At 57.5% G+C, this 56,042-nt stretch carries 63 protein-coding genes, 1 tRNA gene and 1 pseudogene (1 of these 65 running past the window's edge); 26 read left to right on the forward strand and 39 right to left on the reverse strand.

Translation table 11 applies throughout. The annotated features are described in order from the left end of the window. Window positions 1-262, reverse strand: a 262-nt coding sequence (locus tag QP381_RS01625) for a hypothetical protein (protein ID WP_285067537.1), incomplete at its 3' end; no start/stop codon positions are given. A 193-nt stretch (window positions 263-455) separates the two neighbouring features. On the opposite strand from QP381_RS01625, the gene QP381_RS01630 reads away from it, so the two are divergent. From QP381_RS01630 to QP381_RS01660, 7 genes are all read left to right on the forward strand, one after another. Then, window positions 456-1,325, forward strand: a complete 870-nt coding sequence (locus QP381_RS01630; protein ID WP_285067538.1) for a DNA adenine methylase — start codon at window positions 456-458, stop codon at window positions 1,323-1,325. 174 nt (window positions 1,326-1,499) lie between these two features. Then, complete coding sequence (locus QP381_RS01635) at window positions 1,500-1,862, forward strand: glutaredoxin family protein (protein WP_006680464.1); 363 nt, start codon at window positions 1,500-1,502, stop codon at window positions 1,860-1,862. After that, window positions 1,859-2,791 (forward strand): C40 family peptidase, encoded by a 933-nt coding sequence (locus QP381_RS01640; protein ID WP_285067539.1) that lies wholly within the window; start codon window positions 1,859-1,861, stop codon window positions 2,789-2,791. The genes QP381_RS01635 and QP381_RS01640 overlap by 4 nt, the downstream gene beginning before the upstream one ends. A 30-nt stretch (window positions 2,792-2,821) precedes the next feature. Next, window positions 2,822-3,196 carry a single-stranded DNA-binding protein gene (locus tag QP381_RS01645; protein WP_285067541.1) on the forward strand — a complete coding sequence of 125 codons (375 nt, stop codon included), beginning with the start codon at window positions 2,822-2,824 and terminating at the stop codon, window positions 3,194-3,196. Window positions 3,197-3,506: 310 nt separating this feature from the next. Continuing rightward, window positions 3,507-3,641 (forward strand): hypothetical protein, encoded by a 135-nt coding sequence (locus tag QP381_RS01650; RefSeq protein ID WP_006680467.1) that lies wholly within the window; start codon window positions 3,507-3,509, stop codon window positions 3,639-3,641. Window positions 3,642-3,643: 2 nt separating this feature from the next. After that, window positions 3,644-4,795, forward strand: coding sequence for an ArdC family protein (locus tag QP381_RS01655; protein ID WP_285067544.1), 1,152 nt, complete (start codon window positions 3,644-3,646; stop codon window positions 4,793-4,795). Window positions 4,796-4,850: 55 nt separating this feature from the next. Next, window positions 4,851-5,819 carry a DNA cytosine methyltransferase gene (locus QP381_RS01660; protein ID WP_006680469.1) on the forward strand — a complete coding sequence of 323 codons (969 nt, stop codon included), beginning with the start codon at window positions 4,851-4,853 and terminating at the stop codon, window positions 5,817-5,819. A gap of 179 nt (window positions 5,820-5,998) precedes the next feature. On the opposite strand, the gene QP381_RS01665 is transcribed toward QP381_RS01660, so the two are convergent. Both QP381_RS01665 and relB (QP381_RS01670) read right to left on the reverse strand, forming a co-directional pair. After that, window positions 5,999-6,289 (reverse strand): type II toxin-antitoxin system RelE family toxin, encoded by a 291-nt coding sequence (locus QP381_RS01665; RefSeq protein ID WP_207326459.1) that lies wholly within the window; start codon window positions 6,287-6,289, stop codon window positions 5,999-6,001. Beyond that, entirely contained in the window at window positions 6,255-6,491 is a 237-nt protein-coding gene (gene relB / locus QP381_RS01670; protein WP_006680471.1) for a type II toxin-antitoxin system RelB family antitoxin, read from the reverse strand. The genes QP381_RS01665 and relB (QP381_RS01670) overlap by 35 nt, the downstream gene beginning before the upstream one ends. Before the next feature lie 214 nt (window positions 6,492-6,705). On the opposite strand from relB (QP381_RS01670), the gene QP381_RS01675 reads away from it, so the two are divergent. The 7 genes from QP381_RS01675 (at window position 6,706) to QP381_RS01700 (ending at window position 10,479) form a co-directional block, all read left to right on the forward strand. Next, window positions 6,706-6,819: a hypothetical protein gene (locus QP381_RS01675; RefSeq protein WP_279378215.1), complete on the forward strand. Its 114-nt coding sequence runs from the start codon at window positions 6,706-6,708 to the stop codon at window positions 6,817-6,819. A gap of 549 nt (window positions 6,820-7,368) precedes the next feature. After that, the gene (locus QP381_RS01680) at window positions 7,369-7,584 is read left to right on the forward strand and encodes a hypothetical protein (protein ID WP_285067550.1); all 216 of its coding nucleotides are present in this window, start codon (window positions 7,369-7,371) and stop codon (window positions 7,582-7,584) included. Window position 7,585: 1 nt separating this feature from the next. After that, window positions 7,586-8,353: a Fic/DOC family protein gene (locus QP381_RS09645; protein ID WP_442953389.1), complete on the forward strand. Its 768-nt coding sequence runs from the start codon at window positions 7,586-7,588 to the stop codon at window positions 8,351-8,353. After that, entirely contained in the window at window positions 8,353-8,907 is a 555-nt protein-coding gene (locus QP381_RS01685; protein ID WP_285067552.1) for a recombinase family protein, read from the forward strand. Before QP381_RS09645 ends, QP381_RS01685 begins: the two co-directional genes overlap by 1 nt. A gap of 349 nt (window positions 8,908-9,256) precedes the next feature. Further along, on the forward strand, window positions 9,257-9,487 hold the full coding sequence (gene relB / locus QP381_RS01690) for a type II toxin-antitoxin system RelB family antitoxin (protein ID WP_285067555.1): 231 nt from the start codon (window positions 9,257-9,259) through the stop codon (window positions 9,485-9,487). Then, on the forward strand, window positions 9,474-9,743 hold the full coding sequence (locus QP381_RS01695) for a type II toxin-antitoxin system RelE family toxin (RefSeq protein ID WP_195224626.1): 270 nt from the start codon (window positions 9,474-9,476) through the stop codon (window positions 9,741-9,743). Before relB (QP381_RS01690) ends, QP381_RS01695 begins: the two co-directional genes overlap by 14 nt. 355 nt (window positions 9,744-10,098) lie before the next feature. Next, the gene (locus QP381_RS01700) at window positions 10,099-10,479 is read left to right on the forward strand and encodes a hypothetical protein (protein WP_285067556.1); all 381 of its coding nucleotides are present in this window, start codon (window positions 10,099-10,101) and stop codon (window positions 10,477-10,479) included. Between the two features lie 50 nt (window positions 10,480-10,529). Here QP381_RS01700 and QP381_RS01705 read toward each other — a convergent pair whose 3' ends face one another. Further along, a complete protein-coding gene (locus QP381_RS01705) occupies window positions 10,530-10,787 on the reverse strand; it encodes a hypothetical protein (protein WP_285067558.1) in 258 nt (85 codons plus the stop codon). Window positions 10,788-11,504: 717 nt separating this feature from the next. Here QP381_RS01705 and QP381_RS01710 point away from each other — a divergent pair. Genes QP381_RS01710 through QP381_RS01720 form a run of 3 tightly spaced genes read left to right on the forward strand, consistent with a single transcriptional unit; the run spans window position 11,505 to window position 14,279 of the window. Next, window positions 11,505-11,921, forward strand: coding sequence for a plasmid mobilization protein (locus QP381_RS01710; protein WP_285067559.1), 417 nt, complete (start codon window positions 11,505-11,507; stop codon window positions 11,919-11,921). Continuing rightward, a complete protein-coding gene (locus tag QP381_RS01715; protein WP_285067562.1) occupies window positions 11,918-13,870 on the forward strand; it encodes a relaxase/mobilization nuclease domain-containing protein in 1,953 nt (650 codons plus the stop codon). The genes QP381_RS01710 and QP381_RS01715 overlap by 4 nt, the downstream gene beginning before the upstream one ends. 25 nt (window positions 13,871-13,895) lie before the next feature. Then, complete coding sequence (locus QP381_RS01720) at window positions 13,896-14,279, forward strand: DUF4913 domain-containing protein (RefSeq protein ID WP_285067564.1); 384 nt, start codon at window positions 13,896-13,898, stop codon at window positions 14,277-14,279. A gap of 47 nt (window positions 14,280-14,326) precedes the next feature. Here the strand turns inward: QP381_RS01720 and QP381_RS01725 are convergent, their stop codons facing one another. From QP381_RS01725 to QP381_RS01770, 10 genes are all read right to left on the reverse strand, one after another. Beyond that, window positions 14,327-15,388, reverse strand: a complete 1,062-nt coding sequence (locus tag QP381_RS01725; protein ID WP_285067567.1) for a hypothetical protein — start codon at window positions 15,386-15,388, stop codon at window positions 14,327-14,329. A gap of 15 nt (window positions 15,389-15,403) precedes the next feature. Continuing rightward, window positions 15,404-17,131, reverse strand: coding sequence for a type IV secretory system conjugative DNA transfer family protein (locus QP381_RS01730; protein ID WP_285067569.1), 1,728 nt, complete (start codon window positions 17,129-17,131; stop codon window positions 15,404-15,406). Continuing rightward, a complete protein-coding gene (locus QP381_RS01735) occupies window positions 17,113-18,444 on the reverse strand; it encodes an ATP/GTP-binding protein (RefSeq protein ID WP_285067572.1) in 1,332 nt (443 codons plus the stop codon). The genes QP381_RS01730 and QP381_RS01735 overlap by 19 nt, the downstream gene beginning before the upstream one ends. A gap of 143 nt (window positions 18,445-18,587) precedes the next feature. Further along, window positions 18,588-20,069: an SCO6880 family protein gene (locus tag QP381_RS01740; protein WP_131367596.1), complete on the reverse strand. Its 1,482-nt coding sequence runs from the start codon at window positions 20,067-20,069 to the stop codon at window positions 18,588-18,590. Continuing rightward, a complete protein-coding gene (locus QP381_RS01745; protein ID WP_006680487.1) occupies window positions 20,066-21,319 on the reverse strand; it encodes a collagen-like triple helix repeat-containing protein in 1,254 nt (417 codons plus the stop codon). The genes QP381_RS01740 and QP381_RS01745 overlap by 4 nt, the downstream gene beginning before the upstream one ends. Further along, complete coding sequence (locus QP381_RS01750) at window positions 21,320-22,081, reverse strand: hypothetical protein (protein WP_285067579.1); 762 nt, start codon at window positions 22,079-22,081, stop codon at window positions 21,320-21,322. Beyond that, window positions 22,081-22,395 (reverse strand): hypothetical protein, encoded by a 315-nt coding sequence (locus QP381_RS01755; protein ID WP_006680489.1) that lies wholly within the window; start codon window positions 22,393-22,395, stop codon window positions 22,081-22,083. The genes QP381_RS01750 and QP381_RS01755 overlap by 1 nt, the downstream gene beginning before the upstream one ends. Then, complete coding sequence (locus tag QP381_RS01760; RefSeq protein ID WP_006680490.1) at window positions 22,395-22,961, reverse strand: DUF6668 family protein; 567 nt, start codon at window positions 22,959-22,961, stop codon at window positions 22,395-22,397. Before QP381_RS01760 ends, QP381_RS01755 begins: the two co-directional genes overlap by 1 nt. 144 nt (window positions 22,962-23,105) lie before the next feature. Continuing rightward, a complete protein-coding gene (locus tag QP381_RS01765) occupies window positions 23,106-23,354 on the reverse strand; it encodes a hypothetical protein (RefSeq protein WP_285067583.1) in 249 nt (82 codons plus the stop codon). A 256-nt stretch (window positions 23,355-23,610) separates the two neighbouring features. Continuing rightward, the gene (locus QP381_RS01770; RefSeq protein ID WP_285067585.1) at window positions 23,611-23,898 is read right to left on the reverse strand and encodes a hypothetical protein; all 288 of its coding nucleotides are present in this window, start codon (window positions 23,896-23,898) and stop codon (window positions 23,611-23,613) included. Between the two features lie 2 nt (window positions 23,899-23,900). Between QP381_RS01770 and QP381_RS01775 the strand changes: the two genes are divergently transcribed. Then, entirely contained in the window at window positions 23,901-24,131 is a 231-nt protein-coding gene (locus tag QP381_RS01775) for a hypothetical protein (RefSeq protein WP_285067586.1), read from the forward strand. A gap of 16 nt (window positions 24,132-24,147) precedes the next feature. Beyond that, complete coding sequence (locus QP381_RS01780; RefSeq protein WP_006680492.1) at window positions 24,148-24,420, forward strand: hypothetical protein; 273 nt, start codon at window positions 24,148-24,150, stop codon at window positions 24,418-24,420. A gap of 68 nt (window positions 24,421-24,488) precedes the next feature. Here the strand turns inward: QP381_RS01780 and QP381_RS01785 are convergent, their stop codons facing one another. The 7 genes and pseudogenes from QP381_RS01785 to QP381_RS01810 all read right to left on the reverse strand — a co-directional run bounded on the left by QP381_RS01785 (window position 24,489) and on the right by QP381_RS01810 (window position 27,778). Continuing rightward, window positions 24,489-25,556, reverse strand: coding sequence for a MarR family transcriptional regulator (locus tag QP381_RS01785; protein WP_285067588.1), 1,068 nt, complete (start codon window positions 25,554-25,556; stop codon window positions 24,489-24,491). Then, entirely contained in the window at window positions 25,553-26,089 is a 537-nt protein-coding gene (locus QP381_RS01790; protein WP_285067589.1) for a hypothetical protein, read from the reverse strand. The genes QP381_RS01785 and QP381_RS01790 overlap by 4 nt, the downstream gene beginning before the upstream one ends. 366 nt (window positions 26,090-26,455) lie before the next feature. Then, window positions 26,456-26,647, reverse strand: a pseudogene (locus tag QP381_RS09650) (helix-turn-helix domain-containing protein); the annotation flags it as partial. Then, window positions 26,644-26,928 (reverse strand): hypothetical protein, encoded by a 285-nt coding sequence (locus QP381_RS01795; RefSeq protein WP_285067590.1) that lies wholly within the window; start codon window positions 26,926-26,928, stop codon window positions 26,644-26,646. The pseudogene QP381_RS09650 and the gene QP381_RS01795, both read right to left, overlap by 4 nt. Further along, a complete protein-coding gene (locus tag QP381_RS01800) occupies window positions 26,925-27,143 on the reverse strand; it encodes a hypothetical protein (protein WP_285067592.1) in 219 nt (72 codons plus the stop codon). The genes QP381_RS01795 and QP381_RS01800 overlap by 4 nt, the downstream gene beginning before the upstream one ends. Window positions 27,144-27,180: 37 nt before the next feature. After that, complete coding sequence (locus QP381_RS01805; protein WP_285067594.1) at window positions 27,181-27,474, reverse strand: hypothetical protein; 294 nt, start codon at window positions 27,472-27,474, stop codon at window positions 27,181-27,183. Then, window positions 27,464-27,778, reverse strand: a complete 315-nt coding sequence (locus tag QP381_RS01810; protein WP_285067596.1) for a MerR family transcriptional regulator — start codon at window positions 27,776-27,778, stop codon at window positions 27,464-27,466. Before QP381_RS01810 ends, QP381_RS01805 begins: the two co-directional genes overlap by 11 nt. Window positions 27,779-27,862: 84 nt before the next feature. Here QP381_RS01810 and QP381_RS09655 point away from each other — a divergent pair, with 84 nt between their 5' ends. Beyond that, window positions 27,863-28,180 carry a helix-turn-helix domain-containing protein gene (locus tag QP381_RS09655; protein ID WP_442953394.1) on the forward strand — a complete coding sequence of 106 codons (318 nt, stop codon included), beginning with the start codon at window positions 27,863-27,865 and terminating at the stop codon, window positions 28,178-28,180. Here the strand turns inward: QP381_RS09655 and QP381_RS01815 are convergent. The 6 genes from QP381_RS01815 to QP381_RS01840 form a co-directional block, all read right to left on the reverse strand. Beyond that, window positions 28,136-28,208: transfer RNA gene (locus QP381_RS01815), tRNA-Thr, on the reverse strand. The two genes, QP381_RS09655 and QP381_RS01815, sit on opposite strands and share 45 nt — an antisense overlap. 181 nt (window positions 28,209-28,389) lie before the next feature. Next, complete coding sequence (locus QP381_RS01820) at window positions 28,390-30,036, reverse strand: alpha/beta hydrolase (protein ID WP_285067598.1); 1,647 nt, start codon at window positions 30,034-30,036, stop codon at window positions 28,390-28,392. 48 nt (window positions 30,037-30,084) lie between these two features. After that, on the reverse strand, window positions 30,085-31,356 hold the full coding sequence (locus QP381_RS01825; RefSeq protein ID WP_285067600.1) for a DNA polymerase III subunit delta': 1,272 nt from the start codon (window positions 31,354-31,356) through the stop codon (window positions 30,085-30,087). Then, window positions 31,356-32,207: a dTMP kinase gene (tmk, locus tag QP381_RS01830; RefSeq protein WP_219585889.1), complete on the reverse strand. Its 852-nt coding sequence runs from the start codon at window positions 32,205-32,207 to the stop codon at window positions 31,356-31,358. Before tmk ends, QP381_RS01825 begins: the two co-directional genes overlap by 1 nt. Window positions 32,208-32,344: 137 nt before the next feature. After that, window positions 32,345-35,074 carry a type I DNA topoisomerase gene (topA, locus tag QP381_RS01835; RefSeq protein WP_285067603.1) on the reverse strand — a complete coding sequence of 910 codons (2,730 nt, stop codon included), beginning with the start codon at window positions 35,072-35,074 and terminating at the stop codon, window positions 32,345-32,347. Window positions 35,075-35,188: 114 nt separating this feature from the next. Further along, the gene (locus QP381_RS01840; RefSeq protein WP_285067606.1) at window positions 35,189-36,892 is read right to left on the reverse strand and encodes a DUF7059 domain-containing protein; all 1,704 of its coding nucleotides are present in this window, start codon (window positions 36,890-36,892) and stop codon (window positions 35,189-35,191) included. 243 nt (window positions 36,893-37,135) lie between these two features. Here QP381_RS01840 and QP381_RS01845 point away from each other — a divergent pair, with 243 nt between their 5' ends. Both QP381_RS01845 and QP381_RS01850 read left to right on the forward strand, forming a co-directional pair. Further along, a complete protein-coding gene (locus QP381_RS01845) occupies window positions 37,136-38,080 on the forward strand; it encodes a DUF808 domain-containing protein (protein ID WP_285067609.1) in 945 nt (314 codons plus the stop codon). Window positions 38,081-38,346: 266 nt separating this feature from the next. Next, the gene (locus QP381_RS01850) at window positions 38,347-38,970 is read left to right on the forward strand and encodes a superoxide dismutase (protein ID WP_006680505.1); all 624 of its coding nucleotides are present in this window, start codon (window positions 38,347-38,349) and stop codon (window positions 38,968-38,970) included. Between the two features lie 81 nt (window positions 38,971-39,051). On the opposite strand, the gene ptsP is transcribed toward QP381_RS01850, so the two are convergent. Further along, complete coding sequence (gene ptsP, locus QP381_RS01855) at window positions 39,052-40,737, reverse strand: phosphoenolpyruvate--protein phosphotransferase (RefSeq protein WP_285067613.1); 1,686 nt, start codon at window positions 40,735-40,737, stop codon at window positions 39,052-39,054. A 2-nt stretch (window positions 40,738-40,739) separates the two neighbouring features. After that, window positions 40,740-41,006, reverse strand: coding sequence for an HPr family phosphocarrier protein (locus QP381_RS01860; protein ID WP_285067614.1), 267 nt, complete (start codon window positions 41,004-41,006; stop codon window positions 40,740-40,742). 411 nt (window positions 41,007-41,417) lie between these two features. Here QP381_RS01860 and QP381_RS01865 point away from each other — a divergent pair, with 411 nt between their 5' ends. Then, window positions 41,418-42,455, forward strand: coding sequence for a LacI family DNA-binding transcriptional regulator (locus QP381_RS01865; protein ID WP_285067616.1), 1,038 nt, complete (start codon window positions 41,418-41,420; stop codon window positions 42,453-42,455). A 135-nt stretch (window positions 42,456-42,590) separates the two neighbouring features. Here QP381_RS01865 and QP381_RS01870 read toward each other — a convergent pair whose 3' ends face one another. The 3 genes from QP381_RS01870 to QP381_RS01880 all read right to left on the reverse strand — a co-directional run bounded on the left by QP381_RS01870 (window position 42,591) and on the right by QP381_RS01880 (window position 46,849). Continuing rightward, window positions 42,591-44,594 carry a sucrose-specific PTS transporter subunit IIBC gene (locus QP381_RS01870; RefSeq protein WP_285067618.1) on the reverse strand — a complete coding sequence of 668 codons (2,004 nt, stop codon included), beginning with the start codon at window positions 44,592-44,594 and terminating at the stop codon, window positions 42,591-42,593. 284 nt (window positions 44,595-44,878) lie between these two features. After that, window positions 44,879-46,372: a glycoside hydrolase family 32 protein gene (locus tag QP381_RS01875; RefSeq protein WP_285067619.1), complete on the reverse strand. Its 1,494-nt coding sequence runs from the start codon at window positions 46,370-46,372 to the stop codon at window positions 44,879-44,881. Window positions 46,373-46,426: 54 nt separating this feature from the next. After that, entirely contained in the window at window positions 46,427-46,849 is a 423-nt protein-coding gene (locus QP381_RS01880; RefSeq protein ID WP_336619914.1) for a glutamate-cysteine ligase family protein, read from the reverse strand. Between QP381_RS01880 and QP381_RS01885 the strand changes: the two genes are divergently transcribed. After that, window positions 46,843-47,226, forward strand: coding sequence for a phage holin family protein (locus tag QP381_RS01885; protein WP_006680511.1), 384 nt, complete (start codon window positions 46,843-46,845; stop codon window positions 47,224-47,226). The genes QP381_RS01880 and QP381_RS01885 overlap by 7 nt on opposite strands. 136 nt (window positions 47,227-47,362) lie before the next feature. Here the strand turns inward: QP381_RS01885 and QP381_RS01890 are convergent, their stop codons facing one another. The 6 genes from QP381_RS01890 to QP381_RS01915 all read right to left on the reverse strand — a co-directional run bounded on the left by QP381_RS01890 (window position 47,363) and on the right by QP381_RS01915 (window position 52,483). Next, window positions 47,363-48,010: a TenA family protein gene (locus QP381_RS01890; protein WP_257878447.1), complete on the reverse strand. Its 648-nt coding sequence runs from the start codon at window positions 48,008-48,010 to the stop codon at window positions 47,363-47,365. Further along, the gene (gene thiD / locus QP381_RS01895; protein WP_103632923.1) at window positions 47,997-48,827 is read right to left on the reverse strand and encodes a bifunctional hydroxymethylpyrimidine kinase/phosphomethylpyrimidine kinase; all 831 of its coding nucleotides are present in this window, start codon (window positions 48,825-48,827) and stop codon (window positions 47,997-47,999) included. Before thiD ends, QP381_RS01890 begins: the two co-directional genes overlap by 14 nt. Continuing rightward, on the reverse strand, window positions 48,824-49,519 hold the full coding sequence (thiE, locus tag QP381_RS01900) for a thiamine phosphate synthase (RefSeq protein WP_006680514.1): 696 nt from the start codon (window positions 49,517-49,519) through the stop codon (window positions 48,824-48,826). Before thiE ends, thiD begins: the two co-directional genes overlap by 4 nt. Further along, a complete protein-coding gene (thiM, locus tag QP381_RS01905) occupies window positions 49,516-50,319 on the reverse strand; it encodes a hydroxyethylthiazole kinase (protein WP_103632922.1) in 804 nt (267 codons plus the stop codon). Before thiM ends, thiE begins: the two co-directional genes overlap by 4 nt. A 147-nt stretch (window positions 50,320-50,466) precedes the next feature. Next, on the reverse strand, window positions 50,467-52,137 hold the full coding sequence (locus tag QP381_RS01910; protein WP_285067626.1) for a hypothetical protein: 1,671 nt from the start codon (window positions 52,135-52,137) through the stop codon (window positions 50,467-50,469). A 1-nt stretch (window position 52,138) separates the two neighbouring features. After that, on the reverse strand, window positions 52,139-52,483 hold the full coding sequence (locus QP381_RS01915) for a hypothetical protein (RefSeq protein WP_103632920.1): 345 nt from the start codon (window positions 52,481-52,483) through the stop codon (window positions 52,139-52,141). Window positions 52,484-52,623: 140 nt separating this feature from the next. On the opposite strand from QP381_RS01915, the gene QP381_RS01920 reads away from it, so the two are divergent. Beyond that, window positions 52,624-53,394 carry a fructosamine kinase family protein gene (locus QP381_RS01920; protein WP_006680518.1) on the forward strand — a complete coding sequence of 257 codons (771 nt, stop codon included), beginning with the start codon at window positions 52,624-52,626 and terminating at the stop codon, window positions 53,392-53,394. 48 nt (window positions 53,395-53,442) lie between these two features. On the opposite strand, the gene QP381_RS01925 is transcribed toward QP381_RS01920, so the two are convergent. Next, a complete protein-coding gene (locus QP381_RS01925) occupies window positions 53,443-55,527 on the reverse strand; it encodes an acyltransferase family protein (protein ID WP_285067629.1) in 2,085 nt (694 codons plus the stop codon). 214 nt (window positions 55,528-55,741) lie between these two features. Between QP381_RS01925 and purB the strand changes: the two genes are divergently transcribed. After that, on the forward strand, window positions 55,742-56,042 hold the 5' portion of the coding sequence (purB, locus tag QP381_RS01930) for an adenylosuccinate lyase (protein ID WP_006680520.1). Its footprint extends 1,169 nt past the window's final position; 301 of the gene's 1,470 nt are visible here — the first part of the coding sequence; the start codon lies at window positions 55,742-55,744; the stop codon falls past the right edge of the window.

A 56,042-nucleotide genomic window follows, 5' to 3' on the forward strand; every position in this document is an offset into this window, starting at 1 on the left:
GCACCCACGCCAGAACCAGCACCCACGCCAGAACCATCGCCCACGCCGGAACCTGAGCCCTCGCCAGAACCAGCACCTTCGCCGGAACCAGCACCCACGCCAGAACCAGCACCCACGCCAGAACCATCGCCCACGCCGGAACCTGAGCCCTCGCCAGAACCAGCACCCTCGCCGGAACCTGAGCCCTCGCCAGAACCTGCACCTTCGCCGGAACCTGAGCCCACACCCCAGCCGCTTGCTCAAACAGGCGCAAACCTCGCACCGCTAGGCGTAGCCACGCTACTAGCCGCAGGTGGTGCAGCCGCCCTCGTAGCTAAGCGACGCAAAAACTAACCCCACAGGCCCCTCCAAGAGATAGTTAAGGCCCGCACCTTTTGGTGCGGGCCTTAACTCTGTGCGCGCACAACCTACGTAGTAGGTATGAGCGAAAACCAACTGCACAAACAAGGAACTGCATGAGGAACCTATCACCCCTGCGATACCCCGGCGGAAAAGTACGCCTCGCACCCTTTTTCGCCCAGCTCCTCGCTATCCAGGACCCCGTTCCCACCCGATACGCAGAACCCTTCACTGGAGGCGCTGGCGCAGCCTTACGCCTCCTCGACGAAGAATGTGTCTCCCACATCCACATCAATGATGTCCACCCCGGCATCGCGGCCTTCTGGCGCTCCGTAACTACTCACTCCGATGAATTTATCCAGCTCATCGAAACAACGGAGGTCACTATCAGTCAATGGCACGAACAGCGCGCAATCTTTGAAGCGGGTCCCAATGGAGACGATCTCGCCCTCGGCTTCGCCACTTTCTTCCTCAATCGCACCAACCGATCTGGCATCCTCACTGCACGCCCCATCGGTGGACTCAATCAGACCGGCAGATGGCTCATCGATGCCCGCTACAACAAACAAGGACTCATCTCGCGCATCAAACGCATCCAAGAATTAGCCGACCACATCACCGTGACCGAGCTTGATGCGCTCGATTTCCTTGACAGTATCGAGCACTACGAGGACAACATCTTTGTTTACGCTGACCCCCCATACGTCGTCCAGGGGAACAAGCTCTATCTCCACGCCTTCAATGCTGACGACCACAAAACCCTCGCCGATAAAATTCTGAGCGCTCTCTACCCTTGGGTTCTCACCTACGATGATGAAAAAATCATCTGGCAAGATCTATATGGAGGCGAACGTTGTGCTCGCTTCAACCTCGCTCATACCGCACAAAACAGTCATATCGGGACAGAAACCATCATCTACGGGCCAACGATTAACGTTCCTCGCACTCAGGAAATCACCCCCGGCGTACAAGCCAATTGGATCTAACCTCATTAGCCAAAAGACTCAATCGGCGTACTCATGACGTCGCGAACGCTCTGGGTCAAATGAGCACCGAAGGGACGAATCGCAACCTCTCTCTGGCCCCTTCCAGGGATAGTTAAGGCCCGCACCAAAAGGTGCGGGCCTTAACTCTGTGCGCGCACAACCTACGTAGTAGGTATGAGCGAAAACATTACTATTTACACCACCCCGCACTGTCCAGGGTGTGCCCTGACCCAACGCAAGTTGGACAAGGCAGGAATCACCTACAACGCCATTGACTTAAGCAAGCGACCCGACCTGGTAGAACAGTTCAAAAACGAAGGCCTCCTATCAGCCCCGATCATAGAAACCCAAACGGGTCGCTCATCTGGGTTTAACCCCCAGCGCATCCGCGAAATCATCGCCCTGGCCACCCCTTACACCAAACCAGACCAGGCGGGCCGCGCAAACAATACCGGCCACACAAGCGCTGTCAGCACCCCCAGCCACACTAGGAACCTCGATCACGGTGTAACCACCGAGCAAGGGCGCGGGCTGTGAAAACGACACTCATCGCCGCAGCCCCGCTCATGCTCTTGCCCCTCATGATGACTGGAGGCGGAGCCGAAGGAGCAGGAGCGGGCCTAGAGGGAGTGCCCCCCGAATATGTGCAGGCCGTGATGAAAGCGGGGAGTATCTGCACCGAAATCACGCCCAGCCTCATCGCTGGACAAATCGAGGCTGAATCCGGGTGGGACCCGAAAGCGCTCAGCCCAGCAGGCGCACAAGGTATCGCTCAGTTCATGCCCGCCACATGGAAATCTCACGGGATAGACGCAAACGGGGACGGGGTGGCCGACCCGTTCGACCCTATCGACGCTATCGCCAGCCAAGGCCAGTTCATGTGCAAGCTAGTAGACACCGTGAAAGCCTACGTCGCGAGCGGGCAAGCAACAGGAAACGTGGTTGATCTTGCCCTGGCCGCATACAACGCGGGACCGGGAGCCGTCCAACAATACCGGGGCATACCCCCCTACTCTGAAACCCAAAACTACGTAACCAAAATCAAACAGCTGGCCAAAAAATACACTCAAAAAAGTGCTTCAGCCTCGTCCGTAGTGGCCACTGCCCAAAAATATCTTGGCACCCCCTACAAGTGGGGAGGCACCAGCGCGGATGGACTGGACTGTTCGGGCCTCATCGTGCGCGTCTACACCGACCTCGGCAAACCCCTCAACGCGCGAACCGCCCACGACATCATCACCCGAGCAGGCACACCCATAGACCAATCAGCCCTACAACCAGGCGACCTGATCGGCTTTTCCACTCCGGGCAGTGGCCACTACCACCACATCGGCATCTACGCAGGCAAAGACCCCAGTGGCAAGCGGCTCATGATCCACGCCCCCGACGTGGGCGGACACGTCGAACAAATACCCCTCGACACCCCCTACTGGCTCAGCTTGCACTGGCAAGCCGTCCGCATCTAACCAACCAAACAACCATTGAGGAGTCCAACAGTGAGCTACATAGTACGAGCTGGAAATCTAGCAGGCCCCGTCAAACTCACCCGAACCGAGGACGGCACCCACCAGGGTCGCGTAACCGTGATCGTTAATGACCGGGCTAAAGACCCAGAAACCGGCAAGTGGGAAACCGTGGCCACCACCGGCTACTACCTACGAGTCCACGGGCAGGCTGCCGTGAAACTCAAAGACTTCCAAGAGTTAAACGGCAACGCCGCCATCATCTTCACTGGCACCTACCACGCGCGCACCTACACCAGTCAAGACGGGCAAGAGCGAGTAGCTCACGACGTGTGGGTAGACCACATCGGGGCAGACATTGCCCGCCAAGAACTACACATCAGCACCCACAACTCCACAAACAACTAACCAAGGGGAACACCCATGACCCGCACACTCGACCGGGCGCACCCATGCGAGACACGCAAGACAAGAAAGCGGAAGCGCGACTGCTACTGCCACACCTGCCGAAAATGCTTCTCTTCGTTGGGCATCGCTCGCCACCGATCCGGACACCTCGACCGGCTGGAGGAGTGCCTCATCACATACTCGAACGGCGACACATACCGCCACTCGATGGCGCGAGACATGCAATGACTAGCACCTCAGCGCGCAGACATACCCCATAAACGCGCTGTAAGGCACCTAGAACGCGCGAACAACTAACCAGGAGATTCAAATGGACAACCAATACACCACGCTAGAACTCGTAGAAACCCTCATCGAGCAGGTCCAAGCCCAGCAAGACCAGATCGAACAGCTCTCACAACGCCTCCAGGCTCTTGAAGCTCAAAGTGGCAAGGTAGGCAACTAATCATGGCCACCCGCAGCAAAGAAGAAGCCAAAGAAGAACGCGAAGCCAAACTCGCCAAAGCTCACGAAGAAATCGCCGCAGCAGCTGGCCGGTTCAAAGACACCCAAACATGGAAAGACATGCTGGACTACATGGCGAAAATGCCCCAGTACTCCTTCCGCAACCTCGTGTGGCTCCACACCCAAGCCCACCAGCGCGGAAGCAAGGAATCATCGTTTGCTTCCTACACAGCGTGGAAAAAGCTAGGTAGACACGTCCAAAAAGGAGAAAAAAGCTACCACGTCCTAGCACCCGTCACCTACAAGCTCCCCTTCCTCAAAGATGAGGACCGGCCAATAGACAAAAGCGAGCTAGAAAAGTACGACAAGAAAGACATTATCTGGAAGCCCGCCGTCACAGGGTTTACCGTGCGCCCCACGTTTGGCTACCACCAAACCGAAGGTGAACCGATCAAAGGCAAAGACCTACCCCAAGTAACCGGAGAGCGCTCTGAGCAGTTATGGCAGCGCGCGAAACAGATTGTGGCTGATCTTGGGTACAAGTATGAAGAAACCACGCGCAAAGCTCTTGGTGGCGCATACGGGGTAACAATGCGGCCGATGATCGAGGGGCAAGGTGAGAAAGCCATCGCGGTAGCCACCGACGCGCCTGAGGCCCACCAGTTCAAGACTCTTATTCACGAGATCAGTCACGCGCGACTCCACATGGACCAAGCAGATCAAACTGAGTCCATGCATAGGGGGATCAAAGAAGTAGAAGCCGAATCATGCGCCTACCTAGTCAGTAAATACTTCGGCCTCGACACAGCCGAATACTCCACCGGATACATCGCCGGGTGGGCAGACGCAGACGAAAAAACCATCCTCGCCACCGGGGAACGGGTAATCCAAAACTCGAACTGGATCATCGACCAGCTCAACCCGCAAACACCCAGCGACGAAGCAGTAAACACTTTGCAACGCACCCAAACCAGGCAACAACAACAAGAACAATCCCAAGTAGAAGAAGCACACGAAACAACACCCACACGCTCAAAACCACCCTTGCCCGGTATTGGGGAGGTGCCGCAGCTCAAGAAGCTGGATCACCCAACCCAGCACCCCACCACCCGGCGCACACCACACCAAACCGCGAGCCTATCCCTACACAGATAGGAACCAGCAAGCAGGTAACACCATCAGTGGCACCAAGTGGAAATGGGGCATATTCATGGCTGAGAAGTGGACGTTAGCGTCATTCTTTGCGGGAATCGGAGGGATCGACCTCGGATTTGAAGAAACCGGCAAAGTAAAGACGATTTACGCCAATGAGTTCGATCCATATGCCGCCCAAACGTATGAACAGAACTTTGATCTCACAGTAGATGGGCGCGATATTCACGAGGTTCTGCCCGAAGAAGTACCCGATGCCGATATCTTTGTCGGCGGTTTCCCCTGCCAGGCCTTTTCAGTGGCGGGATACCGTCAAGGGTTTACCGACAAGAAAGGTCGAGGCGATCTTTTCTTCGAATTGATGCGGATTATCGCAGTGAAGAAGCCTCGCGTCATCTTCCTTGAAAACGTGAAAAACCTAGTGAGTCATGATCGTGGGAACACATTCAGAGTCATCCTCGAAGCGCTGAAAGAAGAGGGATACCACTACCGCTACCAAGTATTGAATGCGATGGAATATGGGAATACTCCCCAGAACCGTGAGCGTATCTACATTGCCTGCTTCCGGAATGAAGCAGATTGTGCGCGATTCTCATTCCCAGATCCGATTCCGCTAACAAAGAGTCTGTCAGACATTATCGATTTCGATCATGAGGTGGGTGAGCGCTACTACTACACCGCCGGAAAATTCAAAGGCGACGTGTATGAGCAGCTTGAGGCTGCGATGGACGATCCGTCAGCCGTCTATCAATGGCGTCGTCGATACGTACGTAAGAACATGTCTGGTGTTGTCCCGACTCTGACCGCAAACATGGGCGAAGGAGGACATAACGTTCCCATCGTCCGCGTGAGAAGCGGTATCCGTAAGCTGACTGCTCACGAGTGCTTCAATACGCAGGGTTTCCCACTTGATTTCAAGCTTGCAAAGCAAGCCGAGTCACGTCTGTACAAGCAGGCAGGAAACTCGGTGTGCGTTGAGGTTATTCACCGCATTGCCGAGAACATCGTCCGCGCCCTGAGCAACTGATCACCATTTTTAGGGTGGGCGTTTGGTGTTGCCTTAAGGCTTTGACATGGTGGGTGTTGAGATTGACTCTACGACAGCAAGGATTGCGAGCAAGCTCTACCCTGATGCGAAGATTCTCAATGAGTCTTTCGGGGATACCCGCCCTGACTGGTGGTGCTGACACGGGCAGAATCGTTCGTTTATGAACGCCCCTTGTACACCTGTGAACGATGATTTACATCGACGACAAGAACTACCATTACATCATCTTCAATGAGGCACACGAGCCGATAATCTCCAACTCGGTAACGCCACAGTCCTGCCAGGTTTCCAGTCAGACCCTTCCCCTGCATCCGAGGGTCATCAAGCTCTGAAATCTGTCGAAGTTTAGCGACGATACGTCGAGCTATTGGCTTATCCAGCTTCGCCAAAAAGCGTTGCGCGCCTTTATCGACCTCAACCTTCCACGCCAAGGTCAGCCTCCAACTCATCAAGGCTTACAGTTTCAAGTCTGCCAGCACGCCAATCTTCAACCTTTTGCATGAGGCCATACTCGTATTCAAGGCGATCAATCGACTCTGCGAGAGCTTGGGTGAGGTAGTAAGTTTTCGTTCTGCCTGTCATCGACGCAAGGCGGTCATATCGACCTGCAAGGTCTTGCGGAATACGTAGTGCTGCGACTGATGTTGCCATAACTCCTCCCAAGTGTTTACGTGTAAACATCTTAGCTGGTTCCCGCTTCTTATTCAATCTCTGGCGATCGTTTTTCGGGGAAAGAGTATTGCCTGGAGATTCTCATTATGAGTCGGGCACCGGTGATGTGTGTCGTGGTGGCCCAATACGCAGATCCAGCGCTGTTTGGTCCACGCCCAGCGCCTTAAGCAGCGAGGGTAGCGAGACTCTCTCAGTGAAGATTCCTGCCGCTATGAAACGGGCGCTAACAGCCACGGCAGACAAGGAGAACATGACCACTAGCGAGCTAGTGCGCGCCATGCTCACCAAATCACTCATAGACGCATAGCCACTAAGCAGGTAAACCCACGGTTTTCGCTACACACCCCGCGCAATGCGGGGATAACCCCTACACACTAGCTAACAGCGCCACAATCACTGACGCAGACATCGAGCACGAATTTAGCCCCTACGACTGAGAGTCCAGACGAGTGTGCATTATCGACCGATAACGCACACCACAACTACCGAAACAAGAAACCGCTTAAAACCAAGCAAACAAAACGTGCAAAACTAGCGCCCAAAACCCGACCCGTTCAGAACCACCACCCATTGAGTAACGCACGCGCCCGCGATAGAATTAAAACAATACGGGGAGACATTATGAGCGTGCCAACACAACCGCGATTAGTAACTCAGGCCGCAGTACGCGAGGCCATATCGTTTGCAGATGCGGCGCTGGCTTTAGCTGGCCACACTATTACTGACGCCTACATTAGAGATTTGCTCGAGCAGTGTTTATCTGGACAAATCAGCGACACTGAATACATCGCCCTAGCCACCCAGCATATCGACCGCACGCGCACGCGATAGAATTAAAACAATACGGGGAGACATTATGGACACTTTCGACATCGAGCAACGTTGGCCTGATCTATTCGAAGGTCTTGAGCCGTCACAACAAGAAATCGTCCTAGACACACTCGCCTTGGGTTGGCATGAAGGCAATGAACCAACTCGGCGCGTTGTCAAGAACCTAACCGACTACATGCGCGGGGAAATAAGTGCGGACGAGTATCTAGCGCGCGCAATTCCACTACCCGCCAACGCGTGAAATGCCCACATCGTTCGACTCTTGGGAGTCGTACTTCTATCCAGAGACGTATGACTCTGCCACCAAGCAGGGAGTTTTGCGAAACCTACTTGGGTGCCAAAGCGTGGAGCAGCTTAAACAGACGGAATTCGAAGTTTCTTCACTACGAATAGTAGCTCTGCGAACCAGCCCGACATTAGTGGCGCACACCTTTGACGCACAGCATGTACGAGCCGTCCATAGGTACATCTTTCAAGATATTTACGAGTGGGCGGGTCAGTATCGAACAGTGGGGATGGTGAAGGGGTTTTCGTCGTTTGCTGATCCAACCATGATTGACCGTTACTTAAACGACATGCATAGGAAAATCACGCAAACTGCGTGGAACACGCTGGATAAAACAGGCTTTAGCGCGCAGATCGCGACCGTTTACGCCCTACTTAACCAAGCCCACCCTTTTAGAGAAGGTAATGGTCGAGCAGGCAAAGCCTTTCTGCACCACGTTGCCCAACTATCTAACTACACGCTACGGTTCGACCAGGTCACACCTCGCCAATGGAACCAAGCGAGCGCCTTATCTGGCCCAGACCTTGGCTCTTACGAAGTAGTGCCCGACTCGCTCATTCCAGTCTTTGAGCAAATATCAACCCCAAAGGCGACCGTTCGCCCACCCTTGCCCGGCATTGGAGAGGTCCCGCAGATTAAGAAGCTGGATCACCCAACTCGGCACGTCGCGCCTCAACCGCGTCAAAGCAGGGGCAGGAGTCACGGTTATGGACGGGGGATGTAATGAGTCTTATTGGTTATGCGCGGGTGTCTACTCTTGAGCAGAATCTGGACGGACAGCTAGAGGCTCTCACCCAGGCAGGGTGTAGTCGTATCTTCACTGACCATGCTTCGGGAGCTAAAACCGTGCGCCCCCAGTTAGACAAGGTGATGGACTACTTGCGTGAGGGTGACACGCTTGTGGTGTGGAAACTCGACCGCTTAGGCCGCTCACTGCCCCACCTTGTTGAGGTTATTGCGGACTTAGATAAGCGTGGCATTGAGTTTCGCTCTCTTACCGAATCGATTGACACTACTACTCCGGGTGGGCGTTTGGTGTTCCACATGGCCGCAGCCTTTGCCCAGTTCGAACGTGACCTTATTAGAGAGCGAACCCGAGCGGGCCTTGCTGCCGCGCGCTCCCAAGGACGGCTTGGAGGCCGGCCCGCGCTCATGACGCCTGAACGGTTAAAGACCGCTAGAGCCATGCAAGAAAACGGGTCTAATAACGCTGAAATTGCCAGGGTACTCGGCGTCAGCCGCTCCACCGTCTCAAGAGCCTTAAACCCTCATAAATAGTTAAGACCCTCGCTAATGCCTGAACTTATGCCCGCTAGCGCGGGGAGTAGATAAGCTAAAGCTCTGGTCATCGGCGTCATCCTTATAAGCGGAGCGTCAACGGCCAGAGCAACTGGTAAACAGTTTATATCTACTCTTAGTTAAGGTCCACCGCCCGGCGCGCATCGTCGCGTTTCATCGCTCCAATCTCGAAGCGTGCACTATTGGCAGTGCGACTATGTTCAACAACCTTCAATCAGCACTATCCGCCATCACTTCAAGAAAACAGGAGTGGCTTTGTCCGGCTAACCATTAACAAACAACACAGATTGAAGTACTATGTACTAAAGGCATGTTAGGAGGTAGAAATATGGCTTTTTCAATCAGGCTTAGCGAGAAAGAACGCAAGCTAGCCACGAGCTATTCGCACTTGCACGGGATTTCTTTAGGTGAAGCATTCAAGCAAGCACTGTTCGAACGTATCGAGGACGAATACGACGTACAGATAGCCCAAGAAGCTCTGGACGAGTGGGCACGGGACGGATATAAAACAACTCCCATAGAAGAGTTCTGGGAGGAGCTTGACAATGAGCAGGTATGATGTCGAGCTATCCGATCGATTCAAGAAAGAATTCCGCAAGCTCGATGGATACACGCAAAAGATAATTCGAGGCTGGATTAACAAAACTCTTGTTGAAACCGATAACCCGCGTATTCACGGCAAAGCCTTAACAGGCAATCTCGCTGGCTTATGGCGCTATCGCATCGGCGACTATCGACTCATTGCCGAGATCAAAGACGATAAGCTTTCTATCTTGGCTATCTCCATCGGGCACAGACGCGAGATATACCGCTAAGCAAAAACGGCTAGGAAGTTTCCTAGCCGTTTTTAACGTGATGTGGCCACGCGGTGCGTGGCCTTGTTTCTTTTGTGCCACTGGTGGTGGCAATTGTGGAGCGCGTGAGCGCGCACTCTTCTTGTCTCCGGGGTTTTTTCCTGCTGGCTTTCGAGTCTACGTCGCGCGGTCTGCCCGTCAAACGCTTCGCGTTCAAGTGGGTGCGGGCTTTCACGGCATAAACCACTTCGTTTTTTATTCCATGACCCGCGCCCACTTGCCAAGGGTGACGGGCAGACCTTGTCCGCGACTTATTGACTCCGTGCCAGCCGGCAAAAACAAAGTCACAACCGACACAGCACCTAGAGGAGTCATCATGGATAGGGACTTGGCGCTATTAAAGGAACGCATAGATGAGTTCATAACCAAACTAGATAGTTTGGTTCAGTCGGATTACTCGGAAGAGTTGTCTGAATATCTTGACGATTGTTGGGACATTGAGGTTACTTTCAATATGCAAGGAGAGTTCAACGGGTTCAGCTTAGCGGTGGCTATTGGTGGGCCGAACATTTACATCTCTTACCATCGTTGCCAAGCCGTGGCAACGATTAGCGGTTCGTGGGGCACGATCAACTATCAAGACTGCCTTGGCGCTGATGTGAGCGATGCTCTCTGGGATGCAGGAGAGCGTTTAGCAGAACAGGCGACATACGCGATCGAACGCCGCAGCCGCAACTCGTGGTCACACGTGGCATAAGAACACAGGGGGCGTGCTAACCCAAACGGGTTAGCACGCCCCTGTTCTTACTACTCGTCTTTAAAGAGCGCGCTTGATGGGGGCGCGGCGATCTTCTTGACCTTGGGTAGTTTTGCTACGTCGAAGAATCCGGCTACGTTGAGGTCGCGTGTGGTCCAGCCCGTAGCAAGCGCCGCCTTGTATGCCTTCTTGTATGAAGATACGACTGCTTCAAGTTGGATCATCGCCTGGCCGAGGTTACGCACTGCGTCCTCCCGGTTCTCATCGTGGTTTAACAGTTTGGTCACTGGGTCGAATGGGTTTGACATTCAAAGTTTTCCTTTCACTTCACAAAAAGCCACGGGTTAATGGCTTCGCCCGTTACGTAGGTTGTGCGCGCACACATGCGCACAACCACCAGACCAAACCGAACCGAACTCGCAACGCGCTCAGCCGCGCGTAGGCGACGACTATCAAGAGTGATCGTGTCTCACAGCGAAGCGGTGCGCCACTGCGCTTCACCATCGCAACGACAGGCGTAGCCACGCACCTTAACGTCGCAACGCTAGGCGCAACCGTGCCCCTCGCCGTCGCATTCGCGCGTGCTCCGCGACTCACTCCGCTGCTCATCGCGGACAGTGGTCAAGCCACATCCATGTAGCTTGCACCCCTAGCCAATCAAACGCACAAGGTGCGTTTCCCTCGCGCCCTAGCGCACACGACAGTGTGCGCGGTCGCCTGGGGAGCAACGCTAGGCGCAACCGTGCCCCTCGCCGTCGCATTCGCGCGTGCTCCGCGACTCACTCCGCTGCTCATCGCGGACAGTGGTCAAGCCACATCCATGTAGCTTGCACCCCTAGCCAATCAAACGCACAAGGTGCGTTTCCCTCGCGCCCTAGCGCACACGACAGTGTGCGCGGTCGCCTGGGGAGCAAGCTATATGATAATGGTACCATTATCAGGCTTGCAGGTAGACACGAGGTTCTACCTGGGGCACACTAGGAGTGTGATCCCTTCGGGTCGCTACGCTGAGGAGACTGAGACTGATGAGTGGGTCGGACAAGCCGGATAGGCAGCGCGTTGCATCGCGCGATGTTCGTCGCGCTCCCCGATCGATTAACGGCCTTCAACGTTCGTCGTTGCGTGTTCACCTCACAAGTAAAGAGCGGGCGTTGCTTGAAGCTAAGGCGAACAATCAAGGCTGGTCACTCTCACGCACTCTCGTCCACGCTGCGTTGCATCCAGCTTCGGCACAAGAAATTGATACCGACAATCTTGCAGAGGTTATTACCGACTTGCGCGATTACCGTCGCAAGCTCACCGGCTTGGCTAACAACCTCAACCAGCTCACTCGCTACGCTCACGTCAAAGGGGAGTTGCCTAAACATATTGATGATGTGCTAGGCCAGGTTGAGCGTAGCGTTGATGAGATCAACTATTTGCTTGCGAGTGTGCGCCGATGATGCCCAACATTGTTGATGGTGGCGACACTGGTGGTCTCATGCGTTACCTGGTTGGTCCTGGACGCGCGAACGAACATGTCGAGCCGCACTTGGTGGCTGGCTCAAGGACGATCATGAACAGGTGGGGCGACTGGTCAGAACTGTCGCTTGCTCAAGCAAGCGAGATAGCGAACTATCTCGACTCATTCATGCACGAGACCGAACGCTTCGTGAGCGGACCTATCCGCAAGTTTGATCCTGAAATGGGTAAGACACGCGTCGCTGATTACGGTCCAAACCACGTGTGGCACTGTTCTTTGTCCCTGTCCCCCGATGAGGGTCCATTGTCTGAGGACAAGTGGGCGGCAATCGCGCGCGACTTCATGGACGAGATGGAGTTCACCGCCGCGTCAGGCAAGGCTGAGTGCCGGTGGGTGGCGATCCATCACGGCACGTCTAAGAACGGTGGGGACCACATTCACATTGCCGCGAACATTGTTCGCGAGGACGGCACGAGGTGGAACTCGTGGAACGATCAACCACGTAGCCAGCGCGCGTGCAACACGCTTGAGCACAAGTACGGGCTACGCATTGTTGAGTCGCGCGAACACGCGCGCAGCTCCAAGTGTGACAGCGCTCAAGCACTCAACGCTGCACGGCGCGCGGGCAAGCAGGTGACCGACCGGGCCGCGCTTGAGTCACGCTTGCGCGCAGCATCTAAGGCTGCGACTAGCGAGGTGGACTTCATTGCCCGCGCCCGTGGCCTGGGCGTGAGGTTGCGCCCACGCTTTGCTAAAGGCCGCACCGACGTGGTGGTGGGCTACTCGGCTGCGCTACACACTAAGCCGGGCGTCAAGACGCAATGGTATGCGGGCGGTTCCATCGCGCGTGACCTCACGCTTCGTGCGCTGCGTGATCGTTGGCCAGACACTATCGAGTCCGCCACTGACGCGGTGGGCGCGTGGCAAGACGCATGGAAGGGCATGCCCCTGTCAGGCGGCCGCCGCTCATACACGAGGGAGGAATGGCTTGGCCACAAGCGCGGCCTGGACATCTACCGCGACCAGCTGAGCAACGTTGATCCAACTGATCGATTGGCTCTTGCTAACGCCACTAATGATGTGGCTGGTCTACTCGCTGCCGCTGCACAGCAACCAGACTTAAGCGATGAGATGAGAGGCGCGCTGGACTACTGCGCGCGCCAAGTGGGGCGTAGCGGGCAACTCAAACAACGGCCCGCACAAAAGAGTGGGACAAGCCCGTGGGTTGTCCTTGGAGCCCAACTGCTCAGCACCGCTGTTACTCCAAAGAACAGTGAAGTCTCCTACGCGCTTGCCCTGGTGGCAACAATGGAGCTAGTAAAAGCGTTGGCCGACCTATACCGGCAAGCCCAACAGGCCAACACTGCGGCCGCAATGCTGCGTGACACGCGCGGCGTGTACGAGCGCGTGCGCATGGAAGCCCCCTATCTGCAAGCCACTACGCAGTTGCAGGCTGAGCCGGTGCCTTTGCAGCAAGACACGCTCCCGGAAATCACGACTGAGCCGGAGCCGCCACTTTCACCTGAGCAGATCATCGAGCCGGCAGTGGCGCGGGCCAGCGTAGGTGAAGAGGCGGAGATTGAGCGTATCGGCCAGCGCACCCCTTGGCTTGCCACTCCCCAAGGCTTTACCACTCCAACAGAGCACAGTGATAGTCGCACTAACCATAGTCACCGCGATTACATGAGCGAACTACGTCAATCCCTATTCCAAACCCCGGCCCAAGCCCAAGCAAGCGAGAACCAGGGCACGCAACAAGAACAAACCTCCACGAGCGGGACAGACGCTAGTGAAGCAGGTAAACGCTCCAAGCCGCCACTACCTGGTATTGGAGAGGTCCCGCAGATTAAGAAGGTAGGCCCCACCCGCCACCGGAGCAAACCAACGTGGCTACCACCCAAGCGTGGTGGGCAGTCCCGCTCCAGGTAGTGCGCGCACAGTCCACGTAGCGGGTATGAGTGAAGAAGTAGATACCCCTGGCCTGTACTACCCCACCGTGGACGTGTTCGTTCGTGATTTTCTTGTGCGCATCTACGAGCGCGCCTTACCTAAAGGGCGGATGACGTGGTGTCCGCAATGGTGGAAGCATGATGAAGCGGTCTACCGCTTGCAAGCCTTATGGCTTGCTTGGGAGCACATGCGCGTCCACGATGGACCGCTAGCAGCTGCGCAGTGGCTGGTAAGCTACGCTGATCCAATCATGGCGGTACTACTCGACAATGACGGCCCCTTCAAAGGCTGTAGCGTCGAGGGCGGGCATCGCGACATGCGGCCTCACCCTGATGGGGAGCTTCCTTGTGAGCCAGCCGCTCCTGACATTATCCAGCCGCGCGAATAATGACGAGCGGCCGACACTATGTAGTGTCGGCCGCCCTCTCACTCGGTCTACATGTGGCGGGTCTGTACACGCACCGCCTTCTTACTTGGCACTCGCGCGGGAGTAGTGTTCGTCTTACCGCTCTTGCGCGTGGCCGTCCTAGCGGGCTGGTGTAGTCCCGTGTCGGCAGTCATCGCCGCGCGCACCGCCTGCGGGTCTGCTCCCTGATCGAGCAAAGACTGGGCGTGCGCCTGTCGGGCCTGCATCGTATCCCACGCCACCTCAGCGCCGCGCCCGGCATGCTTGGCTTCGCTCATCTCTTTCACCGCTACGCCTTCTGCACCCTCGCTAGACTCGCCCGCCTTGAGCTCCTGCCTCGCCTCGCGCCCTTCTCGGCCTTCAACGCCCGCCTGACGCTGAGCGTGAGCGGCCATGCCAACGGCTTCGGCGTACATCTGCTCAGCTGCTTGAATGTCGGGATAAATATCGCGCACCCGCTGCGCGATATGAGCGTCCCCGTCTAGCCACTGGGATAAGTCTTTTTGCCAGAGACTATTGAGCCAATCCGGGGCAGTGTCCTTCTGCTCTTGCACGTAGTCCAAGATCGCCTCGGCCCGATCCTGGCCCACCATCTGATAGTCCCCGTCCTGATAGGCCCGGTACAACACTTCTTGCACGGCCGGTTTTAACTCGGCCGCGTCCTCACCATCGAGCACGGGAGCGTCCTTCAGTGCCTCGTCCACACTGGGAATATCACCTGGTCTTGCCAGCGGGCCGTGAACGTCAATGCCCCACCGCTCTTTAGCCTCCCTCTCACACCTGCGCGCAGCTAACTCTGCCTGGGGGTCAATATCGCTAAAACGGCGTGCCACCCCGTAAACGTAGGCTGCGTCATCTTCGACGGCGGTGTGCCACCACTTATCGTCAAGGGCTTGAGAGTAAACCTTTTGCGCTAACAGGCGCTCATCCTCAATCGCCCTTCGCAACGCTCTCTCATGCTGGACTGAGGATTGTTCAGCCTTGCGTAAGGCTTGTTCTCTGCGCATGGCCATGAAACGGCCCACCGCCATCGCTACCCGCCATGCGCGCACCATTTCCGCGCTGGTCTCATTCAACACGTGATCTGCCATAGTATTCTCCCTTAACTACTTGCCCGGCTGATAATCTTCCTGGTCCCAAAACGGGATCAGTCGCACCAAAGTGGCTACCGCGCCCGAAGCGAACACCCACGCCCTGCCTTGCGGTAGTGCCTGCAAGTCCGACACGGTGGCAATAGGCCGCTGTTGGGATGCCTTAGATGTTGAATACGACCTGCCCTGAGAAGAACTTGAAATCTGGGTAGAGTCCACCCAATGTGTACCAATCAGTTCTGAGAGGTTGCGCAAAAAGTCTGGCTCTGACACGCCACCGCCATACACCTTCACATTCGCGGCCGACCAAAGGGCCTTCATGCCCTTATCGCCCCACACTCGCTCACCCTGACTCCACGACTGCAACACCGTGTCTACACACAGCCCGCGAGAACCAAAATGGGAATACTGCGAGGGTAGTTCGTTCCACCGACACACATTCGCGGCCTCGTCCAACTCGATCAGCATGGGAGTAGCCAACCTGCCGCCCGCCTGGCTAGTGGCGTAGGCCGTGGCCGCTTCAACCACGGCCACGGTAAGCGGGGTGACAATCTGGGTTGCACTGCCGCGTCCTTCTTGCGACAAGCAATACAAGGTTTGCTTGGTCTTAACGAACTCGCTTGGGTGAAACTCGGGCACGCCCTTGACGGGGGTGACCCAACGCATGAGACGCGTGTTATTCAAAAAGTGCATGATCCGCACCGCGCCACCATACACACTGCCGCGCGTTTCAGCGGGCATCCCCATAAACCCTTCCAGGCTAGTAGCAGCTTTCAACAGATCATCTCGCACGTCATCCTCAGCGCACTCGCCTGCAAGGCTGCGGAGCAACAGAACCGGCTCATCATTAGTCTGGTCAGCCAACCACGTGTGCAAAGCCGTAATGGGCTTGCCTGCCGTGGCGGCCGCTAACAGCATCGGGGCAATCAGTTGGCACGCCCACTGATCCCACATGTCGTTGCCGTCCTTATTCGACACGTCCTCAGCAGATAAAAACATGTCCGCCAACGCGCCTGCCTGCACATAATCAGTCACGTACGATAGCGGGTTCCACCACCACGACTGTTCCTCCCCAGCGAGGCCTTGAGGGTCAAACACCCACGCTTGTTCACCCGTGGCCTGAGCACGACGCGTGCGGGTCTCATCTACTATGTCCCGTTTGTTCGACGTGGCCACAACCGCGCCAGGAGCAGCGAAAATGCGGGGCACCACCCACGAGGTGGTCTTACCTGTACGCGGCCCTGCAATCGTGATACACACGTCCTCAAACGATGACATGACCGGTATCCCACCAGCCACCGTGCGACCCACCGGGAATCCGAGGGCACCACTCACGCCTAAACGCTTCGCTTTAGCGGCCACAGCCGCCTTCGTGATCGGCTCAATATCTTTACCCCTACCAGCCCACTGCGCGGCCTCATCACCGCGCCTAGAGCGCTTAGAGCGGCGTGGAAGTGCCAGAACCAGACCAGTAAGGACAAGGATGAGGAGGGCAACGCCTACCCCGCCGATCCACCAATACACTTCGCCGGTCGGGTCAAGCCGGCCCTGAAACACCTCGATCATGAGAGTAAACGGGTTCCACGAAACCCCGTCTACCCCGCGCCAGAGCGCCCAAGTGTGTGCGCCAAGAGTGATAAGCAGGCTAGCTGCGCCCACAATGGCGATAAAGACCGCCATTACAACAGTGGACGGCTCCCACGTGGATACATCATCGCGCGCACTCATCTTCTTTTGTTCCACCGTTGGTTCGTATCCGACAAGGCAGCCTCCCCCGCTACGAAACGCACCTGGAACGGTGTGCCTGGAGCGTTGGAGGTTTTCAACATGAACTTGCCCATGCCAAGAGGCGGGGCGTCCCTACCCGTGGTGGGGTCGTACGTGCCCGGCGCGTTCCATGAGGTGAGCATCGACTTTTCTTTCTCGGTCAAAGAAAACACGCCCTCCAACAACTCCATCTCACGGGCGGGAAGGCCACCTAAAAACAGCATTTTCGACCGCTCAACAAACCCCAAGGCTTTAAGCCGGTCTGCCGGGGAAGCCAGAGCGTTAAAATCTGCCATCGAGTGCGTGACCATCAGCTGGCCCACACCCACCGTGCGGTTCAGACGAGTAAGAGAGTCAATACGCTCAACCAAGCCCGATGAGGCGCGTAAAATACGCCACAGCTCATCCATGACAATCTTGTAACGCCGCCTCGGAGCAACACCCGCGTCAGCCAGTGTCTGCGCGATCTCCACGGTCGCAAACCCGTACGACCACGTAGCAAGCAACAACGCGGCTTGCAGGTCCTCTGAGGCTTCCTTAAATGCGGACACGTCAAACACTACGGAACGATCCATCATCATCGGCGTTGTGGTCTCCACCGCGAATAGACCGCCAAAGCGGCCCGACAACAAAGCCATGAGGGACGCTTCCAAGCTCTCGGTGACCGTCCGGTAGTGGTTAATATCGCCGCGATCCAGTGCGGCTGCGCGGAGCTCATCTGGAGCGGAGCGCACAACCTCCAAAAGGTCAGCCAACACTACTGGCCGATCATAGGTCTCCAAAATACGGATAGCCTCGTCAACAATCGTCTCCTCCCTATCTGAAGGTGGCGTGCGACGAATAATGTGGATGAGGGAGCACACCATGTCTTTCTTACGCTCATGGGCTGCGGCCAGGAGCTTGTCACGATCCTCAAACTTGCCTGCCGCTTCCAACAACTCCACGGCCTCACGCACGTTGCCAGCATCGAGTGGGTTAATGCCCGCACCACCATGCTCAATACTGATGACTTGCCCGCCAAGGGCTTCAATCAACGCCACATAGTCTGGCTTAATATCGCCCAGAACCATCGTGTGCACCCCGAACCCGGCTGAAGCGGTAATCATGCGCCGAACCAGAGAGGACTTACCCAAACCGTTCAAGCCGAGCACCATTGCCGAAGGGGCACTAATCAAACCGCGTTCAAACCATGAGATTTCGTCGGCGCACACTGCTCCCCCGCCCTGCAAGGCCCGGCCAAGGGGTGCTCCCACTAAAGCCGTGTTCGACCCCACGATGAAGGGAAACATGCCACACACTTGTTTAGATGTGGCGCGCCACGGCTGGATCAGCGGCTGATTAGCTACCGTGCCAGAACCAGGCTTGCCCCTACTGCTAGTAGTGGTAGAGCTGGTGAAAAGAGCTGATACCAGGTCAGTTACAAAAGCCACGCCTACCAGCCTCCAGACAATGCCTGCGAAGCCGGGCGAAGCCCTAAAGGTAGGCCGAGTGCGAACGCGCTATCCTGCGCGCCATAAGCCGGGCGCACCAAAAGACGTGAAGAAGCGGCCAATGCCTGGACCGCGCTAGAAGTATCATCAAGCTCATCGGCACTCGTTGTGGCGCTAATAATCAGCGCGAAATCCAACAAGCCCGCGCCCGACGCTTCCTCATCAGCCACCTGCTGTGCTGCGCGAAGCTCCCTACGCGCAGTAGCGGTAGGCCGAGGCGTGTTCTCCACCCGCGCGGCCGCGCGGTTCACATCCGCATCCGCCGCCCCTGGAGCCTTGGCCGCATCCAAAGGCCGGTACACAATAGTGACGCGCTTGCGCTGCACGTCACGAGACGGCTCTAAAATCTTGCGTAGCACGCCAGATTGGACATACCCGCGCGCAGGCCTGGACATCACCCACGTGCGTGAAAGACCAGAATCGTGCCGGTAATGATCCCACTGGGCCACAGCTCTCATAGGCCCGGCATCCTCCCACGTCAAAGCAACGTCCTCACCAGCATTAGCTGCCTGCTCAAACAAGGCTTCACTCGCCGGATCAAACGCCACGCGCGTGAGCTGACACACCTCACGCGCGGTCAAAAGATGCACCCCGCCCGCGCCTGTGCCCATCAGCGTTTGAGTAAGACCCGGCAAGTCCGAAGAAATACGTGAAACAACTTGCGGACGTTTCTTAGCCGAAGCGCCCATCTTAGACGGGTCAAACGTGAGCGTAATCCACGCGCGCACCCTCGCCGCACCCTGCCCATAATCATCGACCACACGGGTCAGAATCTGGCGGGCTACCAGCGGGGCCTGATCGCTCATGCGAGCACCCACCTCGCGGCGAAGCCGATCCCCACTATCAGGAATCGTCTCCACACACACGCTGGCCTGAGCCACGCCCATTTGCCCGCCCAAATCACCAAGCCACATGCCCCACAATGCCACCTGGTGATCCACCGTGTCCTGATCGGTCAAACCGCCCCCCTCAGGTGAGACAGACATGACCACGCTGAGCGTGCCATCCCCATGCTCAACCAAACCATAGGGACGCTCATAAGAGTCCTTATGCTCACTCAGACGCGAGCCGTACAACATTCCAGGTAGGTGACACTTACCCTGCGTTGGATCAACCGCAAGACCACCAGAAGCATGAATGTTCGACTTCCTACGCGCCGCCCGCCGAAAACGCATCTTTTGCCTCATCCTTTCTAAAACCGACACTCCGTGCACGTCGCGCGTAATCACAAGCAACACTCCGCCTGCCCACGCCACGGCGACAAGGGCTGCCACCATCACGCCTTTGGACATGGCCACCACCGACACCACGGCCAGGCCAAGCAAAACAATCAACGACTCACCAAAACCGAGCTTGCCAAGCCCTGCGCGACGTGGAACCCGCCAGTTGCCGTACGTGCGAACCTTTACCGCCTCATCACTCACCACTGAGCCTCCTGCCCACCATTAGGCCCGCCAGAAGAGCCACCAGCATCTGCTGCGTCACTCGCACCCGATGGGGCCTGCCCGCCCGCGCTAGGCACCGCATCTTGCCCGCTGGCCCCAGTCTGGCCACTAGCTCCAGACGGTCCTGTAGCGCCGTCTTGACCGTTAGACCCAGAAGCTCCCGCCGGCCCTGAAACACCAGGCGAACTATTCTCGCCGCCGCCAGGCGAACCACCCGAAGCTACGCTATTGATTGCCCCGTGAGCTGATTGGGCTGCGCCAAGGGCAGCGCCTGCTACTTCGGTAGCGCCACCACTAGCGGCCGCACCCGCGCCCCTGGCGACCGTCATCGCGCCAGTAGCTAGAACCGCGCCCGCACCAGCACCAGCGCCAGAACCGCCACTACTGAGCGCTTCAGTGGCTGGAACCATGAAAGTAATCAGTGCGGGCAACGACAGTACCGCCAAAATCATCATGATTACCCCGGTAATGAAACGAGTAAGCTCATCACCATCAGCAATAGACCACGACTCGCCCTGCACCAGCTTGATTGCCACCGCGTAAATGATTGACGCGGCCGGTTTGAACATTAAGAACGCGAAAAACCAGGCGATGATCTTGCTCAGCCATGCCCTACCCCACTTGGTAGAAAACGCTCCCGCCGCCACAGGCATGATCCCAACCAGCAAAATCAGCATCGATGAGCGGATAAACATCAGGCCAATCTGCACCAGGTTTGCCACCAGTGCACCCAAGCCGCCCACGATCAAAATCGTTAGCCCCAGGCCACCGTTAATACCAGTGACGTTGAGAATCTTGACGCCAAACTGTCCTGCATCACCATCTATAACCAAGCCAATAACCCACGTGGAAAACTCATCTGAGGCCTCCACCAGTAGCTGGCCTGCGCCAACAGAAACACTGGAAACCAAAGCGAGAGCTAACAGGGCGTGCAAGACGTTCATCGCACCCTCGCCGCGCTTAGAAAGGGCCAAGTGAATACCAGCGACCATAAACGAGCCGATAGCTAAAGCCAGTACGAGGAGACGAGTGGTGGAATGGATGAAACCAACCGCAGAATCGGCTCCAGTCAGGCTAGGCGTGCCAACGCCTAGCCATACCGTGCCGACTTTCAGCAACGTGGCCGACACGTCCTGAATGATGTTGAACGCCCACTGGGCAATAATGTTCTCACTCGCCTCAGTCGCGGCCTCGCTAATTTTGCACGATAACTCCCAGAAATGACACATTTACGCGCCCCACTCCACGAACCCCTCTAAAGGTAGCGAATCAATAATCCGCTCACCCCACGAATCAGTAGACGGAGCCTCCACCTTCCAATCCCCGCCCTGCCACACCAGCACCACCGGGAACCCCATCATCTTGTCGGGAGAGGCCACGGGTGAAACAGCGAGAACCACCATCGCGTTATCAGGGCCGCGATCTTCATACTTAAACCCGTGAATCATCACAGGCGAACCAGTCTCGCCCTGCCACTGACTCTTAATCTGAGACTCCAACCGATCCCGATTAGGCCCTGTAGCCATGAGCGTAGGCACCACCTCATCGAGGCGTTCCTTCGATGAAAACCACGTGACGAAGTTAGCCGACGCAAGAATCGCTCCAGACGGGGTGTGCGCAAAACAATGCGAAACGCCCTCCGTCACGCCCGGCCCATACCCGTCAACATGTGGCACCTGAATACGATCACCAACATCGATCGGCACAGACGGCAAGGCCTGAGATGGAACCACCTGGTCATGGGCGACAAGCCCGCACACTGAATCAGACTCAGGTAGCCCCGCGTCCTCGACCAGGCCAGACTGGGCCTGGCCCCCACTTTCCTGCCTAGTAGATGAGACTTCAACAGGCTTATCACCGCCGACCTCGCGAGCGTTCTCGCGGGTAAACAATAAGAACGCCAACCCCACAATCAAAGCGACAAGCAGCAAGGCAGAAACAATAAACCCTGGGCGAACCAGACTATTAACAGCCTTTTCTTCCTCCGCCATCACAGCAGTGCTTTCGCTAAAGCCGCAGCCGCTGCGATCACGACCGCGCCCATAATCACAAACCCGATACGGCGCACGTTCTCATTACCCATGCCACGCTCATTAGAAACCGCGAGCATAATGCCACCAATAATGAAGCCCACAATCACCGTTGCCCCGGCAATCCACATCAGCCAGTTCAACACCGTCGACACCTTATCCACCACGCCAGGGGGAGCCACAGGAACCGGGTTGAGCTCCAAACCAGCCAAGCCAGCTACCAAGCGTGCCTTACCCGCACCAATCAGGGCAGTACCCCTAGAAAAAACCGTCATCAGACTTCCTTTCCAATCACAGACAAATCTTTCAAAACCTTGCGAACCTCACGCGAAACAGGGGCCTCCCACGCCAGTTGGGCGCGCCACGCGGCCTGGAACGACACCAGCCACACGCGCGGAAACGCCCCCTCTATCCGCTTACGTAGCTCCACCAGCTCTTTAACCGGCCTGCCCGGCGCGTCCGCAGACAACACCAAGCCCGCCAACTCCACGCGCTCTACCTGGCCAGAAGCCCACTGGATAGCGGCCGACTGCGCGGCCCGAAGCCCCACAAAACTATTGCGAGCAACCACCACCGCGCGAGTAAACCCACTCGGATCAGGCCAACCCACGCCAGCATCGCCAGCGCCAAGAAGCCTCGCCCACGACGTGGCCCCAGCCCCACCATGAGCAGCAACCACCCACAGCGGACACTCCTGGCCCTGAGCCGAAACAATCGGCAACCCACCCGTCATCGACACCTGTGCACCCGGCTTCCACACCCGCGCCCGCACCGGCCTTTCCGGCGCGGGCGACTGCACAGGCATGACAGGCGGGCTAGCCCACGGATTTGCTTCACTCATGTGCGCTCCCTTCTACGTACTACGTAGAACGTGCGCACACACCCAAAACAAGGACGAGAAATGACCGCCTGGCCACCCATCACCATCACCCAAAACACTGACGGCACCATCACCATCGCCAGCGCCGGCATCACCCAAGCCCAACTACCACCAGGACAAGACGCACAGAGGCAAGCCATGAACGTCGCTGCCTCCATCGCCAAACACTACGGGCGCACCCTCCCCGTGACCGCCAGCGGCCCAGACGGCACCTACCACATGAGCATCCACCCAAACGGAGACATAGACACCCACCACACCGACAACGCGGAAACCCCCACCACCGACAACGCCAGCAATGCCGCCAATGCCAGCAATGCCAGCAATGCCGGAGTTGCCAGCAACCTTGAACACGACCTAGACCACACTCAGCCCCTGCCCCAAACCCTGCACAAACAAGCCACCCTTCCACCCCAAAGGCCACCAGAGCCACAAAGAGTAGAAGAAACTATTGCCCCAGCCCCTCAAGGCATTAACAGAAAAACGCCTCAGGAAAAAGCAGAACCTGCAACGCACAACCCAGGTGACAGCAAGGATAAGCCGGCCCGAATCAAACGGTTAAAGCTCATCGTGGCCACACTCATCATCCTCATGACGCTAGCGGTCATATTCAGTGTGCGCATGCTACAACCAGGTGGCGGAAAACCCAGCGAACCAACCGGGCAGCCAAGCGCGCCGGTTTCGACTCAAGAAACCGACAAACCCACACCCCAGTCTGAGAGGTGGCCGCAATCAGCACCCCAACCAGAACCTGCACCCACGCCGGAACCAGAACCAGCACCAGCACCCGAACCAGAACCCACTCCAGCACCCTCGCCAGAACCTGCACCCACGCCGGCTCCAGCACCAGCCCCAGCCCCAGCCCCAGCACCTGCTCCGGCTCCTGCTGGAGTGACATCGATGAACACCTCGGTAAACACCAGTGGTGGAGGGGCCGCGCACTTCTCAATCAGTCTTTCGGGCAGCGGCTACGCCACATGCAGCATCAGCATCGGCGGAACCGGTGGGGCGGCAAGCACCTCAATCCCCGGCACCGCATACGCCACCGTTAGTGGCATCCCACTTGGCACACAATCGTGGACCACCAGCTGCGACGGCCTAGCAAACTCGGGCACCATCACCATCTACTAACCGGAGAAACCAACACATGCAACAACTCGAACACCACAACGAATACATCGTCACCTTCGAGGGCACAACCCCCGACCAGGCCGGAAGTAGATACTTCATCGCCCACGACTACGCCACAGCTCAAACCGTGGGAACACAACTGGCCTACCAATACGGCTTTGACCCAAACGAAAACAGAATCTTCTACCGCATCCTCATCACCGTCGCCACAAACACGGTCGAAGTAGGACGAGACACCAACTACGAAGAAGTCATCCAACAAATCAACGACGAATTCAAACCCCTATAAAAACCAAAAAGCAGAGTGCCAAATTGGCACTCTGCCCACACTCCCTATAGTGGCGCGCGTCACATTAACTAGGCTGCGGGGGTAAGAGCCTCAACCACCTCGCGAGCCGCTAACGCTAATGATTCATCATCAGCATCCAAAATACTACCCTTCACGCCACGGCGAGAGCCAACTAACATCGTCATCCACGCCCTGCCCGCATCCGGGCTCACACCAAGATCAGATAAACGCGGATCAACACCAGCTGCCCGGTGCCGCCTTGACGCATCACTCACCGCCAGTTCAGCCACGCGAAGCGTGCCCGCCCACGCCAAGGTCTCACTCATACCCGCATCGATCAAGGCCTCAACCAGTCGAGCAAGCGGGCCGGAAAAATCATCGACCGACACCCACACCTCAGAATCCTGACCCATACCAGGACGCAAACCCACCTCAGGCATCATCGCTGGCTCCACCAGCTCCTCCACGCCACGAGCATCATCACGAGCAAAACAACGCCGGTTCACAATCGTTGTCCACACCGCCCACGGGCTAGAAGCCTCAACAAGCTGCTCAGTACACGTTATCGCCACCTCCCACGCGATCCCATACGTGTCACACGCCGCTTCGGAATACGACATGCCCGAAAACTGCATACCCCTTGAAATCGCGCTAGAAAACTGACGCGCACCCACCTGGTGCAACGTCGCCGCCAAACACTGAGCCGCAGCCCCACGCCAACCCTCAGACGCGGCCTGCTCAAGAGTCCTGCGCAAACCCTCATTATCCGAAATACGCAAAGCCACAGCACTCTCACAAGCCTCAACCACCGGCTCAACCGCTACAGCACCCTCGCCAGCATCATCACTGACAATCGCTTGGCTACGAGTAGTCACCCAATGCAAAACAAACCTTGACGAAGCCTGCTTACCGCCCCGATAGCGCATCTTTCGAGAAAGCACGCCGCGCTCCTCCAACCCAGCTAACGCGCGAAACACGCTACGGCGCGCCACGCCCGTAGCCTCCACCAGGTGCTCAACCGCGCAAATCACCACGCCCCGAGCATCAGCCAAACGGGCAAGCTCAAACAACACCAGCGACTGCGACGGGGTTAAACCCTTCACGCCACGCGCCCACACCGGCCACGACACACTCACGCCGACTCACCACCCAGCAAGACAGCGTGACGCTCCTGCGCCAAATGCAACTGCTCCACGCGAGACGCCTCCGGGTTCTCAGACACAACCTGGCTCCACGCCTGATCCCACAACGGATCAACATCCCCAAGCTCAACCTGAGCCGCAAGAGCCTCAATGCGCTCTTGACGCGCGCGCTCCGCCTGGCGCTCACGCTCACGACGCACACGCGGATCCTCATCCGCACTACGCGCCGGGGGCTGACCCTTGAGCACATTCGCCCGAAGCCTGTAACACACCAAGGCCGGCAAACGACCAACATTGGGCGGCAAAGCCTGATCCATCACCTGGCGAATCTGGGCCGGTTGCCAACCCGCGTCCACGCACTCACGCAACACCCGCGCCACCGCAACAGCGCCCGTAGCATCCAGCACCCTCAAGGGCGGTGGCAGGCACTCCGCGATCAACTCCGCATCCGCCACCCCCAACGGCGAATCAATCTCGACTTCCACACCAGACCCAACCGAACCAAAAAACTCACCCTCGCACCCCACAGGCGCTTCCTCGTGTGTAGGTTCGGTTTGGTTAGGTTTGGTTTGGTGGTTTATTTGGGGGTTATATGTACATATGGGTGCAACCTGTTGCATCTGTGGACTACCCGAATTTGCATCTGTGGAACCCCTATCGTCTCCACATGTGCAAGATTTGCATGTGTGGCCACAACCGCTACATTCCGCCGAAAAGTCCACATGTGCAAGATTTGCATCTGTGGACTCAGCAGACTCAGCGAAATTACCCTCCACCTCCAAATGCAGACGATACGTCGTGCCCGACCGGTGCTTATGCGCGGACTTATCCGCACACGCACCCGACTGATCCCCGCACCACGAATAACGCGGAACACGTGAAATGAGCCCACACTCATCCAGCGTCTTTAAATGCGACGCCACACTCCGCAAAGAACACTCCGCACGCTGAGCAATCTCCTCACGCGAACGCCACGTCTCATCCTCGTCGTTAGCGAACTCCGCCAACGCCAACAACACCAGCTTCTCGCCCTGCCCAAGACCCTTAATCCGATCAAACGCCCACGCAACAGCCCTGAAACTCATAGCCCATCACTCCCCACCATCACCTGACACAACGTGGGAAAGCGCTCCGCTTCAATATCCGAGCCATCCATCTTGATAAGCCCAAGCTCACGAAGATGGACCAAAGCACCTTTCACATCATCAACACTTGAACGCGACCGGTGAGCTGGACGCTCAAGCGAGCGCAACAACATCCAGCCGTCCTCGCCAGCATCATCAGCCAAAGACAACAAGACCATCTTTTCGAGCACATCAATACCGTCGGTTAAACCAAACGCCCACTCAATCGCTTCCAAACTCACAACGCGCCGCCTAACAGCAAGCGGGCTGACCAGCAGCCCGAATCAGACCACCGCCGAGCCTCAATAAGACCCGAACGCTCTAAAGAAGAAATAGCCGCCTCCACACGAGACAAACTCAAACCCGTCACACCCGACACCAACGCCGGATCAACACGAACAGCACCATCGCCATCCGCCTTCCACGCCAACCGAAGCAAAACCAACTTGTCACTCAACCGACGACACTCAACCCGCCAAGCCCACTGAACAGCCTCAGCACTCACCAGACCCACCACCAGACAGAACGGCCTCACCGCTTGCAATAACGCCTGTGTCAAGACTTATCGCCAAATCAATACGCGTTGAGTACTCCATAATGCTTGCGCCCGCAGTGCACATACGACCGGCCAGCGCTTGAATCTCGCGGAGGGCTTTCTCGTCTTTGATAGCCCATACGAGGTCATACAACTTACTAATCGCGCTGGCCGTATCTTCGGTTTCCCACACCGCATCGCGCAACGAAGCGATAAGGCTCTCGTATGACTCCCGGCTTGGTTTATTCGGCATCATCAAACCCACCGCCAGACTCAGAAAAACAAGGCAGCACCCGATCTTCCGGCAAAGGCAGATCATCAGCGTGAGCTAATACCGGCTGGAGCAAGGACCTAATATCGCCCTCCTCAAAACGGAGGCGACCCGAAGGAAGCCGCACATGCTTAACATCGCCATTTCTTGCCCATCGACGCACCGTATCTGGGGAAACTTCGAGAATCCGCGCAGCCTCGAATGCGTCAATGATTGTTGTTTGTTGCATTTTCTGCACCTCCTGCGCGCCATACTTACATGCGCATTCAGTGCTGTCAAGAATCACTGTTGCATTTTCTGCACTTATTGCTATGATTTACACATGGAACGAAACGAGAAAGCCCCTCGCTTGGAGCGCATGACAGCAGACATGGCTGTTGGTATCTCCATTAACCAACACCTTTTTGCACACAGGATGTACGCCGTGAACCTCGCTCAGCTACTCGGACTGTCACGCTCAACTGTGACGCGAAAACTACGGGGAGACGTGGGATGGAGCCTGCAAGAGCTTCTAACCGTTGCTAATTTCTTCCAAGTTGAGCTAAACGACTTGGTGCCAACTCCTGACCGTGAGGGTGGCTGGATACCGGCTCCATTCGTCCCCGGATATGCGAAAACCCCCGCTCTCGCGGGGTCAGCTCAGAGCCACCTGTGGGAATCGAACCCACGACCTATTCATTACGAGTGAATCGCTCTGCCGACTGAGCTAAGGTGGCCTGTCCGCAATCCCCACAGGGGCGTTCGGACAACGGTATAACCATAGTGTGCGCCACGGGTTTGCCGCAAATGACTACCCAGATTAACCGTTTGGATATTCCTCACATGCGAGGCCGCCCGCAATCCGACGACCATCCCACCCGGGGGCGGAGCCGATCGGCCTCGTGAATCAGGAGGCGGTCACGAACAACTCAAACCGTTGGCCGGAACTCTCCCGTCGACCAAGTAGCCTTCGACTGCATCCACCACGCACGTACTGGCCTTCTTCGAATAGGCGGTGTGCGACCAGCCTTCAACCGAGACCAGCACACCGGACTCCAACTGAGACGCCAAGTTCTGCGCCATCACATACGGAGTCGCAGGATCATGCGTCGTCCCCACCACGACAATCGGCGCGGCACCCTTCGCACTCACCGGCTGGCGAGCCGCATGATCAGTCGGCCACGCACTCAGACCGGCCGACGCATACCCCGCATCCGCGCCGAAGACCGGGAGCGTATCAGCCAGTTTTTCAGCGGCCTGCGCCCACTCTTCCGGGGTGCCAACCGGCTCATAATCAGCGTTATTCACCACGATCAACGCATCCATCGAATTCGACGCGAACGTACCATCATCCTGGCGTTCACTGGACAAGTCCGCGATATACAGCAACTGCGAACCGTCGCTATCCTGTACCGCCTGGCGCACCGCCTCGGTGAGGACAGAATACGAATCGGACGAATACAAGCCCGTAATAATTCCCGTCAACGCCAGATTACGCGTCAACGGACGGTCAGGATCCGAAGTCTCAAGCGGCTGATCCGCGACAGCATCAAGAAAGGCCACAAGATCAGCGACCGCGTCATTAACGCTTCCGCTGAACGGGCAATCCTTCCCCGCAACACATTCTTCAAGCCAATGGCGCGCGGACGCTTCAAAACCTTCCATCTGAAGATCCGACACCTGGTTGATATCCATCGCTGGATCAATCGCACCATCAAGAACGAAACGCCCCACCTTGTCAGCGAACATATCGGCGTAGAGTGCGCCAACGAACGTGCCGTAGGAATACCCAAGGTAGTTCAGCTTCTCTTGACCAAGAATTGCACGAGCCATGTCGAAATCCTTCGCCACGGACACCGTATCGATGTGCTTGTAGACGTTCCCGGACAGTTGCTGGCAACCATCGGCGATCCTGGCGCTCAGCTTTTCGGCGTGCGCGATGATCTCAGCGGGATCCATAGTGCGACCGGAGACACCTTCGCCAGCAGTCCCGCCATCGCCCAGCGTGCCATCCGTCGCGTAGGCATCACGCTGGGCATCCGTCATGCAGATCGCGGGGGACGAGGCGCCAACGCCACGAGGATCCAGAGCAACGATGTCATAAGTCTTCACAACCGCGTCGCCCAAACCATCGTTTACTTGGCCGACCAGTGACGACACGGCAGCGCCACCCGGACCACCAAGATTGTAGAAAAGCGCCGGAGCATCCTCGACCCCACTGCGATGCACTGCGATCGACAGCGTAATTTGCTCGCCCGAGGGCTCGTCCCAGTCCAGTGGCGCGTACAGCGTTGCGCACTGATAGTTCTGCGGATCGGAAGGAGACACCGACGAACCGTCGGAAATCTGTTGTGTCGAGCAATCGCCCCAGTTGATTGTCTGAGCATAGAAATCATCGACCGATGTGCCCGAAACGGCGTTCGGTTCGGAGGGGCGGACGGAGCTCTCGGAATAGCGGAAGCTGTTAATCAGGAGCATTGCCGCGTTCACGATGAACGGCAACGCCAAGACAACGACGCCAACAATCGCAACAATCGCTATTCGACGCTTCGACTTCACAATCATAGGACAAGGATATGGGAGTCCTCGTCGGAGTGAGTGCTTGGGCTGACGTTAAGCCTGGGGACGAAGCGATACTGCCATCGCTTCGAGCACAAGAAGTGCCTGTCCGTTCGACACAAGGCGCTTGCGGGCTTCTTCAATTGCGGCAACGCGACCCATTGTCTGACGAGGCGTCGAATCGGACGCCAGTTCGTCAACCAAGTCTTCAAGATCAGCATTCACCAACTGTTGACCGGTCCCCAACTGCACCATCAGCACATCGCGATAGATCGCGAGCAAATCAACGAGCGCACGATCTAACGCATCGGTCAGAGCGCGCTTGGAACGACGCTTCTGGTCGTCTTCCAGTTGTTTGAGCATCACTCTTTGCTGACGGTCAGGTCGCTCGGATTCGTCCATGCCGAGCTGGCGAAGCAAAGCTGCTTTCTCGCGCGCGTTTCGTTCAAGAGTCTGCGCATCAGCTTGCGCCTGCGCTGTCTTCAAAAGACCTTCGGCAGCGAAAACTGCTTCTCCCACGGAGCGAACGCGAACCGGTGCGGTCATAATCTGACGACGGCGCTCACGCATTTCAGGGTCTTTCGCCAGCGCCCTCGCCAACCCGATATGCGACTGGGCGGTGCGGGCAGCGCTGATCGCGCTCTGCCGGTCTGCCACGCCTTCCCTGACAAGCAGGTCAGCGACCGCTTCCACGGATGGAATACGGAGCCCAAGGTGACGGCAACGCGAACGAATCGTCGTAATCATGTCTTCTGGGCTGGGAGAACACAGGAGCCAGACGGTGCGAGCGGGCGGTTCTTCAATGGCTTTCAGTAGCGCGTTCGCGCCGGCTTCAGTCAGACGATCCGCATCTTCAACGATGATGACGCGCCAACGTCCCTGCGAGGGTGCTGACTGAGCGTGGAGAACCAGAGAACGCGCGGTATCGACAGAAATGACGCTGGCTTCTGTGGCCACAAGGTGCACGTCAGCATTCGATCCGTTCATCGTTGTTATGCAACCTGGGCAGTGTCCTGCACCCATGTCGGCTTCGGTGCATTGGAGGGCTGCCGCGAATGCCCTGGCAGCAACCGAACGACCCGAACCGGGCGGTCCGGTAATCAGCCACGCGTGGCTCATCGCGCGAGAAGCGTCATCGCCGGCCGAATCGATATCGTCATCGGAGGGGTCGGCTGAAGTGCGATCCGCCTGGGAGGGATCAACAGACGCGTGCGCATGTTCCCCATCGACGAGGCCACGCGCACCTAGCGCAGCACCTCGAAGGATCTCGACGGCGGCTTCTTGGCCGACGAGTTCATCCCAGACGTGTGCTCCACGGAGCGCCATTAGGCTTTATCTTCTTCTGCGGATGGCCACAGGGGTGCCTGTCCTGCAAGGATTCCAAGCATTGACTTCTTCTTGGATGACTTCGAAGACTGAGCGCCGGACTTTGTCTTGGCTTTCGGCGCCGAGTGCGACACCACCTTCGCGTTATCCGTAGTCAACGGTTCGGCAGATTTGTCGACCGGTCGAGAAGGTTGATCGACGGCGGTTTCATCATCCACGTGTTGAACAACGCCAGAGCCGAAGCGTTCTTCAAGGACACCACGGATTTCGGAAAAGACTTCGTCGGGCGTGCCAACGCCGTCGATCACGATAATGCGTTCAGGTTCAGCATCGGCCAAACGCAGGTATTCGTGGCGGACGCGCTCATGGAAGTCCGTGGATTCGCGTTCCATGCGGTCGGGGGCGTCCGTGCGACGACGGGCTCCCACTTCTGGAGGCAGGTCGAGCAGGAAGGTCAGGGTCGGATCTAGGCTCTGGGTTGCCCACATGGACAGGGAACGAATTTCGTCAACACCAAGCGATCGAGCGGCCCCTTGGTATGCGAGTGACGAATCGATATAGCGATCAGCCAATACGACCTCACCGGCTGCAAGAGCTGGACGGATCAGGGTAGCAACGTGATAGGCGCGATCCGCTGCATACAGTAGGGCTTCGGTCTGAGGATCGATGTCTTCGGGACCGTTTTGAACCATCTGACGGATCTGAACGCCAAGCTCGGTACCGCCGGGCTCACGGGTGACCTTGACGGTACGACCACGCTCGATAAACCAGTCACGAACGCGCTGGATCTGCGTTGATTTTCCAGCTCCGTCGCCACCTTCGAAGGTGATAAACACACCCTCAGCGCTCATCCCCATACTCCCGTCTACCGTCATGCTTTCAATCGTCGCATGACCTGCCCTGTTTTGGAACAAAGACATGTGTTCGTCGCATGCACGTCACTGCAGGCCCCGGTGTTCAGTTCCTGCCGATGCGCACCGGTCGACCACTACTTCGTTGTCTTCTTTGCAGCAGTTTTCTTTGTTGTTGTCTTACGTGTCGTGGTCTTCTTTGTGCTCGACTTCTTCGCGGTCGCACGACCTCGCTTCGGAGCCGGCCCCTTTGCACGCTTATCGGCAAGTAGCATGAAGGCACGTTCTTCGGTCAGGTCTTCGACGCTTTCTGCACGAGGCACCGTCACGTTCGTTTCTCCGTCTGTCACGTACGGACCGAAACGACCGTCCTTCACCGTGACCTTCTTACCGGACACCGGGTCTTCACCGAACTCGCGAAGCGGTGGCTTTGCAGCGCCTCGACCGCGAACTTTCGGCTGAGCGTAGATCGCAAGAGCCTCGTCCACCGTGATCGTGAGCAACTGTTCTTCCGACGCCAGCGTGCGCGAGTCGCTCCCCTTCTTCAGGTACGGACCATAGCGACCGTTCTGAGCGGTAATCACTTCCTGCGTTTCCGGATCAACACCGACCTCGCGCGGAAGCGAAAGCAGTTGGAGAGCCTGTTCAAGGGTCACCGTCGACAGGTCCATGCTCTTAAACAGCGATGCGGTTCGAGGCTTCGGTGCAGCCTTCTTGCGTCCCCTCGTAGTCGTGGCTTCTGTTTCTTCCGGTTCGGGAAGAATCTCGGTGATGTAAGGGCCAAAACGGCCGTTTTTTGCCACCAGCGTGTGACCGGTTTGCGGATCAACACCCAGCTCGCGACCATCATCTGCAGCAAGAGCGAACAGTTCGGAGATCTTTTCGGCGTTGACCTCATCGGGAGCAACGTCTTCGGGCAGGTTGGCGCGCGTGCCATCAGCCTTTTCAAGGTACGGGCCATAGCGACCCACGCGAACAACCACGTCATCACCAACAGGCTGCGAGTTCACGGCGCGAGCATCGATATCGTCGCCGAGTGATTCGACCTGATACTTCAAGCCGTCTTCATCGCCCTTGCCATTTTCACCCAGGTAAAAACCGGTGAGGAAGTCAGCACCCTTTTCTTCACCGGTAGCGATGCGGTCAAGATCCGTTTCCATAGACGCGGTGAAGTCGTAGTCAACCAATCCAGGCAGGCTCTCTTCCAGCAGACGCATGACCGAGAATGCCAACCATGTCGGCACAAGGTACTGACCGCGGTGCGTGATGTATCCGCGGTCACCGATCGTCTGGATCGTTGCCGCATACGTGGAAGGACGACCGATGCCACGCTCTTCCATAGTCTTGACCAGAGTTGCTTCGGTGTAGCGACCCGGAGGCTGAGTCTCGTGTCTTTCAGCGATTGCTTCCACGACGTTTGCACTATCGCCTTCGGAGACGTTCGGCAGAGTTGCTTCTGCTTCACTGTCCTTTTCAGCGTCGTAACGACCCTTGTCACGGCCTTCTTCGTAGGCCTGACGGAAGCCGGGCTCGGTGATGACCGTGCCAGAGGCGGAAGAAACAACAGAGTGCGCACCATCGGATGTGGCAACGTCGGTAGCAACACGAATCGTCGCGGTAAAACCGACAGCGTCGGTCATCTGCGAGGCAACCGTACGCTTCCAGATCAAGTCATAGAGAGCCAACTGCTGACGGCTCAACTGACCTGCAACCTGTGCGGGGGTACGGAAGTGATCGCCGGCGGGGCGGATAGCTTCGTGAGCTTCCTGTGCTCCCTTCGCAACCTTGCCGTACACGCGAGGCTTCTCGGGGACAGAGGCGGCACCGTAAAGCTCTGCGGCCTGCGCTCGAGCCGCGGCAACGGCTTGGCCGGACAGTGCAGTCGAGTCGGTTCGCATGTAGGTGATGTAACCGGACTCGTACAGAGACTGAGCGGTACGCATTGTCGACGAGGCATTCCAGTGCAGCTTTCGCGAGGCTTCCTGCTGCAGTGTGGACGTCGTGAACGGCGCTGCCGGACGACGACGATACGGCTTCTGCGTGACCGAATCAATAACCGATGTCGTGGATGCTTTCAACGCGGTGGCGAGATCTTGAGCGAGTGTCTCGTTCAGGTGCAGGACGTCAGCCTTTTCCGACTTGTCCTTCAGAACACCCTTCTCGCTGAAGTCGGAACCTGTTGCTACGGATCGACCATCAACGTGCGTGACCTTCGCGTTGAACGCGTCGCCTGCTTCGATGCGGGTCTGGATTGACCAGTATTCAGCGGAAATGTGGGCAATACGGTCACGTTCACGATCCACGACCAGACGGGTTGCCACTGACTGCACGCGACCAGCCGACAGGGAAGGACGGATCTTGCGCCAGAGCAGAGGCGAGACCTCGTAGCCGTACAGGCGGTCAAGGATTCGACGGGTTTCCTGCGCATCGACGAGCGCCGTATCGAGCTCACGAGTGTTCTCAAGCGCGCGAGTAATCGCTTCCTTTGTGATTTCGTGGAAGACCATACGCTTAACCGGCACCTTCGGTTTCAACACCTGCAGAAGGTGCCATGCGATTGCTTCACCTTCGCGGTCCTCATCAGTTGCCAGGAAGAGTTCGTCGGCTTCTTTCAGCGCACGCCTGAGTTCGGTGACCTTTTTCTTCTTGTCCGGGTTGACCGCATAGTAAGGGGTAAAACCGTGCTCGACATCGACGGCGAAGCGGCCGTAGGGGCCCTTCTTCATGTCGGTCGGAAGCTCCTTCGGCTGAGGCAAGTCACGAATGTGCCCAATTGATGCGGTCACATGGTAGTCGGGACCTAGGTATCCCTCGATGGTCGCAGCCTTCGCGGGAGACTCCACGATGACCAGCTTTGACGCTCCCATGACTCACCCTTTCGGTGCCTAATTTGAATTCAACGAAAATCGTCGCGCTTGCCTGACCTTACAACGGACCCGGCAAATTTCGCGCACTGTCCACTCGGTGTCAACGAAAGTCCACTAGACGGTCGACTGCTTGCTACACGTCGCAACTTCAAGCATTCCTGCCCGAATCAGGGCTCGAAGCGGAGTGTCGACTTCCGCGCGAACGTCTGAGATTTCACGGTCAGTGAGCATCGCCACGGCCGCACTGATCTGCCCGACCTCTAGTTCGCCGTCGCACGCCCCAACAATCGCTGACACGGCGGTACCGACCATGATGGATCGTCCAAGTCCACTGCCCTGATGCATGATCATGACGTTCGGATCAGGGGTACCTGGAACAAAGTGGCGTTCTTCAGTCACGTCATCGGCACGAACCAGAGTCAGCGCACCAAGATCGTCCGGAAGGCGCAACGCATCCAACGTGCGCTCGACATCTGCTCCTAACGGCCTGCGCCCAGTGAGTTCAAGATCGAAGTGCTGGATTCCGCGAGCGCCACCCGCTTCGTCCGCGTCCAGTCGTCGCATGGCAACAAACCCCATGCCGACTGCGCCGACGTTCGCGCTGTCAAAGTCGGCGAGCCATTTCGCGTATGCGATTTCTCGCTTCGAATCTACGAGGCCGAAAGGATCCTCGACACCGACCATCGCTCCGGATTCGCCAATGTCCAGTTCAGCATCCGCTTCAGAATCCGCGTCGTGGGGATCAGCATCTTGAAGCCACATTTCCACGTACTGCGCGGGGTCCAAGACATCGCGCTGGACAATCCACGCGTCCACGGGCCGGTCGGAGAACCACGGCTTCAGACGATCTGACCACCCAGAATCGGGATCCACATCCGCGGGGATCTCCCAGTTCCCAATCATCTGCATATACCCGCCGGGCACCAGATAATCTGGGCCCATCTGGATTACGGTGCGAACTAGTTCGTCACGACTCATCCCGCCATCGCGATATTCCAGCAGATCGTCGCCATCTCCGCGCAGAACATCAGGAGTAATAACGAAGGGAGGGTTCGTCACGATCAGATCAAAGGTCTGTCCAGCAACGGGTTCAAAAAGCGAACCCGCACGCACATCAATCTGCATGTCATTCAACGCCGCATTAAAGCGTGTGAACTGGCACGCGCGCTCTGACAGGTCAGTCGCCACAACACGTTCACAATGAGTTGCCAAGTGCATCGCCTGGATTCCGCAACCACACCCCATATCGAGGGCAGACGTAAAGGGCTTTCGGATCGTCATCTCAAGCAGACTGGTGGATGCTCCACCCACACCCAACACGTGGTCAGGGCGAAGAGCTCCGCCTGTCACCATTGACGTTAGATCTGAGGCAATCCACCAATTCAGCTGTCGAGTCGAATCGGAATCTGACCCACCGCCGACCATAACGTCGGGAATCACAGCGCTGTAGGGGCGCAGGTCAACCGTCGCGCGGTAGCGCGACGGAGAGCTCGAGTCGGCCACGGGTTGCACAAGACCCAGCGACACGGCACCGGCGACGCCACACGTGGGAAGTGCCTGATCCAGCTGCTGTCCCGCCACCGTATCGCCCAACATGAAGAGCCTGGTCAAAACAGAGATCGGAGCGGTCTGAGCACGCAGTTCAACCAACGCAGGCACACGCTGTTCACGCCCCAAGGCCGTAAGAGCACGTTGCGACACAACCTGCTTCAGAGCATCGACGTACCAGCCGGCATCATCAAAGTCAGAGCGCAGACACGCGATCAGTGCCGGATCAACGATCGGCGTATTGGCAACAGCCACTTCGGATTCGTTCATGACACCAACACTAGTTGCCACCATGGACAAATCGAATTGCACAAACCGCGCCCTGTGAACACGCAAACTTGTATCCACAAGCGCGGCCTCGTCACTGAATCACCAACAACCAGCGGAAAGCGATCGTACTCACCCAACCACGCACCAACTCCCTGCGCACCCACTCCCACCCGTCCTCGCTACACGCAGGCACCCCAACGCTGGCATGATGAGACGTACACACCGTCTACTTCAAGGACAAACATGGCCGGCGGACTCATCGCACTTCTCGACGACATTGCCACGCTCGCGAAAGCAACAGCATCATCCCTCGATGACATTGCTGTCGGCGCCGCAAAAGCATCGTCGAAAGCCGTTGGCGTCGTCATCGACGACACCGCCATCACCCCGCAGTATGTGGCTGGCCTTGACCCGAGTCGTGAAATCCCGATCATCAAGAAGATCGCGCGCGCATCCCTTATTAACAAGCTCGCCATCATCCTGCCGGTCGCATTGATCCTCACCTGGCTAGCCCCCTGGCTTCTGCCTGTCATCCTCATTATCGGTGGCTCGTATCTCTGCTTCGAAGGCGGAGAAAAAGCTCTCGCCAAGCTCCACCTCTACCCCAAACACGAAGACCACAAGGACTCAGCGACCTCCGTTACTCCTGAAGAAATTGAGATGGGCATCGTTTCTTCCGCCACTCGCACTGACCTGATTCTTTCCGCGGAAATTATGCTTATTTCGCTGGCCGGCGTCACCACCACCTCCAACCTCATCAAAGTTGGCATCATGGTCGGTGTCGCCTTCTTCATGACCTTCTTCGTCTACGGAATCGTCGCCGTCCTGGTCAAAATGGATGACCTTGGTCTACGCCTCGCAGAAAAGAAGGGTGGCATTGCCAGCTTTGGACGAGGCCTCGTTTCCGTCATGCCGAAGGTCTTCACCGTCATCGGAATCGTCGGCACGATCGCTATGCTCTGGGTCGGCGGACACATCGTCATCTCCTCCCTCAATACCCTCGGCTTCACCGTGCTCCATCACATCGTCGAGCACGGCGTCTCCTACGTCGAACACCTCGGTGGCGCCGCCGCATGGACCGCCGAAACCGTCCAATCCGGCATCTTCGGCATGATCTGGGGCATCGTCCTGGCCTACATTTGGCTCGGGTTTTCCAGCGTCATCAAGCGGGTGCGCCACACCAAGTAAGGGCATCGACGAGGCCCTAACGCAACACCTCCATCAGCAGAGGCGAGCTCGCGCACCAATTGCGCCAAGACCTACGACAGGCGGGCGCGGCCTCGTGAAACCACACCCGTTGCACCCAACGCGCGTTTTATTCCCAGCCGGCAATGGCTGAAACCTCACGTCCATGTTCCACCGTTCCCGTAGCAAAAGGGGACTAAAGCCCTGTACCCTCGAAAGTGTGAACGGCAGTCGCGGCACTGCCATAAATACCTAACGAAGGAGACGCAATGACCGTCTACACGCTCCCCGAGCTCCCCTACGACTACGCAGCACTCGAGCCGCACATCTCCGGCACAATCATGGAACTGCACCATGACAAGCACCACGCAAACTACGTCGGTGGCGCAAACACCGCCCTTGAGAAGCTCGAAGCAGCACGCGAATCCGGCGACTTCGCCGCCATCAACCTGTACGAGAAGAACCTTGCGTTCAACCTCGGTGGCCACACCAACCACACCATCTTCTGGCAGAACATGACCCCCGACGGCCAGGGTCGCCCCGAAGGCGAACTCGCCGCAGCAATCGACGAATACTTCGGCTCCTTCGAGAAGTTCCAGGGCCAGTTCGCAGCAGCGGCTCTCGGCCTGCAGGGCTCCGGCTGGGGCATCCTCGCATGGGATGCACTCGCTGGCCGCCTGGTCACCTTCCAGCTGACCGACCAGCAGGGTAACATCCCGGTCGCCACCGTCCCGCTACTCATGCTGGATATGTGGGAGCACGCCTTCTACCTCGACTACCAGAACGTCAAGGCAGACTACGTCAAGGCATGGTGGAACATCGTCAACTGGGACGACGTCGCAGCACGCTTCGAGCGCGCCCGCACCCAGTACACCGGCCTGGTTGTCGCCTGACGCCTGCCTAGTCTCTGACTAACAAAGCAGAGCCCCGGACCTCGTAGAGGTCCGGGGCTTCGTGCTTCAATCAGAGGGTGCTCAGAGCAACGCCAGCATCGTCGGCGAGACAAGCTTCAGGACATTGTTGCGTCCCTCTTCAGCCGTCGGAGCATCCAGCGCATACGCAGCCATCTGCTGGCAGGTCGCCAGGTCGTGCAGGCGAAGAGCGGCGCGAACAGCGTTCACCTTGGTCGGTGCCATCGACAGGGAGCCAACACCCAAACCTGTCAAAACCAGCGCTAACAGCGGGTCGCCACCGGCTTCACCGCAGACACCGATCGACTTGCCTGTCGAACGACCACCTTCACAGGCGAACTTGATCATCTGCAGGACAGCCGGCTGCCACGCGTTGAGCAGCGGAGCAAGCTCGCCGTCCATGCGGTCAGCGGCCATCGTGTACTGCGTCAGGTCATTCGTGCCGATCGAGGCAAAGTCAACGATGGACAGCATCTGGTCTGCGCGGATAGCGGCCGCGGGAACTTCGATCATGATGCCGACCTTCGGCAGGCCCACGCCACGCGCCTTGTCGGCGAACCACTGGGCTTCCTCAAGTGTGGACACCATCGGTGCCATGACCCAAAGGTCAGCCTTCGTGGCCTCGTAGGCGGCAGCCAAAGCAGTCAGCTGCGTATCAATCAGGTCCTCGCGAGCCTGGCAGAGGCGCAAACCGCGACGGCCAAGCGCCGGGTTTTCTTCCTTGCCAAGATCCGCAAACGACAGTGGCTTGTCGGCGCCGGCGTCAAGCGTGCGCACGACAACACGACGGTCACCGAACGCCTGGAGAACCTTGGTGTAGGTTTCCGTCTGTTCTTCTAACGAAGGCGCATCCGCGCGATCGAGGAACAGGAATTCGGTACGGAACAAGCCGGAGCCTTCAAGGTCGAACTTAGCTGCGCGTTCAGCGTCATCGACCGTGCCGATGTTGGCGAGAAGCTTGACCTTGTAGCCGTCGTAGGTCGCACCTTCACCGGACGAGCCGGCAAGCGCGGTAGCGCGATGACGCGAGCGCGCTTCAAGAAGCTCAACTTCTTCGTCGGTCGGATTAATGATGACTTCACCGACGCCACCGTCAAGGGCGAGCATGCACCCTTCGGTGATATCGAGGATGCCGGTAACCTTCACGATTGCCGGAATACCAAGCTGAGCGGCCAGAATCGCGGTGTGCGACGTGGGGCCACCGATTTCGGTGATGATGCCCTTGACCTTCTCAGGGTTCAGGGTTGCAGTTTCAGCGGGTGCCAGATCGCGAGCAACCAGGATGACAGGCTCATCGAATGAGGGAACGCCGGGAGCCGGAAGTCCGCGCAGTGCACACATTGCACGGTCGCGCACATCGTACAGGTCGGTGGCGCGTTCCGCCATGTACCCGCCCAGTCCGCGGAGCATTTCGGCGTATTCTTCGACAGCTGCTTCGACTGCGGCAGTCACACCGAAGCCCTTCTTCAGCTTCTTGTCGATCCCCTTTGCCAGACCGCGGTCTGACGCGAGTTTGGCGGTGGCTTTCAGGATCGGCTTCGACTCTTCGGGAGCCGTTTCCATACGTTCTTTGAGGCTGTTGCTGACTGTTGCGAGAGCCTCGCGCACACGGGCACCGTCCACCTCGGGATCAGTGCAAGCAGGTTCGTTCGTATCAACGCCGGGTGCTGGGCGCACGATCGCTACCGGAGCAGCGGCTGTTCCGGCTGAGACGCCGATTCCGTGAAGGACTGAGTGTCCGGTGCTCATGCTCACTCCTGGTCGAGATCGCGCGAAAGCAGTTTGGCCAGCGAGTCGAGAACAGCGCCAGCGTTGTCATCTTCGGTGGACAGGGTGACTTCGTCGCCGTGCTTGACACCGAGGGTCATGATTTCGAGGAGCGATGCTGCGTCTGCTTCTTCACCGTCGAACGAGATAACGATGTCGACACCGGATTCATCAACGGCATCGGCAAGGACGGCAGCGGGGCGCGCGTGCAGACCAACGGAGGAGGCGATGACAACAGAACGAGAGATCATGAGGTTTTCCTTCCAACCCGGGTATGTCCATCGTTGGACATATTGACCCTTGCCTTTATCGTAAAAGGAATTATCGTGCCTGTCAGCACACTTTCATGGTGCAATTGCGCGACCATTGTCACGTCAGCGCCTTCCGCCTTCTTCCCCATTCACGAGGCCGGCCACACTTTCCTCACCCACAGCCAAGCCGAGGGCCGACTACACACCGCACCAAGACGCCCAGACTCGTCCCCTTTTTTGCCTGCTTAACACGGACTTGACCAAGTATTCTGCGCGTCAGGCACACGTTCAACAGGCGACGAGATGAGTAGTCAGTAAATAGGCTCACACTTCGACAGAAGTCCATATGGTCTGCACACATCAACATCTAAAATGAACCGAACGACCGCCAGCAAAACAAGGACCTAACCCGTGAAGTCACACTCCGAGCCCACCCTGGCCGACGTAGCCAAAGAAGCCGGCGTCTCATTGACCACCGTGTCGCGAGTCCTCAACAACCGCGGATACCTGTCCCAGACAACAAAGGACCGCGTCGGCGACGCGATCGCGAAACTCGGATACCGTCCCAACCAGCTCGCACGCGCACTCCACGGCAAAAAGTCCGACACCATCGGATTGATCGTCCCGACTGTCGCACTCCCCTTCTTCGGCGAACTCGCCGTCGAGATTGAAAACGCCCTTGCCGAACAGGGCTACCGCATCCTTATCTGCAACTCGATGGGACACGCGGACCGTGAACGCGACTACTTGAACCTACTGGTTGGAAATCGAGTCGACGGTATTATTTCTGGCGCACACAACGAAGCGCTCGAGGAATACCAAACGATACGCATGCCACTGGTCACCATCGACCGCGAGCTCTCACCCCGGATCCCTAACGTTCGTTGCAACAACGAAACCGCCGGATACGACGCCACCAGGCGCTTGTTGGACGCAGGCTGCCACCGACCGGCCCTGCTGACCTCGCGCTCGCACCCGAAGAACCTGCGCGAGCACGGATATCGTCGAGCCCTTGGCGAAGACGGCGTTGAACCGGTCATTCTGGAAGTTCCCTTCCACACGGATTCTGCGATCCGCCAACTGGCCGTCAATGAATGCCTCAACTCTGTCGCCGAAGAAATCGATGGCGTTTTCGCCACCGATGACCTGGCCGCGGCCGAGGTCCTCGAATGGGCACGCCTGCACAACCTGACCGTTCCAGGCGACCTGCGAATCATCGGCTTCGATGGAACCCAGGCTATTCACCGCGCTCTTCCCGGACTGACCACGCTACGCCAGCCCCTCGATCTGATTGCCCGCAAGGCCGTCGAGATCCTGCTTGCGCAGATCAACGGTGAAACTAGCAGCGAGGCCCACGGCTCTGCCGACACATCCGATGATTCTCACGACCGAGCGACTGGCGGAAGCTACGAGTTCCCAGTGACTTTGATTGAAGGCTGGACCGCGTAAGCACACATCTCATTTCAATCGAATCAGGGGCACTGACAACCGTCAGTGCCCCTTCATTATTCGCACTCAGATCACACACACGACGGGGAGAAGGCCGTAACCTTCTCCCCGTCACGTGTCAGGAATAAAACCCGATTAGGCAGTTACTTCCTTCGGCTGTGCCTCAAGGAAGGTATCGTTCGTGGAAACGGTGCCCGTGACGGAAAGCTCGACGGAGTCAAACTTCTTCTTATTGGTGACGACAACCGGGGTGATGGTGTCGTAACCGGCTGCGCGGATACCGTCCCAGTCAACCTCGGCGAGGACATCGCCACGACGGACCATGTCGCCCTTGGCGACGCGGGGGGTGAAGCACTTGCCTTCAAGCTTGACCGTGTCCATACCAATGTGGATCAGGACCTGCATGCCGGATGCGGACTTCAGGCCGTAGGCGTGACCGGTCTCGAATGCGACCGTGACCTTGCCGTCAAACGGTGCGACGACTACGCCACCGGCGGGAATAATTGCTGCGCCCGGGCCGAGCATGCCCTTGGCGAAGGACTCGTCCTTGACTTGCTCGAGCGGGATGATTTCACCGGCGAGAGGTGCGGTGATGGTGTAGTCGGTGTCTGCGCCTTCGGCGTATTCAACGATCTTGGCTTCTGCGACGCCAGTAGCTGCAGGTGCAGCTGCGGCGGCAGAATCGGCGGATGCTGCGACTGCGCCACCTTCGGCCAAGTCCACCTTGCCTCGCGTTGAGGCATAGGCGAAGGTGGCACCGAAGGATAGGGCAAAGACGAGGATTTCAAGGAGCAGGTACATCGGGATGTCGTTCGGGATGATCGACACGAAGCCGACGAAGCCTGCTGCACCGAGTGCCTGGCCACGAACGTCGAAGAGTGCGACGCCGGCGGAGCCGATTGCTGCAGCAACCATGCCGACGTAGAAGGGCCAGCGCAGGCGCAGGTTGACACCGAAGATTGCGGGTTCGGTAATACCGAAGACTGCGGACGCGCCGCCGGCGCCGGCGAGGCCCTTCAGCTTGGCATCGCGGGCCTTCAGGAAGACAGCGAGGGCTGCAGCACCCTGAGCGATGTTTGCCATGGAGGCGATCGGGAAGATGAAGTCACCGATGCCACCATTAACGGGGAGTAGCGGGATTTCAACTGCCGGGAAGGACTGGTGCAGGCCGGTGACGACGATCGGCGAGTAGAAGAAGCCGAAGATCAGGCCACCGATTGGGCCGAGCGTGGAGTAACCCCAGTTGATGCCGTTGGTGATGCCTTCTGCGAGAACGCGGGTGATCGGGCCGATTGCGATGAATGCAAGAAAGCCGGTGAGAAGCATGGTAACCAGCGGGGTGACGAGGAAGTCAACGGTGCCGGACAGGCGCTTGTGCAGCCACTTTTCGATGACGCACATGACGAAGGTGACGGCGAGGGTCGGGATGACCTGCGCCTGGTAGCCGATCTTGGCAACTTCCATGCCGAAGAGGTGCCAGTATTCAACCTCTGCGTCGCCGGCAAGTGCCGCACCGGTATTCCATGCATTGAGCAGGTCGGAGGAGATCATTGCCGCGCCGATTGCCGCACCGAGGTAGACGTTGCCACCGAAGCGCTTTGCAGCGGAGAAGCCAACCAGGACAGGCAGCGAAGCGAATGCTGCCGACGAGATCATGTTGATCAGGGAGGCGTAGTCAGCGATGGCCGGGAACATTCCAACGACGGACTGTTCGCCGAAAAGGCCTTCAGCGGTCAGAACGTTGTTGATAGCCATCATCAGACCGCCGGCGATCAGGGCGGGGAGGACTGGAACGAAGATGTCAGCGATCATCTTGATGAAGCGCGAGAAGAGGTTGCCGGACTTTGCGGCTTCTTCCTTAGCTTCATCCTTGGAGACCTCGCGGACGGAGTGGTTTTCGACCATCTTGCGGTAGACGTTGTCGACATCGCCGGGACCGACGATGATCTGGAACATGCCACCTGCTGCGAAGGTGCCCTTGAGGTCTCCATTCGCGTCGAGGGCAGCCTGGTCAATCTTAGACTCGTCGACAATAACGAGTCGCAGGCGGGTTGCGCAGTGTGCGGCTGCGCTGATGTTATCGGCACCTCCGACCGCTTCTACAACTTCGGACGCCACCTTGGCGTAATCCATTGCCATCCACGTTCCTTTCTCGGTGGGCCAGGCGCGTGTACAACGTCGTCGTTCACTACCGGGCTATATAGCAATCGTTTGACATACTATGTGCGCCATACGCCTCAGCGCAAGGGCTTTTGTCTCATTGTTATGTGGACTTTTCGCCGAACTGACGCGCAAAAATGTGCGCTTACCACCTCAGCAGTGATGACCTGCGGACACATTCCAGCCGAAGCCCACCCAGATTGTCGATTCACGAGGCCGCGCACACATCTCACATGCCACCCTTTACTTGGCGCGGACACCTTTCAGTCCAGACGAGCCCTGCATATGTTTGTCAGAGTTACAGAACACGATTCACATCGCGCTTCGAGCCCAGCTGCTTCACCGTTCAAGAAGGAGCGGAAGGTGAAGGCCTTGCGACCATCTCCGAGGAAGATTTCAGTGAGAGACCGGTCGTGGATGATCTCAATATGCTCCGACTCTTCATCCGCGAGGGTCACGGTTCGTATATCTCCATGTGGGTAACGCGAGTCGGAGCGATCAACGGTCAGGGATGACGGACTCAGTGTCACATTCACTCCCGCCCCCTTTGAGCCGATGACGAAAGTAATGGAGGTGGCCTCGTCGGATGAAGTAGCGGAAGGTGCGTTGAACTCGACGTCAGCTGAGAACCTCCACGAACGCGAACCCGCGAGAGTCTCCACTTCGGAGTCGAATGACAGCGGCAAGCCGGGCAGGTAGGGACGCTGAACAAGCACGCCGTCAACCAACACCAGCTGTCGCGGAGAGGTCAAGCAGTGCACCCACCCTCCGGTTTCGATCGAGGGCTGGTCATCTTCGCTGGCGTTGCCGGCCCAGCCGACAAGAAGCGCGGGCTTCTCGTCACTCCATGCACCCCACGCGGTGTCAGTGCGCGCGTAGACCTGGGGAGCGTAGAACTCGAAACCGCGGTCAAGCTCGGTAAATGATCCGTCACACTCGGTAAATTCTGTGCCGACCAGTTTTCCGACGATGTAAATGCAGGGGAAGATGTTTTCGTAGCCTTCAACGTCGGGGGCGATACCCTGGGGACAGAAGATGAGGACGTCGCGGACTTCACCACTGACCTCATCGCTCAGGCGAACGAGGTTCGGGCATTCCCACATATAGCCGAAGGCGTCGAATGTGCCGTTCGCATCGGGGAAGGTCATTTCTCCTTCACATTCCCAGGTACGCAGGTTGCTCGAACGGTAGAGAAGGGCGGCGCCGGTTTCGTTTTCGCGTTGCACGCCGAGGAGCATGCGGTAGCTACCCGGCACTTCGGGATCGGCCCAGACCTGCGGGTCGCGGAAGTGAGCGGTATAGCCGTTGGGCTGATGGCCGATAATCGGCGGAACAAGCTTGGTGAACGATTTCATGTCGGACGTGATGACGACGCACTGGGTCGCTTCGCGCTCACCGGTCTGAGGATCCTTGTAGTTGCCCGTGTACCAGAGTTCCACGCCCTCTTCGGTCGCGATCGCAGTACCGGAGTAGGCGCCGTTTGCGTCCTGGTGAGTGTCGGGCAGGATCGCAGGTTTCAGGTATTCCCAGTTCACGAGGTTCTTCGACGTCGCATGACCCCAGTAAACAAGCTTCTTCGGATGCTCCGGGGTGTACTGGAAGAAGGCGTGGTAAGTGTCGCCAACTTTGATCAGGCCGTTCGGATCATTGAGGCGCCCAACTGGCGGAGCGACATGAAATTGGGGGTAGTCCGCGTCTTCGCAGGCGTGAGAGCGACGTTCAGCATTGAGTGCAAAAGCCAGGAAATCCTCAGTCATTCTTCGAGACTAGCAAGTATGTCACTCGTTTGACAGAGGCTTTCGGTCATAACTTTACACACACCTCGAATCAGTCGGCCCGAATCGGGAAGCACGCCGCTTATTCAATTCCAGCAATTCGCGAGGCAGCACCGCAGGCGCGACCCCACGATCAAGATCACGCGACACCGTCTCAACCAAAGCGTGAACAAGCGCGGACAAAGCCCGCAATTCCGTCATATTCGTCGCCGAATCGAACGAGCGAACCTCAATCGTTCCACAGCCCGGCGATGGGCGAACATCCCAGCGAACCTCGTTGAAATTCACGATCCCGCCCGCGCGCTTCAAACGCTCCTCAAGATCTTCGACCTGCTCCCACGAATCCAACAGGTGTGGCAAGCCAGCGGTCGGCAGGCGTGGAGAGTCGGAATGTCGCCCGCGAAAAACCGCCTGCGGATGCGAAAAAGCTGGAACACAGGCAGACTGGAAGTATGGAATTTATACTTCGACTCATTGCAACCATGGCTGGTATCTGGGCAGCGACCCTGATTGTGCCGTCGATCAATTTCACCGACGGAACGTCACTAGCCTCCACTCTGATCGCCCTTGCGGTGATCGCATTGGTGTTCACTCTGGTGAACTCCCTGATCAAACCTCTGGTGAAGGTTTTGACCTTCCCCCTGTACATCCTGACCTTCGGTTTGTTCGCCATCGTTACCGACGCCCTGCTGTTCATGCTGACCGGCGCACTTTCAACATCCGTTGGCATTCCCTTTGAAACGGGTGGCTTCTGGGCAAGCTTCTTTGGTGCTGTCATCACCGCAATCGTCTCGTCCCTTGTTGCCGGCTTGATTGGCGCAAAGAAGGACAAGTAGTCCGCGTTCGGGCAGGTGACAATGTGAACCGCTGAGATTAGGGGGCGGGGGTGTTCTGGATCCAGAACACCCCCGCCCCGTCGTATTGCTCGACGCTTCGCACCTCAGGGAGATGCAGGCGGTGACCGAGGCTCTTTCAGATTGGCCACGTCTCCATTCGCCATGCCGCGTCCCAGAACATCCATTCGTATCGGCTGGCCTGAACGAACGCGTCCCTCATGCGCTGGCGCTGGAGTTCTACAACGCCTTCGGCCACGCGGTCAACGATCCCGCGGACGATCTTGGTTTCTTCCGCAAACACGGGGTTTGCGTACATTCCAATCCAGTCACCGTAGGGGTGTTTTTCAAGGTCACCGGCAGTGTCGAGGAGCTCAGTCCCCACCACTTGGTAGATCCAGAAGCAGGGCAGAACCGCTGCGACAGCAATCCCGTATTCACCGCTGGCAAGCTGGGCAGCCAAGAAGTCAGAGTAGGCACGACACGTTGGCGAAGGCGTTGCCGCTGCCATCACGTCGACGTGCGACGCGTGGAGCTCTCGCTCAACCTTGATCGAATTCGCCGATGCTTCGGCCCAGAACACCAGGTCATCCGGATCGTGCGCAAAAGTGGCGAGACCAGCAAGAGCCTTTGCGTATGCAGCTAAATACAGGGCGTCTTGGACCATGTAGTAGTTGAATTTGTCTTGGCTGAGGCTCCCGTCACCGAGACCTCGAACGAATTGCCCCTGGTCAATCGCTTTCTTAATGGGGGCGATCTCTTCCCACAGTTCGTCAGTGAACATCATTGTCCTTCATCATGTCGTCATTCCACAGCGCGTAGAAGTGGTGGACGGGACCGTGCCCGTGTCCGACTCCAAGCTCATCAGCCTGTTCGATCGCGCCCGTCAAGTACGCCTTCGCGCGCGTGACAGCTTCGAGCCACGAGTCGCAACGCGGGCGAAGAGCCGCAATCGATGATGAGAGCGTGCATCCTGTTCCGTGCGTATTCTTCGTGTGAATACGGTGAGCGGTCAGAATATGCGGTTCTGAGTCACCTTCGCCGAGGAAGACATCGCACGCTTTCTCATCCAGGTGACCACCCTTCACCAGCGCATTCTTCACGCCTAGCTCGCGCAAAGCGAACGCTTGCTCCGTCATCTCATTGACGTTGGTTGCCCAATCGGATTCAAGAAGAACCGCTGCCTCAGCAAGATTCGGTGTAATCAAATCTGCGACAGTGCACAGCTGCCGAACAGTGGCGATAGCCTCGTTGTCCAATAGCGGATCACCCGAAGTTGCCACCATCACCGGATCAAGCACCGTGTAAGGCAACCGCGGAAGGTATTCACCAACAAGGCGTGCCAAGTCTGCAGTTGCCAGCATCCCGATCTTCGTTGCATCGGGAGCAATATCGTCAAGAACCGTGTCTAACTGGAGTTTGACGAAATCAACGGGAACCGCGTGGACTCCGGCCACGCCCTTCGTTGATTGTGCGGTCAGAGCGGTAATGACGCTCATCGCGTACGCACCATTGGCGCTCATCGCTTTCATATCAGCCTGAATACCTGCTCCACCCGAGGGATCAGATCCGGCAATCGTCAAAGCGGTCACTGTAGGAATCATCGATCACTCACCCCCGTCGCTTCCTGACGACCAGCGTCGGGAGCGCTGCTCCACGCATTCAGAAGATCGCGAGCAGCCTGCTTCGGATCCTCTGCGCAACAGATTGCCGAAACCACGGCACCACCATTCACACCACGCGCTTTCAAAGGTGCCATGTCATCGATACCAACACCACCAATAGCGACACTTGGCATAACGGCAAGGCGCGCAAGCCGTTCACACCCGTCATAGCCAAGGACATCGGGCGTATTCGTCTTCGTTGCCGTGGTGCGCAGAACCGAGAGGCCAACGTGATCTGCAACCCCTTCGCTTGCCGCAATCCGCGCCTCTTCATCAGTCCCAACAGACAATCCAAGGAACGCGACCTCGCCGATCATTTCACGCACAACCTTCGCGGGAAGATCCGATTGACCAACGTGCACACCCGCAACTGGGACACCCAATGCGCGAGCTGCGAGGAACACATCCACCCGGTCATTGACGATCACGGGAACCTGGTCGCCGACCGCATTCGCTACTTCGCAGACCTCATCAAGGAAGGGACCGCCATCGGAAGTCTTCGCGCGAAGCTGGACGCACGTTGCTCCACCTTCGACGGCGGCTTCAACCGTTTCAAGAACACTCCGCCCCATCGATTCGCACTGCTCAGCATCCGTCACCAAATAGACCCGTAGGTCAGGAGCATTCCTCATGACAGCGGAATCCTGTCAAGGTCGTCTGTCGAGACCGAGTAGAGCGAATCAAGGAAGTGCATCTGGAACGTACCCGGGCCCGACGCTTTCTCTTGAGCAATCTCACCCGCAGCAGAGTAGACGGCGTGACCGGCAGCAACCGCTTCCAGCGGCGTCACCGCACGCGTCTTCGCCGCACCGACGAAAGCAGCGAGGAACGCACCCAGCGCACAACCACCACCGGTGACGCGAGTCAGCATTTCTGCGCCACCACCAACACGAATAATCTGATCTGCGCTGACGATTGCGTCGGTTGCGCCGGAGATTGCAACAACACTGCCGTAGTTGCGCGCAATGAGCTGGGCTGCTTCGAACGCTGATTCAACCTCGTCGGAGGCATCGACACCACGACCACCAGCTCCCTCACCCGCAAGCGCGATGATTTCCGAGGCGTTACCTCGAACAACAGTCGGCCCCATTGTCACCAGCTCACGCGCAAGATCGGTGCGATGCACCAAGGCACCAACCGCAACCGGATCCAATACCCACGGAACGTCCGCTGCGACCGCAGCTGACGCGGCTTCACGAGCAGCTTCACGCTGTTCGGGGGTCGGCGTTCCCAAGTTAATCAGCAGACCGGACGCGATCGACGCAAACGGTCCCGCTTCGCCAACAATGTCGACCATTGCAGGGGCAGCGCCGATGGCCAAAAGGACGTTTGCCGTAAAGTTTGTGACCACTGAATTGGTAATGCACGAAACCAATGGGCTTGTTTCTCGGACAGCTTCAAGAGCCGAAGATACGATGGCACGATCCATCATTGACATTCCCTTCGTCAGAATTATCTCGACAGGTTCAACGGGTTTTTTCTCAGCCTGTGGCACCCCGTGTCACGCCATCACGTTAGCAGGTTGGACGCGGTTTCAGAACGGTCGTCTGCATCTGTCCACCGGTGTTTATCCGATTGTTCAGCCCTCGTCATGGATGCGCCTAGTGTCGAAGACATACGCTTGAGAGGTCGTCTGCTCGGTCAAACCGAGCGATTCGATCCGATGTTCTTCCCATTCTTTAACCTTGGTAAGCCCCGGCTCATTTTGGCGATTCTCAATATCTCCTAGCAGGTTACGGTAGGTTCCAATGTCGTGCGCAACCAGATTCTGTCCCTGTTTTTCGGCCGGGATGTACGTGTGCCCATCAAAGTGAACGGTTGTCACTCCTTGGGAAGTCGCTCCCCCGTCGAGTGCTGGCACCAGGTCTCTGGTGTTCTCTAATGCGAGGACGTGGACGTGCGAAGGAGTCTGCGATCCGCCAATCGGGGACCCCGCTGTCAGGGCTGATACGACGTGGTAGTTCTGGTTCACGTCGCTACTGGTCGCCAGTTGAGCGGCAATAATGCCTCCTTGCGAATGACCAACGAATTCGACGGGTTCATCCGCTTTGATTCCAGCCATTTTCATCGCCTCTAGGACCGCGCGTGATTGGTCGGATTCGCGCCCTGCTACCCCCTCAAAATTGGTGAGCATATCCTGCGGGTTACTTCCCCCGACGCTCCACTTCTGAGTACCTCGAATGACGACTGACCAGGACGAACATGTTCGTGATCCACCCGGCGATGACGCATCGGAGGGAATCGGAGTGCTGTGTCGGATGATCTTGATTTGCCCTTCTTCGCCTCCTGAATTCAGTCCTGAAAGTGACTCCAACAGTTGTGATGGTTTTCGCGGAGTTTCAACCGTGGAAATAGGAGTAGGGGTGCTCATTGCAGGTCGAGTATCGGGGGTAGAAGGGGTGACCACGCGCTGAGTCGGATGCGAACGGATCGCACCAACCCCCTGCCCCACTCCACCGACGATCGACAGAACGGAGAGCGCGAAAGGCGTATGCGGACTCGCCGCTAATATGGGAGCGAATCCTTCTTTCACTGCTTTGATAATCCGATGTCCTCTGCCGGCTCCCGACGAGGAGCCTGTCTGAATTTCCACGCCCGTGACATTTCCGAAGAACAGCGCACCAATTCCGGACGACCACGATGCGGCGTACCCGGCGACCTGCTTCGTTGAGCTTCCGGGCACACCGCGCCGAGCGCCGAAAAGATGCAGAACGCCGAAGGAGAACGCGTCAAGGTCGCGTTCAAAACGAAGTGCCGTTAAACCATCTGAGCGCCCGAACATGAACGCCAGGATCGCTGATAGGACATCAAGGTTCCGCGAGCGCACATCCCATGTGTTTTCCCTTAGCCACTGTGCAATCATCGGAAAGCCCGGTGCAGGCTCTTTGAGGTTCGGCTGCGAAAGATTCAGGTTGAAGATGGGACTGTCGTTGTGGGTTGATGACAAAAGCGCAACCGCTCGCGAGTCTGCGCCCGAATAGATGGCTGCACAGTAGGCGATCGAGTCGGCGAATGCGGACAGTTTGGCGCGAAGATACGTCATCAACGAGGCCACTTCTTCTATCGCACTAACAGCCGTGTATGCGGTGGGGCTGAGCCCGATGCCCAGGCGTGCATGATCCTGAGCCGACCGAGTGGAAGCGATCAATGCGGATAGCGACTCTTCACTCTTGCGAAGCCGGGTACATGCCCTGATCAACGCATCCGTGTCAACGTGCGTTGGCCCGCTTGTCACAACAATTCTGTTCATATCAGAACACACCTGATGACTCAGAGAACGTATGTGAAGCAAAAGAGGCAGGCGTATATGCGCCCAGCGATAACGGATTTGTTGTTTGTCCGGGCATCAGAACAACGCTGGCTAGCTGACACTCAGCAATCGCCGTGTCGAGCGCTAAAAGCGCATCATCTCCCGAGTCCATGACCACTCCGAGCTGTCCTAAAAGCACCAAGAGGTCATCTCGAGCTGCATCTGCAGCTCCACCCTGCCAGTCTTCGAAGCGCTCACATGCAACGTCGCCGTGTATGTCTTCAAGCACTTTGCATACGCTCCACATTGATTCGCGAGCGACCTGCATATTGCCTACTTCATCCACGGATCCTCCTTCCACTCCCCACGCTAGAAGGACAGTGACAACGAGGAAAGTCGAGGGAAGCAAAATTGTGGATAACCAATTTCAGGGACGAGCACCTGTGGATATCCTCGTAACAATTGCAGCCTCTAAGGAGTAACACCGTGGAAACGTTCCGGAAAACCGACCATCGGCCTCAGAAGATCTCCTATGAAGTGACAGCGCTCTTATGGCTCGCGGATGCGGGCGATCAGGCAACGCGGATTGTTCCCGTGCTCGATTACGGGAAGACCTGGCTCGAAGAGCCAGTCCTGTCTCGCATCGAAGCAACCCCGCGAATGGCTGAGGAATTTGGACGAGCCCTGGCGTATACGCACGCAGCGGGCGCGCCTCATTTAGGCGCTCCACCGCCCGGGCATACAACCGACGGGTGGATGGGTGAAGCTCCATTGCCTCTCTTAGCCGATGGGGGCAGCGCATCTTGGGGACAGTACTACGCCAAATACCGGGTTGAGCCCTATATTGACTGCCCAGCTTTTAGCCAGACAGACCGCGAGCGCCTGCATCAATTCGCTGAAAAACTCGCATCCGGGGTGTTTGATCATGACCAACCCGCTCTTGTCCGTTCCGGGGAAGTATCTCGACTTCATGGAGATCTGTGGAGCGGAAACGTCATGTGGACACCCGATGGTGTAACCCTTATTGATCCAGCAGCCCAAGGGGGTCACGGCGAAGAAGACTTGGCGATGCTCGGTGTTTTTGGTTGCCCTCATCTGGAAACAATCCGCGATGCGTACGCCGAAGCGTCACCTCTTCAGGATGGCTGGCGCGAACGCATCGGGCTTCACAGTCTTCATATTCTGATCATTCACGCCTATCTTTTTGGCGTGTCCTACCGGTCAGATGTGATGCAGATAGTGAAGAAATACGGCTAGTACAACAGGTGGGAGCCCCTCCGGGTCGAACACGTGCCACGTGCTGAATCAGTACGCCGCTTGTGCTCCGAATTGAGAATCCGTTTCGGCACTCGCTTCACTGTCGCGCAGGGAGATCTGAAGGGCCTCGTTCAGAGCACTCCGGATTGCTTCAACGTAAATCTGGTGCCCCTGATCCGTTGCCGGGTGCACGGAGTCTCCGGCAAGATCCTCGGGGTGACGGGAAATGGGGTTCGCCCAATCGGCCGCGAACACGTTCCGGTAGCGCGTTGCTGCACGCCAAATCGTGTCATTCGACGGTGGGATCCACGTTGTGCGAGCAGGACCGAATGCAGTGACCAGGATGAGCTTTCTCTCTGGCCCGATCTGGGCAACAAGTGCGTCAATCTGGTCGTCTGTCACGACATTATTCGTTGCCAGTGAGATGACGACGTATTCGCGAAGCAAGCCCTGCGCGTTCAAAGAATCGATGATGGGACCAGCAGCAAGAACAGAACGCGAGACCTCGGCATCAACGTAGACACCCGGGAATGCTTCGCTGAGCGCAGCCGAAGAACCCAGGGTGACCGAGTCGCCAATAATCGTGATTTCTTCGCCAGTGACCTGTGGCTGCGTGTAGTCGTAGCGGCGGATGAACTCTGGTTCGCCACTTTGTGCGCCAGACTGTGCGTCGCTTTGGGTCTCGCTCTGCGACTGGTCGCCCGACGAGGCCGCATCCGCGGACTGCGAGCCGGACGTCATCGCATCGCTGGCAGGAGCCGACATTGCTCCCTGTTCAATGGCAATTTGAGCGCTCGACTGATTCGGCGAGAACCAAAGTGCAACCGCAAACAGGGAGGCAATCACCAGTACAATCACGGCGATGACGATGCGTACTTTTCCAGTGAATGTCAGAAAACCTGACCACACGATACGGCACCACTGAAGGAAGCCGACGCGACGAATTGGAGTCTCAATAAACCTGTACGACAGCGCGGCGAAAAGAACCGATGCCACTGACACGAGCGTTGCCGACATTGACAGACTCATCTGGGGAGCCACGTAGAAAGCGAGCACCCACAACGGCCAATGCCACAGGTAGATTCCGTAGGATCGTTCTCCCAGCCACACCAGGGGACGTAGTTCAAGCACCTTGCGAAGCAGGCGGGCAGTCCCGGCGTAGGACACGTCGGGAAGCAAGCCACGGATAGTGAACGCCGTCGTCAAAGACACGATGACCATGCCCCACGGGTACATGAAAGACTCCGGCAACACGGTCATCAGGAACATCGTGGCAAAGAATGAGATGACGCCGAAGAAGCCTATATATCCGGCATGTTTGGCGCGTTCATCGACCATTTGCATGGCGTTGGGGACGGCGAATGCGAGGGCCGCGCCGATCATCAGACCCCACAGGTGAGTGTCTGTTCCCATGTATGCGCGCGAAAGGTCTTGGCCAACTAGGACAGCGTGCCATGCGGTCGATGCTCCGCCGATTCCAAGAGCGATCCAGATTCTGAGGTGTTTCGGTAGCCGAACCAGAAGAAGGAGGATCAGTGGCCAGATGACGTAGAACTGCTGTTCAACGGCGAATGACCATGCGTTGGTCAGGAGCAGTGGCGACTGTTGCTCGAAGTAAGAGGCGCCGGAGATGATTTCAAGCCAGTTGTACGTGCCGGTGAGCACGCCGACGACTTGGCGAGGGAGCGCAACTAGCGCATCCGTCCCGCTGAGCAGAGCAAGGATTCCCGCACCAATACACGTCGTGACCGCCGCCGGGACAAGACGCCTGAAACGTCGAATCCAGAAATGACCGATCCCAAGTGAACCGGTTGAATCCAATCGGTCTATCAGCAACAAGGTGATGAGGAAGCCCGATAGGACGAAGAAAATGTCGACGCCCGCGAACCCGGCTTTCGCGTACTGCGGGAGCAGGTGATAGACCAGAACGAACATCGCTGCGATGCCACGCATGCCGTCGAGTCCCTGCAAGCGTCGTCGAGTTGTCAGAGTTGGCGTCGGTTCCGATGGGGTGGACGAGGCCGCGCCTACTGACGAATCCCCTTCATTGTCCGAGTGCGCGGACTGAAAACCACCACCGGATTGACCGGAGGATTCAAAAGCACTCGGGCTCGGAGTATGGGGGTTCGTCACGCCCAAGATTTTAGAGTATCCACCATCGGGACACCCCATCGGGTGACGCACCTCAAAAGGTCAGACCCTCTCACGTTGAGTGGCCTCATCCCCTATCGACCTGCGGATACACTGTCCCGCTGACTATTCACGCGCACCCGAATATGTCCGGCATCATCACTTTCGTTACGCAACACCGTTTCTTAACCACGCGCCAACATGAAAAGATGACACTATGAGCGCAAACTGGATTTCCCTTTTCTCTACCGATCATGGTTACGCCGATCTGGCAGCATCTGGCGAACCTTTGTCTCCGCTTGACGGCCGCTACCGCGCAGCCGTTGCACCTCTTGCGAATTACCTGTCCGAAGCCGGCTTGAATCGTGCGCGCATACACGTCGAGATTGAGTGGCTGATCCACCTGCTCGACAACACCGTCCTTCCTGGCGCGCCGACCCTGACCGACGCTGAACGCGACTACCTGCGCGCACTGCCCCGCGATTTTTCCGCCGACCACATCAAACGTCTCGGCGAAT

Source organism: Pauljensenia sp. UMB6358 (assembly GCF_030216865.1).
GTDB classification, from domain to species: Bacteria; Actinomycetota; Actinomycetes; order Actinomycetales; family Actinomycetaceae; genus Pauljensenia; species Pauljensenia turicensis_A.

What these genes read in the sequence shown, in the direction of transcription:
- QP381_RS01780 (WP_006680492.1), top strand. Translation starts at nt 24,148, where the DNA reads ATGCAACAACTCGAACACCACAACGAATACATCGTCACCTTCGAGGGC.
- QP381_RS09655 (WP_442953394.1), top strand. Translation starts at nt 27,863, where the DNA reads ATGGCTGTTGGTATCTCCATTAACCAACACCTTTTTGCACACAGGATG.
- QP381_RS01770 (WP_285067585.1), bottom strand. Translation starts at nt 23,898, where the DNA reads ATGTCACTCCAGCAGGAGCCGGAGCAGGTGCTGGGGCTGGGGCTGGGG.
- QP381_RS01890 (WP_257878447.1), bottom strand. Translation starts at nt 48,010, where the DNA reads ATGATGTTCACTGACGAACTGTGGGAAGAGATCGCCCCCATTAAGAAA.
- QP381_RS01685 (WP_285067552.1), top strand. Translation starts at nt 8,353, where the DNA reads ATGAGTCTTATTGGTTATGCGCGGGTGTCTACTCTTGAGCAGAATCTG.
- QP381_RS01680 (WP_285067550.1), top strand. Translation starts at nt 7,369, where the DNA reads ATGGACACTTTCGACATCGAGCAACGTTGGCCTGATCTATTCGAAGGT.
- relB (WP_006680471.1), bottom strand. Translation starts at nt 6,491, where the DNA reads ATGGCAACATCAGTCGCAGCACTACGTATTCCGCAAGACCTTGCAGGT.
- QP381_RS01875 (WP_285067619.1), bottom strand. Translation starts at nt 46,372, where the DNA reads ATGACTGAGGATTTCCTGGCTTTTGCACTCAATGCTGAACGTCGCTCT.
- QP381_RS01735 (WP_285067572.1), bottom strand. Translation starts at nt 18,444, where the DNA reads ATGTTTCCCTTCATCGTGGGGTCGAACACGGCTTTAGTGGGAGCACCC.
- QP381_RS01760 (WP_006680490.1), bottom strand. Translation starts at nt 22,961, where the DNA reads ATGAGTGAAGCAAATCCGTGGGCTAGCCCGCCTGTCATGCCTGTGCAG.
- QP381_RS01630 (WP_285067538.1), top strand. Translation starts at nt 456, where the DNA reads ATGAGGAACCTATCACCCCTGCGATACCCCGGCGGAAAAGTACGCCTC.
- QP381_RS01665 (WP_207326459.1), bottom strand. Translation starts at nt 6,289, where the DNA reads ATGAGTTGGAGGCTGACCTTGGCGTGGAAGGTTGAGGTCGATAAAGGC.
- QP381_RS01750 (WP_285067579.1), bottom strand. Translation starts at nt 22,081, where the DNA reads ATGGCGGAGGAAGAAAAGGCTGTTAATAGTCTGGTTCGCCCAGGGTTT.
- QP381_RS01870 (WP_285067618.1), bottom strand. Translation starts at nt 44,594, where the DNA reads ATGGCAATGGATTACGCCAAGGTGGCGTCCGAAGTTGTAGAAGCGGTC.
- topA (WP_285067603.1), bottom strand. Translation starts at nt 35,074, where the DNA reads ATGGGAGCGTCAAAGCTGGTCATCGTGGAGTCTCCCGCGAAGGCTGCG.
- thiE (WP_006680514.1), bottom strand. Translation starts at nt 49,519, where the DNA reads ATGAGGAATGCTCCTGACCTACGGGTCTATTTGGTGACGGATGCTGAG.
- QP381_RS01715 (WP_285067562.1), top strand. Translation starts at nt 11,918, where the DNA reads ATGATGCCCAACATTGTTGATGGTGGCGACACTGGTGGTCTCATGCGT.
- QP381_RS01840 (WP_285067606.1), bottom strand. Translation starts at nt 36,892, where the DNA reads ATGAACGAATCCGAAGTGGCTGTTGCCAATACGCCGATCGTTGATCCG.
- QP381_RS01850 (WP_006680505.1), top strand. Translation starts at nt 38,347, where the DNA reads ATGACCGTCTACACGCTCCCCGAGCTCCCCTACGACTACGCAGCACTC.
- QP381_RS01845 (WP_285067609.1), top strand. Translation starts at nt 37,136, where the DNA reads ATGGCCGGCGGACTCATCGCACTTCTCGACGACATTGCCACGCTCGCG.
- QP381_RS01745 (WP_006680487.1), bottom strand. Translation starts at nt 21,319, where the DNA reads ATGTGTCATTTCTGGGAGTTATCGTGCAAAATTAGCGAGGCCGCGACT.
- QP381_RS01805 (WP_285067594.1), bottom strand. Translation starts at nt 27,474, where the DNA reads ATGCCGAATAAACCAAGCCGGGAGTCATACGAGAGCCTTATCGCTTCG.
- QP381_RS01820 (WP_285067598.1), bottom strand. Translation starts at nt 30,036, where the DNA reads ATGATTGTGAAGTCGAAGCGTCGAATAGCGATTGTTGCGATTGTTGGC.
- QP381_RS09645 (WP_442953389.1), top strand. Translation starts at nt 7,586, where the DNA reads ATGCCCACATCGTTCGACTCTTGGGAGTCGTACTTCTATCCAGAGACG.
- QP381_RS01885 (WP_006680511.1), top strand. Translation starts at nt 46,843, where the DNA reads ATGGAATTTATACTTCGACTCATTGCAACCATGGCTGGTATCTGGGCA.
- QP381_RS01710 (WP_285067559.1), top strand. Translation starts at nt 11,505, where the DNA reads ATGAGTGGGTCGGACAAGCCGGATAGGCAGCGCGTTGCATCGCGCGAT.
- thiM (WP_103632922.1), bottom strand. Translation starts at nt 50,319, where the DNA reads ATGATGGATCGTGCCATCGTATCTTCGGCTCTTGAAGCTGTCCGAGAA.
- QP381_RS01725 (WP_285067567.1), bottom strand. Translation starts at nt 15,388, where the DNA reads ATGGCAGATCACGTGTTGAATGAGACCAGCGCGGAAATGGTGCGCGCA.
- QP381_RS01700 (WP_285067556.1), top strand. Translation starts at nt 10,099, where the DNA reads ATGGATAGGGACTTGGCGCTATTAAAGGAACGCATAGATGAGTTCATA.
- QP381_RS01705 (WP_285067558.1), bottom strand. Translation starts at nt 10,787, where the DNA reads ATGTCAAACCCATTCGACCCAGTGACCAAACTGTTAAACCACGATGAG.
- relB (WP_285067555.1), top strand. Translation starts at nt 9,257, where the DNA reads ATGGCTTTTTCAATCAGGCTTAGCGAGAAAGAACGCAAGCTAGCCACG.
- QP381_RS01775 (WP_285067586.1), top strand. Translation starts at nt 23,901, where the DNA reads ATGAACACCTCGGTAAACACCAGTGGTGGAGGGGCCGCGCACTTCTCA.
- QP381_RS01720 (WP_285067564.1), top strand. Translation starts at nt 13,896, where the DNA reads ATGAGTGAAGAAGTAGATACCCCTGGCCTGTACTACCCCACCGTGGAC.
- ptsP (WP_285067613.1), bottom strand. Translation starts at nt 40,737, where the DNA reads ATGAGCACCGGACACTCAGTCCTTCACGGAATCGGCGTCTCAGCCGGA.
- tmk (WP_219585889.1), bottom strand. Translation starts at nt 32,207, where the DNA reads ATGAGCGCTGAGGGTGTGTTTATCACCTTCGAAGGTGGCGACGGAGCT.
- QP381_RS01825 (WP_285067600.1), bottom strand. Translation starts at nt 31,356, where the DNA reads ATGGCGCTCCGTGGAGCACACGTCTGGGATGAACTCGTCGGCCAAGAA.
- QP381_RS01910 (WP_285067626.1), bottom strand. Translation starts at nt 52,137, where the DNA reads ATGAACAGAATTGTTGTGACAAGCGGGCCAACGCACGTTGACACGGAT.
- QP381_RS01635 (WP_006680464.1), top strand. Translation starts at nt 1,500, where the DNA reads ATGAGCGAAAACATTACTATTTACACCACCCCGCACTGTCCAGGGTGT.
- QP381_RS01650 (WP_006680467.1), top strand. Translation starts at nt 3,507, where the DNA reads ATGGACAACCAATACACCACGCTAGAACTCGTAGAAACCCTCATCGAG.
- QP381_RS01660 (WP_006680469.1), top strand. Translation starts at nt 4,851, where the DNA reads ATGGCTGAGAAGTGGACGTTAGCGTCATTCTTTGCGGGAATCGGAGGG.
- QP381_RS01860 (WP_285067614.1), bottom strand. Translation starts at nt 41,006, where the DNA reads ATGATCTCTCGTTCTGTTGTCATCGCCTCCTCCGTTGGTCTGCACGCG.
- QP381_RS01695 (WP_195224626.1), top strand. Translation starts at nt 9,474, where the DNA reads ATGAGCAGGTATGATGTCGAGCTATCCGATCGATTCAAGAAAGAATTC.
- thiD (WP_103632923.1), bottom strand. Translation starts at nt 48,827, where the DNA reads ATGATTCCTACAGTGACCGCTTTGACGATTGCCGGATCTGATCCCTCG.
- QP381_RS01755 (WP_006680489.1), bottom strand. Translation starts at nt 22,395, where the DNA reads ATGACGGTTTTTTCTAGGGGTACTGCCCTGATTGGTGCGGGTAAGGCA.
- QP381_RS01655 (WP_285067544.1), top strand. Translation starts at nt 3,644, where the DNA reads ATGGCCACCCGCAGCAAAGAAGAAGCCAAAGAAGAACGCGAAGCCAAA.